This is a genomic window from Nonomuraea sp. NPDC059007 (genome assembly GCF_042740555.1).
In the GTDB taxonomy this organism is placed as follows: Bacteria; Actinomycetota; Actinomycetes; order Streptosporangiales; family Streptosporangiaceae; genus Nonomuraea.
The window spans coordinates 7,069-63,975 of sequence record NZ_JBHYJD010000044.1 but is presented as its reverse complement, the minus strand read 5'-3'; the positions used below and the strand labels follow the sequence as shown (position 1 = coordinate 63,975).

49 protein-coding genes (1 of these 49 only partly in view) are annotated in these 56,907 nt (G+C 71.5%); 24 read left to right on the top strand and 25 right to left on the bottom strand.

The genetic code is table 11. The features are described 5' to 3' along the window. A protein-coding gene (locus tag ACFWY5_RS45125; protein WP_379638539.1) for a hypothetical protein crosses the window boundary here: on the bottom strand, positions 1 to 1,563 show its 5' portion. The gene continues 441 nt to the left of window position 1, outside the view; the window shows 1,563 of its 2,004 coding nt (coding positions 1-1,563); the start codon lies at positions 1,561 to 1,563; the stop codon falls past the left edge of the window. An 86-nt stretch (positions 1,564 to 1,649) separates the two neighbouring features. Here ACFWY5_RS45125 and ACFWY5_RS45120 point away from each other — a divergent pair, with 86 nt between their 5' ends. Continuing rightward, the gene (locus ACFWY5_RS45120; RefSeq protein ID WP_379613794.1) at positions 1,650 to 2,705 is read left to right on the top strand and encodes a LacI family DNA-binding transcriptional regulator; all 1,056 of its coding nucleotides are present in this window, start codon (positions 1,650 to 1,652) and stop codon (positions 2,703 to 2,705) included. On the opposite strand, the gene ACFWY5_RS45115 is transcribed toward ACFWY5_RS45120, so the two are convergent. Beyond that, a complete protein-coding gene (locus ACFWY5_RS45115) occupies positions 2,677 to 3,081 on the bottom strand; it encodes a hypothetical protein (protein WP_379613796.1) in 405 nt (134 codons plus the stop codon). The genes ACFWY5_RS45120 and ACFWY5_RS45115 overlap by 29 nt on opposite strands. A gap of 538 nt (positions 3,082 to 3,619) precedes the next feature. Here ACFWY5_RS45115 and ACFWY5_RS45110 point away from each other — a divergent pair. From ACFWY5_RS45110 to ACFWY5_RS45100, 3 genes are read left to right on the top strand one after another with little or no spacing between them, the layout of a single operon-like run. Further along, positions 3,620 to 4,312 (top strand): pyrimidine reductase family protein, encoded by a 693-nt coding sequence (locus tag ACFWY5_RS45110; protein ID WP_379638538.1) that lies wholly within the window; start codon positions 3,620 to 3,622, stop codon positions 4,310 to 4,312. A 4-nt stretch (positions 4,313 to 4,316) separates the two neighbouring features. Beyond that, a complete protein-coding gene (locus ACFWY5_RS45105) occupies positions 4,317 to 5,453 on the top strand; it encodes an ATP-dependent DNA ligase (RefSeq protein WP_379613800.1) in 1,137 nt (378 codons plus the stop codon). A gap of 26 nt (positions 5,454 to 5,479) precedes the next feature. Further along, entirely contained in the window at positions 5,480 to 5,830 is a 351-nt protein-coding gene (locus tag ACFWY5_RS45100) for a hypothetical protein (protein ID WP_379613802.1), read from the top strand. Between the two features lie 7 nt (positions 5,831 to 5,837). Here ACFWY5_RS45100 and ACFWY5_RS45095 read toward each other — a convergent pair whose 3' ends face one another. Then, positions 5,838 to 6,545 carry a polyphenol oxidase family protein gene (locus tag ACFWY5_RS45095; RefSeq protein WP_379638537.1) on the bottom strand — a complete coding sequence of 236 codons (708 nt, stop codon included), beginning with the start codon at positions 6,543 to 6,545 and terminating at the stop codon, positions 5,838 to 5,840. 49 nt (positions 6,546 to 6,594) lie between these two features. On the opposite strand from ACFWY5_RS45095, the gene ACFWY5_RS45090 reads away from it, so the two are divergent. The 3 genes from ACFWY5_RS45090 (at position 6,595) to ACFWY5_RS45080 (ending at position 9,225) form a co-directional block, all read left to right on the top strand. Continuing rightward, positions 6,595 to 8,028 (top strand): aldehyde dehydrogenase family protein, encoded by a 1,434-nt coding sequence (locus ACFWY5_RS45090; RefSeq protein WP_379638535.1) that lies wholly within the window; start codon positions 6,595 to 6,597, stop codon positions 8,026 to 8,028. A 66-nt stretch (positions 8,029 to 8,094) separates the two neighbouring features. Continuing rightward, entirely contained in the window at positions 8,095 to 8,562 is a 468-nt protein-coding gene (locus ACFWY5_RS45085) for a hypothetical protein (RefSeq protein ID WP_379638534.1), read from the top strand. Continuing rightward, positions 8,563 to 9,225, top strand: a complete 663-nt coding sequence (locus ACFWY5_RS45080) for a class F sortase (RefSeq protein WP_379638533.1) — start codon at positions 8,563 to 8,565, stop codon at positions 9,223 to 9,225. It abuts the gene before it with no gap. On the opposite strand, the gene ACFWY5_RS45075 is transcribed toward ACFWY5_RS45080, so the two are convergent. Then, positions 9,203 to 11,053: a polysaccharide lyase family 8 super-sandwich domain-containing protein gene (locus ACFWY5_RS45075; protein WP_379638532.1), complete on the bottom strand. Its 1,851-nt coding sequence runs from the start codon at positions 11,051 to 11,053 to the stop codon at positions 9,203 to 9,205. The genes ACFWY5_RS45080 and ACFWY5_RS45075 overlap by 23 nt on opposite strands. A 10-nt stretch (positions 11,054 to 11,063) precedes the next feature. Further along, complete coding sequence (locus ACFWY5_RS45070) at positions 11,064 to 13,100, bottom strand: acyl-CoA dehydrogenase (protein ID WP_379638531.1); 2,037 nt, start codon at positions 13,098 to 13,100, stop codon at positions 11,064 to 11,066. Positions 13,101 to 13,230: 130 nt separating this feature from the next. Here ACFWY5_RS45070 and ACFWY5_RS45065 point away from each other — a divergent pair, with 130 nt between their 5' ends. Continuing rightward, positions 13,231 to 15,714: an alpha-L-fucosidase gene (locus tag ACFWY5_RS45065; protein WP_379638530.1), complete on the top strand. Its 2,484-nt coding sequence runs from the start codon at positions 13,231 to 13,233 to the stop codon at positions 15,712 to 15,714. 42 nt (positions 15,715 to 15,756) lie between these two features. Here the strand turns inward: ACFWY5_RS45065 and ACFWY5_RS45060 are convergent, their stop codons facing one another. From ACFWY5_RS45060 to ligD, 3 genes are all read right to left on the bottom strand, one after another. Continuing rightward, positions 15,757 to 16,053 (bottom strand): hypothetical protein, encoded by a 297-nt coding sequence (locus ACFWY5_RS45060; protein ID WP_379638529.1) that lies wholly within the window; start codon positions 16,051 to 16,053, stop codon positions 15,757 to 15,759. A 115-nt stretch (positions 16,054 to 16,168) separates the two neighbouring features. Beyond that, the gene (locus tag ACFWY5_RS45055) at positions 16,169 to 16,780 is read right to left on the bottom strand and encodes a glyoxalase (protein ID WP_379613820.1); all 612 of its coding nucleotides are present in this window, start codon (positions 16,778 to 16,780) and stop codon (positions 16,169 to 16,171) included. A gap of 64 nt (positions 16,781 to 16,844) precedes the next feature. Continuing rightward, on the bottom strand, positions 16,845 to 17,855 hold the full coding sequence (ligD, locus tag ACFWY5_RS45050; RefSeq protein WP_379638528.1) for a non-homologous end-joining DNA ligase: 1,011 nt from the start codon (positions 17,853 to 17,855) through the stop codon (positions 16,845 to 16,847). A 571-nt stretch (positions 17,856 to 18,426) separates the two neighbouring features. Here ligD and msrB point away from each other — a divergent pair. After that, entirely contained in the window at positions 18,427 to 18,828 is a 402-nt protein-coding gene (gene msrB / locus ACFWY5_RS45045; RefSeq protein WP_379613824.1) for a peptide-methionine (R)-S-oxide reductase MsrB, read from the top strand. Positions 18,829 to 19,012: 184 nt separating this feature from the next. Here msrB and ACFWY5_RS45040 read toward each other — a convergent pair whose 3' ends face one another. The 3 genes from ACFWY5_RS45040 to hemG all read right to left on the bottom strand — a co-directional run bounded on the left by ACFWY5_RS45040 (position 19,013) and on the right by hemG (position 21,838). Further along, on the bottom strand, positions 19,013 to 19,642 hold the full coding sequence (locus ACFWY5_RS45040) for a hypothetical protein (RefSeq protein ID WP_379638527.1): 630 nt from the start codon (positions 19,640 to 19,642) through the stop codon (positions 19,013 to 19,015). A gap of 104 nt (positions 19,643 to 19,746) precedes the next feature. After that, entirely contained in the window at positions 19,747 to 20,448 is a 702-nt protein-coding gene (hemQ, locus tag ACFWY5_RS45035; RefSeq protein ID WP_379613830.1) for a hydrogen peroxide-dependent heme synthase, read from the bottom strand. Next, positions 20,441 to 21,838, bottom strand: coding sequence for a protoporphyrinogen oxidase (gene hemG / locus ACFWY5_RS45030; RefSeq protein WP_379613832.1), 1,398 nt, complete (start codon positions 21,836 to 21,838; stop codon positions 20,441 to 20,443). The genes hemQ and hemG overlap by 8 nt, the downstream gene beginning before the upstream one ends. Before the next feature lie 99 nt (positions 21,839 to 21,937). Between hemG and ACFWY5_RS45025 the strand changes: the two genes are divergently transcribed. Next, entirely contained in the window at positions 21,938 to 22,852 is a 915-nt protein-coding gene (locus tag ACFWY5_RS45025) for a DUF4349 domain-containing protein (RefSeq protein ID WP_379638526.1), read from the top strand. A gap of 1 nt (position 22,853) precedes the next feature. Here ACFWY5_RS45025 and ACFWY5_RS45020 read toward each other — a convergent pair whose 3' ends face one another. After that, positions 22,854 to 24,644, bottom strand: coding sequence for a BTAD domain-containing putative transcriptional regulator (locus tag ACFWY5_RS45020; protein WP_379613838.1), 1,791 nt, complete (start codon positions 24,642 to 24,644; stop codon positions 22,854 to 22,856). A 71-nt stretch (positions 24,645 to 24,715) separates the two neighbouring features. Next, complete coding sequence (gene hemE / locus ACFWY5_RS45015) at positions 24,716 to 25,729, bottom strand: uroporphyrinogen decarboxylase (protein ID WP_379638553.1); 1,014 nt, start codon at positions 25,727 to 25,729, stop codon at positions 24,716 to 24,718. Between the two features lie 481 nt (positions 25,730 to 26,210). Between hemE and ACFWY5_RS45010 the strand changes: the two genes are divergently transcribed. Both ACFWY5_RS45010 and ACFWY5_RS45005 read left to right on the top strand, forming a co-directional pair. Next, the gene (locus ACFWY5_RS45010; protein WP_184971719.1) at positions 26,211 to 26,804 is read left to right on the top strand and encodes a DUF3000 domain-containing protein; all 594 of its coding nucleotides are present in this window, start codon (positions 26,211 to 26,213) and stop codon (positions 26,802 to 26,804) included. Further along, complete coding sequence (locus ACFWY5_RS45005) at positions 26,801 to 28,027, top strand: HRDC domain-containing protein (RefSeq protein ID WP_379638525.1); 1,227 nt, start codon at positions 26,801 to 26,803, stop codon at positions 28,025 to 28,027. Before ACFWY5_RS45010 ends, ACFWY5_RS45005 begins: the two co-directional genes overlap by 4 nt. 191 nt (positions 28,028 to 28,218) lie before the next feature. On the opposite strand, the gene ACFWY5_RS45000 is transcribed toward ACFWY5_RS45005, so the two are convergent. Further along, the gene (locus ACFWY5_RS45000; RefSeq protein ID WP_379638524.1) at positions 28,219 to 29,034 is read right to left on the bottom strand and encodes an alpha/beta hydrolase; all 816 of its coding nucleotides are present in this window, start codon (positions 29,032 to 29,034) and stop codon (positions 28,219 to 28,221) included. Between the two features lie 61 nt (positions 29,035 to 29,095). Further along, entirely contained in the window at positions 29,096 to 29,452 is a 357-nt protein-coding gene (locus ACFWY5_RS44995; protein WP_379613845.1) for a PadR family transcriptional regulator, read from the bottom strand. 91 nt (positions 29,453 to 29,543) lie between these two features. Between ACFWY5_RS44995 and ACFWY5_RS44990 the strand changes: the two genes are divergently transcribed. The 3 genes from ACFWY5_RS44990 to ACFWY5_RS44980 are packed head-to-tail and all read left to right on the top strand — an operon-like array spanning position 29,544 to position 32,670. After that, positions 29,544 to 30,677 (top strand): Gfo/Idh/MocA family protein, encoded by a 1,134-nt coding sequence (locus ACFWY5_RS44990; protein WP_379613847.1) that lies wholly within the window; start codon positions 29,544 to 29,546, stop codon positions 30,675 to 30,677. Beyond that, positions 30,674 to 31,840, top strand: coding sequence for a dihydrodipicolinate synthase family protein (locus ACFWY5_RS44985; RefSeq protein ID WP_379638523.1), 1,167 nt, complete (start codon positions 30,674 to 30,676; stop codon positions 31,838 to 31,840). Before ACFWY5_RS44990 ends, ACFWY5_RS44985 begins: the two co-directional genes overlap by 4 nt. After that, on the top strand, positions 31,837 to 32,670 hold the full coding sequence (locus tag ACFWY5_RS44980) for a sugar phosphate isomerase/epimerase family protein (RefSeq protein ID WP_379613851.1): 834 nt from the start codon (positions 31,837 to 31,839) through the stop codon (positions 32,668 to 32,670). Before ACFWY5_RS44985 ends, ACFWY5_RS44980 begins: the two co-directional genes overlap by 4 nt. Before the next feature lie 104 nt (positions 32,671 to 32,774). On the opposite strand, the gene ACFWY5_RS44975 is transcribed toward ACFWY5_RS44980, so the two are convergent. From ACFWY5_RS44975 to ACFWY5_RS44950, 6 genes are all read right to left on the bottom strand, one after another. Then, positions 32,775 to 35,519, bottom strand: a complete 2,745-nt coding sequence (locus tag ACFWY5_RS44975) for a PEP/pyruvate-binding domain-containing protein (RefSeq protein WP_379638522.1) — start codon at positions 35,517 to 35,519, stop codon at positions 32,775 to 32,777. Positions 35,520 to 36,069: 550 nt separating this feature from the next. Continuing rightward, positions 36,070 to 36,963, bottom strand: coding sequence for an alkaline phosphatase family protein (locus ACFWY5_RS44970; protein WP_379638521.1), 894 nt, complete (start codon positions 36,961 to 36,963; stop codon positions 36,070 to 36,072). A gap of 269 nt (positions 36,964 to 37,232) precedes the next feature. Next, positions 37,233 to 38,006, bottom strand: coding sequence for a sugar phosphate isomerase/epimerase family protein (locus ACFWY5_RS44965; RefSeq protein WP_379638520.1), 774 nt, complete (start codon positions 38,004 to 38,006; stop codon positions 37,233 to 37,235). 108 nt (positions 38,007 to 38,114) lie between these two features. Then, the gene (locus ACFWY5_RS44960) at positions 38,115 to 39,104 is read right to left on the bottom strand and encodes a LacI family DNA-binding transcriptional regulator (protein ID WP_379638519.1); all 990 of its coding nucleotides are present in this window, start codon (positions 39,102 to 39,104) and stop codon (positions 38,115 to 38,117) included. 659 nt (positions 39,105 to 39,763) lie between these two features. Then, positions 39,764 to 40,918 (bottom strand): hypothetical protein, encoded by a 1,155-nt coding sequence (locus ACFWY5_RS44955; protein WP_379638518.1) that lies wholly within the window; start codon positions 40,916 to 40,918, stop codon positions 39,764 to 39,766. A 144-nt stretch (positions 40,919 to 41,062) separates the two neighbouring features. Then, entirely contained in the window at positions 41,063 to 42,502 is a 1,440-nt protein-coding gene (locus tag ACFWY5_RS44950; protein ID WP_379638517.1) for an FAD-dependent monooxygenase, read from the bottom strand. A gap of 160 nt (positions 42,503 to 42,662) precedes the next feature. On the opposite strand from ACFWY5_RS44950, the gene ACFWY5_RS44945 reads away from it, so the two are divergent. From ACFWY5_RS44945 to ACFWY5_RS44925, 5 genes are all read left to right on the top strand, one after another. Further along, on the top strand, positions 42,663 to 42,974 hold the full coding sequence (locus tag ACFWY5_RS44945) for an ArsR/SmtB family transcription factor (RefSeq protein WP_379638516.1): 312 nt from the start codon (positions 42,663 to 42,665) through the stop codon (positions 42,972 to 42,974). Between the two features lie 45 nt (positions 42,975 to 43,019). After that, positions 43,020 to 43,907, top strand: coding sequence for a hypothetical protein (locus ACFWY5_RS44940; protein WP_379638515.1), 888 nt, complete (start codon positions 43,020 to 43,022; stop codon positions 43,905 to 43,907). A gap of 60 nt (positions 43,908 to 43,967) precedes the next feature. Continuing rightward, a complete protein-coding gene (locus ACFWY5_RS44935; RefSeq protein WP_379613941.1) occupies positions 43,968 to 45,125 on the top strand; it encodes a thiolase family protein in 1,158 nt (385 codons plus the stop codon). Further along, complete coding sequence (locus ACFWY5_RS44930) at positions 45,122 to 47,194, top strand: 3-hydroxyacyl-CoA dehydrogenase NAD-binding domain-containing protein (RefSeq protein ID WP_379638514.1); 2,073 nt, start codon at positions 45,122 to 45,124, stop codon at positions 47,192 to 47,194. Before ACFWY5_RS44935 ends, ACFWY5_RS44930 begins: the two co-directional genes overlap by 4 nt. A gap of 88 nt (positions 47,195 to 47,282) precedes the next feature. Beyond that, positions 47,283 to 47,657, top strand: coding sequence for an SSI family serine proteinase inhibitor (locus ACFWY5_RS44925; RefSeq protein WP_379638513.1), 375 nt, complete (start codon positions 47,283 to 47,285; stop codon positions 47,655 to 47,657). A 41-nt stretch (positions 47,658 to 47,698) separates the two neighbouring features. On the opposite strand, the gene ACFWY5_RS44920 is transcribed toward ACFWY5_RS44925, so the two are convergent. Together ACFWY5_RS44920 and dxs are read right to left on the bottom strand one after the other, a co-directional pair. Further along, the gene (locus ACFWY5_RS44920) at positions 47,699 to 49,174 is read right to left on the bottom strand and encodes an amino acid permease (protein ID WP_379613873.1); all 1,476 of its coding nucleotides are present in this window, start codon (positions 49,172 to 49,174) and stop codon (positions 47,699 to 47,701) included. A 239-nt stretch (positions 49,175 to 49,413) separates the two neighbouring features. Further along, positions 49,414 to 51,312 (bottom strand): 1-deoxy-D-xylulose-5-phosphate synthase, encoded by a 1,899-nt coding sequence (gene dxs, locus ACFWY5_RS44915; RefSeq protein ID WP_379613875.1) that lies wholly within the window; start codon positions 51,310 to 51,312, stop codon positions 49,414 to 49,416. A 138-nt stretch (positions 51,313 to 51,450) separates the two neighbouring features. Between dxs and ACFWY5_RS44910 the strand changes: the two genes are divergently transcribed. The 4 genes from ACFWY5_RS44910 to ACFWY5_RS44895 all read left to right on the top strand — a co-directional run bounded on the left by ACFWY5_RS44910 (position 51,451) and on the right by ACFWY5_RS44895 (position 54,779). Beyond that, a complete protein-coding gene (locus tag ACFWY5_RS44910) occupies positions 51,451 to 52,272 on the top strand; it encodes a neutral zinc metallopeptidase (RefSeq protein WP_379613877.1) in 822 nt (273 codons plus the stop codon). 103 nt (positions 52,273 to 52,375) lie between these two features. Continuing rightward, complete coding sequence (locus ACFWY5_RS44905; protein WP_379613879.1) at positions 52,376 to 53,143, top strand: neutral zinc metallopeptidase; 768 nt, start codon at positions 52,376 to 52,378, stop codon at positions 53,141 to 53,143. Between the two features lie 68 nt (positions 53,144 to 53,211). Beyond that, entirely contained in the window at positions 53,212 to 53,949 is a 738-nt protein-coding gene (locus ACFWY5_RS44900; protein ID WP_379613881.1) for a neutral zinc metallopeptidase, read from the top strand. 41 nt (positions 53,950 to 53,990) lie between these two features. After that, positions 53,991 to 54,779 carry a neutral zinc metallopeptidase gene (locus ACFWY5_RS44895; RefSeq protein WP_379638512.1) on the top strand — a complete coding sequence of 263 codons (789 nt, stop codon included), beginning with the start codon at positions 53,991 to 53,993 and terminating at the stop codon, positions 54,777 to 54,779. Between the two features lie 4 nt (positions 54,780 to 54,783). On the opposite strand, the gene ACFWY5_RS44890 is transcribed toward ACFWY5_RS44895, so the two are convergent. Both ACFWY5_RS44890 and ACFWY5_RS44885 read right to left on the bottom strand, forming a co-directional pair. Next, a complete protein-coding gene (locus ACFWY5_RS44890) occupies positions 54,784 to 55,923 on the bottom strand; it encodes a serine hydrolase domain-containing protein (protein ID WP_379638511.1) in 1,140 nt (379 codons plus the stop codon). 134 nt (positions 55,924 to 56,057) lie between these two features. After that, a complete protein-coding gene (locus tag ACFWY5_RS44885) occupies positions 56,058 to 56,786 on the bottom strand; it encodes an ROK family protein (protein WP_379638510.1) in 729 nt (242 codons plus the stop codon). Between the last annotated feature and the right edge of the window lie 121 nt (positions 56,787 to 56,907).

The following is a 56,907-nucleotide window of genomic DNA, read 5'->3' as shown; positions in this document are numbered from 1 at the left end:
GAGGGCGGGTCCCGAGACCAGCGCCAGGTCGGCGGCGCCCGGATCGGCGGGCCAGTCGGTGTGCAGGAGCATGGTCCAGGCGCGCGGCTCGGCGGCGGCCAGCGTGTCGAGCAGCACGGTACGGCCGCGCGGGGTGACCACGAGCGTGCGGTCGCAGCGCAGCACGCCGAGCTCCTCGGGGAACATCATCGCCGTCGAGGAGGTGGCGTGGGCGAAGCCGTCAAGGGCCAGCACGTCGCGCATGCCGGGCACGCGGTCGTCGGGCAGGTCCTTGTAGACGTGGTAGCGGCCCTCACCCGCCCAGCCCGAGCCGTCGACGAGCACGAGGTTGTGGTGGGCCGCCCGCTTGGCGTTGCAGTATCCGTCGTCGACGGCGAGGAAGGCCCCGTGCGCGGCCAGCACGAACGAGCCCGCGTCCGGGTGGTGGTGTCCCGCGCTCAGCGTGTCCCAGCCGCGCTCGTCGCGCAGCCGCCGCGACTCCCGCCACGCGCGGTGCCCGCCGCCGGGCGCGGACTTGAAGCTGAGGTACGCGGCGTCGCCGGCCCAGCTCGTCCGCGTGGTGAGCTGGCCGAGGTCGGGGAAGTAGGCGCCGGTCTCCCGCGGCGGCTCCGGGGCGACCGACGGGTCGTACCAGAGGAGTTCGAGGTAGGCCTCGGGCATGATGCCCGGCTTGACGCCCGACTCGTACGCCTCGCGCCACAGGAAACGCTCCGACACCAGGTCGGCCAGCCAGCGAGCGCGGCCGTCGCGGTAGACGGCGGCGAGCTTGTGGTACAGGGCCGGGCTGTGGCCGCTGCGGCGGTCGTGGCAGTCGCCGTGGTCGGCGTTCTCCTCGAATCCGGGCGCGCACTGATGCAGCCGCCAGCCGAAGGTGTTGCGCAGGAAGCCGCCGCGATCCCACAGGCTCACGCCCTCCAGGCGTTCGACCAGGTCGGCGTGTACGGCCAGCCACGGCACGCCGTAGCGCCAGTAGACGACGCCCTCGCTGTCGGAGCCGTCCTCGGGCAGCAGTTCCAGGACGGTCTCCAGGTTGCGCCGGGCACGGGTGGTCCAGGCGGGCTCGTCCAGCAGGTACCCGGCGGCGGCCAGGCCCGCGTGGCAGATCCAGTTGTGGTTCTGCCAGTAGCTGGAGGACCACCAGCCGCCCTCGCTCGCGACCGCGTGGTCGTACAGGCGCCGGCCCTGCAGGCGCAGCTTGGCGCACAGCGCCTCCAGGCGGCCGGGGCCAAGGTCGTCGCCGAGCCAGCCGCAGGCCATCGACAGCCCGTGGAGCAGCCAGCCGGCGTCCAGATCGTGGTCGGGCAGGTGCGCCTTGCCCCAGTGGGGATAGGAGATCGCGGTCGAGATCCAGCGCCAGGCCTCCTCCAGGTACGCGCGGTTGCCGGTCAGCCGGTAGGCCAGGGCCAGGTTGGCGGCGGCGGGGCCGAAGTAGGTGATGCTGGCGCGCGGGTGCTCCGCGGGCGGCCGCTGGCGGCGGTACCAGTCGCACTGCTCGTGCAACCGGCGCCACTGCGCGGCGTGCGTCGTGGTGAGCAGGTCCCTCAGGCCGTCGACGGGAAACACACGACCTCCTTGTGCAACGTTTTACCGACGCTTCACCCTAGACCATGGGCAGCAGGACCCTCCAGCGGGGCGCTACAATGACCGCCATGAGCGGTGCAACGATCCACCAGGTAGCGAAGGCCGCGGGCGTCTCCCCCAGCACCGTGTCCAACTTCCTCAACGGCCGCCCCGGCCGCATGCTGCCGGAGACCAGGGCCAGGGTCGAGGAGGCCATCAGGCACCTCGGCTACCGGCCCAACCGCGCCGCGCGGCAGTTGCGTACCGGGCGCGTCCAGGTGGTCGGGCTGGTCGTGCCGTCGGTGGCGAACCCGTTCTGGGGCGCGTTCGCGCTCCACCTGGAAGGGGCCGCTCTGGCCGCCGGGTACCACGTGCTGCTCTGCAACAGCGCCCGTGACCCCGAGCGCGAGCGCGCCTACATCGACGAGCTGTGGGCCGACGGCATCCGCGGCGTCGTGCTCTGCTCCTCGCTGCCCTCGCTCGACCACGTGCTGCCCCTCGTCGAGCAGGGGCTCAACCTGGTGGCCTTCGACCGCACCGCCCAGGCGGGCGACCCGTCCCGCATGGTCAACATCAGCGTCGACAACGTCATCGGCGCCCAGCTCGCCACCCGCCACCTGCTGGAGCTCGGTCACCGCAGGATCGCGTTCGTCTCCGGCGCGCTGCGCAGCGTCAACCGGCGCGAGCGCTTCCGCGGCTTCCGCGACGCCCTGGAGAGCGCCGGGCTCTCCCCCGACGACGCCATCGTGTGGTCGGGGGCCGCCGACGAGCCCTACGGCGACCTCGACGTGGCCGGGCTCGGCCGGCGCGCCGCCGCCGACCTGATGCGCGAGGACGACCCGCCCACCGCGATCGTCGCCATCAACGACATGTGCGCGCTGGGTGTCAGCGCGGGCGTGCGCGACGCCGGGCTGCGCGTCGGCCAGGACGTCTCGGTCGTCGGCTTCGACGACATCGTCCTCGCCGACCTGGCCGCGCCGCCGCTCACCACCGTCCGCCAGCCCATGGCCGACATGGCCGCCGCCGCGTTCACCCACCTGCGCGAGTGCGTCGAGTCCGACGAGCCGGCCACCGGCCGCTCGCTGCTGATGCGGCCCGAGCTCGTGGTCAGGGGCTCTACTGGCCCCGTGCCACCGCCGCGGTGAGCAGCACCAGCACGAACGTCGTCACCCCCGCCACCCCGTGCAGCAGCACCGCCAGCACGGGCAGCCGCCGCTCCGCGCCCTTGGCGTGCCGGCCGCCGCCGAGCCAGCGCGTGAACAGCGTGAACCCCAGCAGCGCCGCGCCCGCGAGCACTCCGAACGCCGCCCAGGCCAGCACCCGGTTCCCGGTGAGCAGGAACGCGACCCAGCAGGCCAGCGCGCAGATCGCGAGAGCCGGATGGGAGAAGATCAGCGCCACCGGGAAGCGGGTGACCTTCGTCGCCTGTTGTCGCAGGCCGCCGCCCGACAGCCAGAGGTAGAGCAGGTAGATGCCGACGATCGCAGTGAACAGCCATGTCACGACAGTGACCAGACCCACCGGGCCTCCTTGTAGTCCCCACGCCCTATCGCCACGTTAAGCACAAGACATCACGTACGTCTTTCAGATCCACGAAAGCGCTATATCCTCCACCAACCACCCACCCGACCCGTCCTGCGCCATTCCACCCCGCTCTTTCCCGCCCGCCCGGCACACCCCCTTCCCTTGCCCACGCATCCCGGCCCACCACCTCCTGGCACACCGACTCTTCCCAGCGCACCGGACACACCCGGCTAACCCCCTCCCCCACGGCACCCAGACCCGCCGTCTCCCGCACGCCCGTCTCCTCACCGCTCTCGCGCGCACCCCCACCCAGGTCCGCCTCCCCACACGGCCTCCGCCGGGCACGTGTTGTTCGGGGCGACCACCCCTCCCGAGCGCTTCTCGGCCCACGGTGCCCGGCTCCCGGAAGCCCCGCTTCTGGGTGCCGGTCCTTTCCCGCCCTGGGTGCTCCGGGTGGCCGGGCGTTTCGCCGCTCCTGCCCGCAGGGCAGCGGTGGCGGGGGCTGGTTGTCGGGGGTGTGTGCCAAGGTAGAGGGGTGCGTCGCATTCACCCGGACACCCATGACAACCCCGACCTGGTCCAGGCCTACGCCTACCCGGAGGGCCGGCCGTGGCTGCGGGTCAACATGGTGGCAAGCGCCGACGGCGCCGCCTGGCTCAAGGGCCTGTCCGGGGGGCTGTCGAGCAAGGGCGACCGCCGGGTGTTCGGGGTCCTGCGCGGGCTGGCCGACGTGATCCTGGCGGGCGCCGCGACCGTCCGCACCGAGGGGTACGGCCCCGCCAAACGCAGACCCGGCAGGGAGGTCCCCCCGCCGATCGCCGTGATCACCCGCCGGCTCGACCTCGATCTGGGCAGCCCGTTGTTCACCGAGGCCGAGTCGCCCACGATCGTCATCACCTGCGAGGCGGCCCCCGCCGACCGGCGGGCCGCGGCGGGCAGGCAGGCCGAGGTGATCCTGGCGGGCGCGGACCGGGTCGACATGCCGCTGGCCGTACAGGCGCTGCGTGAGCGTGGCCTGGAGCGGATCCTGTGCGAGGGCGGGCCGCGGGTCAACGCGCAGCTCGCGGCGGCCGACCTGATCGACGAGTTGTGCCTGTCGGTGAGCCCGCTGCTGGTCGGTGGCACGGCGGCGCGCATACTCAACGGCGAGAGCGCGAACTGCGGTCTGACGCTGGCCCAGGTGCTCGAGGAAGACGGCGTGCTGTTCAACCGCTATGTGAGGGAGTGAGCCGATGGAGGAGCCCACCGAGATCCAGCTCGACCTGCCGGTGCTGCCGCCGGTGCCGCCGATGCTGGCCAAGGCGGTCAAGGCGATGCCGAAGCAGGACGGCGGCCTTTTCTACGAGCCGAAGTGGGACGGCTTCCGCTGCATCATCTTCCGCGACGGCGACGAGGTGTTCCTGGGCAGCCGCAACGAGCGGCCGTTCACCCGGTACTTCCCCGAGCTGGTCGAGGCGGTGAAACGCGAGCTTCCCGACAAGTGCGTGGTCGACGGCGAGATCGTGCTGATCCATGACACGCACCTCAACTTCGAGCAGCTCCAGCAGCGCATCCATCCGGCGGCCTCGCGGGTGAAGATGTTGTCGGAGACGACTCCGGCCTCGTTCATCGCCTTCGATCTGCTGGCGCTGGGCGAGGAGTCGCTGATGGAGACGCCGTTCGCCGACCGCCGCGCCCGCCTTGAGGGGATATTTCCTGACAAGGGGCAGACGGGCGCCATCCGCCTCACCCCGGTCACCAGGAACGACGAGCAGGCCGGCGAGTGGTTCGAGATGTTCGAGGGTGCCGGGCTCGACGGCATCATCGTCAAACCCGGCGACCAGCCGTACATCCCCGACAAGCGCACCATGTTCAAGGTCAAGCACGAACGCACCGCCGACGTCGTCGTGGCCGGATACCGCGAGCACAAGACGGGCCCGATCGTCGGCTCGATCCTGCTCGGCCTCTACGGCCCCGACGGCAAGCTGCACCACGTGGGCGTGGCCGCCTCGTTCCCCATGGCGCGCCGGGCGGAGCTGGTGGAGGAGCTCAAGCCGTACCTCGCCCAGCTCGGCGAGCATCCGTGGGGCGCGTGGGCCGACCAGGCGATCCTTCAGGCGCAGGAGGGCGGCCCCGCCGCCACGCCCGCGCGCGGCGGCCAGCGCATGCCCGGCGCGGTCTCGCGGTGGAACGCCAAGAAAGACCTGTCGTTCATCCCGCTGCGGCCGGAGCTGGTGATGGAGGTGGCCTACGACGCGATGGAGGGTGACCGGTTCCGCCACACGGCCCAGTTCCGGCGCTGGCGGACCGACCGGACACCCGAATCCTGCAATTACGAGCAGCTTGAAAGACCTGTTGCCTATAACCTCGACGACATCCTTGCCCGCTGACCCCCAAAGCCGTTATATCTCGACATATGAGCACCGGCGATGACGTACGCGCGGCAGTCTCGGCCCGCCGCGACCTCGGACCCGAGTACGAGGACGCGGTGGTCGAGTCCTTCATCGACAAGATGAGCGCCGAGATCGATCGCAGGGTCGACGAGCGCGTCGCCAGGCTGCCCAGCGCCAAGCAGGTGGCGCGCCAGAGCAGCGTGTCCGACGCCATGCGGCTGGCGCTGGCGATCGTCTCGCTGGTCCTGGGCACCGCCGCCACCATCGTCCTGCTGGCCCTCGACTCCAGCACCAACGGCCTGGTGCCGATCTGGGGCGGCCTCGCGCTGGTCAACTGGGCCTTCGCCCGGGGACAGGGCGGCCGCAAGAGCTGACCCGGGCTCACTCCAGCCAGACGAGCCCGGCGAACCGCCCGGCGACCTGCTCGCGCCGGTGGGAGTAGAGGTCGCCGGTCTCGATCGTGCAGCGCGCGTCGTGGCGCACCTCGCCCACGCCCGCCGCCAGCAGTTGCGCCTTGATGCCCGCGGGCAGGTCGAGCGCGGGCGTACCCCAGGAGGTCGTGGAGTGAGTCTCGGGTACGCGGCCCGCCACCCGCGCGCGCAGGTCCTCGGGCACCTCGTAGCAGCGCCCGCACGCCCCCGGCCCGATCAGCGCCACCATCCGCGCGGCCAGCGCCCCCTTGTCCACCATGGCCCGCACCAGCGCGCCGGCGATCCCGGCCTCGGTGCCGGGCCGGCCGGAGTGGGCCGCCCCGACCATCCGCGCCACCGGATCGGCCACCAGCACGGCCGGGCAGTCTGCCCCGAGCGCGGCCAGCGCCAGGCCGGGCTCGCCGGTGAACACGGCGTCCACCGGCGGCGGATCGTCCCCGAAGGGCTCGCCGACGTGGACGACGTCCGCGCCGTGCACCTGCTTCATGAAGACGATCCCGCGCACGCCCAGCTCGGCCGCGAGGCCCGCCCGGTTGGCCAGCACGGCCTCGGGGTCGTCGCCGACCAGCCCACCGAGGTTGCGCGAGGTGTACGGCGGGGCACTCACACCGCCATGGCGGTCGGTGACGGCGGCACGGACGCCGGGAGCCAGCTGCATGGCGGCCATCCTATGGCCACTGATCCCAACCAAGCATATGCTTGGTCTCGTGATTGACTACCGCAACCTCATCGGCGGAAAGCTCGTCCCCGCGGCCGACGGCAGGACCCTCGACTCGGTCAATCCGGCCACCGGAGAGGTATGGGCCCGCATCCCCGCTGGCGGGAAGGCCGACGCGGAAGCCGCCGTCGCCGCCGCCAGGAAGGCGCTGCCCAGATGGTCCGCCCTGCCCGCTCTGGGCCGCGCGCACTTCCTGCGGCAGGTGGCCGAGATCTTCACCCGGCACACCGAGGAACTGGCCACCCTGGAGACCACGGACAACGGCCGCATCCTGCGCGACACCCTGAAGCGAGACCTGCCCGGCATGGCCTACCTGTGGCAGATCGCCGCCGGCCAGTGCCTGGAGGCGGTCAAGGGCGACACCGTCATCCTCGGCCCCGACGCGCTGGGCATGACGCGGCGCGAGCCGTACGGCGTGGCGGTCTGCATCATCCCCTGGAACAGCCCGATCTCGACGTTCTCCGCCAAGGCCGCCTTCGCCCTCGCCGCCGGCAACACGGTGATCGTGAAACCGGCCGAGCAGGCGAGCGTCTCGGTGCTGCGGCTGGGTGAGTTGCTGGCCGACGTCTTCCCGCCCGGCGTGCTCAACATCGTCGCCGGCATGGGCGAGGACGCCGGCGACGCGCTGGTCCGCCACCCCGGCGTCAACAAGATCAGCCTGACCGGCTCCACGGAGACCGGCCTGGCGATCACCAGGGCGGCCGGCATCAAGCCGATGACGTTCGAGCTCGGGGGCAAGTCCCCGAACATCGTCTTCCCCGACGCCGACCTCGACAGGGCGGCCGAGGGCGTGACGGTCAACTCGATCTACACGGGCAACGCCGGGCAGGTCTGCGTCGCCGGCTCGCGTATCCTCATCCACCGCTCGATCTGGGACGAGATGCTCGCCCGCATCACCGCGGCCGCCAGGGGCGTCATCCTCCGCGACCCGCTCGACCTGGCCACCACGATGGGCCCGATCGTCTCGGCCGGCCAGTACGAGCGGGTGGCCTCCTACCTGGAGATCGCCGAGAAGGAGGGCGCGGAGCTGGTCTTCGGCGGCCTGACCGGCGCCGACGTGGTCCCCGCGCTGCCCGGCGGCTACTGGGTCTCCCCCACGCTCTACACCGCCGGGGACAACGCGCTGCGCGTCTGCCAGGAGGAGATCTTCGGGCCGGTGGCGGTGGCCATGCCGTTCGACACCGATGACGAGGCGCTCGCCATCGCCAACGACTCCGCGTACGGCCTGGCCGCCGGCGTCTGGACCCGCGACCTGGCCCGCGCCCACCGGTTCGTCCGCGACCTGCAGAGCGGCACCGTCTGGGTGAACACCTTCCGCCAGATGCCGCCCGGCCTGCCGTTCGGCGGGGTGAAGGACTCGGGCTACGGCCACGACGCCGTCCTGGAGTACACCAGGGAGAAGGCGGCCATCATCCAGACCTAGGAGTGACGCGTTTCACTTCGGTCACACTACTTGACTCCAGGTCCAATAGTTCGCGAGGCTCGGCCCATGGCATTAGCGCGACGACTCGCAGCCGCCGGAGCCCTGGTGGCGTTCGTGATCGGCGGGGTGAGCCTCGCCGCCGGCATCGGCACGGCCACGGCGGAGACCGCATCGGACACCGCCACGGTGGTCTCCACCTGCCTGCCGCTCCCGCTGATCCCCTGCGACGAGCCTTCGGGCGAGGGCGAGCCGGAGGACCCGTGGTCGTCCGCCCCGAACCCGGCCGACAGCTGGTCGGACGGCCCGAAGCCGCAGGACTCCTGGTCCGAGCCCCCGCGGGAGGACGAGCCGAAGCACCCGTGGAAGCCCGTCGACGAGGACGAGCGCAGGGTCCCCGACGGCCACCCCGAGACGGGCGCCGGCGGGCTGGCGCGCGAGGCCGCCGTCTGGCCGTTCGCCGTCGGCGGCGCCGCGCTCCTGACGGGCGCGGGTCTCACCGGTTTCGCGGTACGGCGGCGCAAGGGCGGCGCGTAGTTGGCCCAGAGGCTCATCCTGGCCGGGGCGGGCGCCGTCTCCCTGGCCGGGATCGCGCTGATCGCCCTCGGCCTGAACGGCCTGTTCACCCCGCCCCCGCCCCCGGCCGCCGCCACCCCCGCTCCGCCCCGCGACCTCGAGATCCCCAAGGGCGGCCGGATCGCCGCCCCGATGGAGCCCGCCCGCCCCACCGCCGTCTACATCCCCTCCATAGGCGTGTCCGCCCCGCTGATGGAGCTGGGCCTGGACACCAAGGGCGCCATCGAGAACCCGCCGCTCAACCCCCCGAACCTGGCCGGCTGGTACCGCTACGGCCCGGTCCCCGGCCAGCGCGGCGCCGCCGTCATCACCGGCCACCTCGACACCAGGACGGGACCGGCCGTCTTCGCGTACCTGCGCAACGTGAAGAAGGGCGACCAGGTGCAGGTGCTGCGCGCCGACCGGTCGGTGGCGGTGTTCCTGGTGGACAAGGTCGAGCACACCCCCAAGACCCGCTTCCCCACCCGCAAGGTGTACGGCAAGCTGGCCTACCCCGGGCTGCGCCTGGTCACCTGCGGCGGCGCCTTCGACGCCAGGGCGGGCAGCTACGAGGAGAACACGATCGTCTACGCCCACCTGGCCGCCCCGTACTACCCCCGCTCTAGCGGGCGGCGGGAAGGGTGAGGGTCGGGCCGGGCGGCAGCGACAGGGCGAGCTCGCGGGTGGTGCCGTGGTGGTCGAGGGTGAGGTTGGCCTGGCCGCCGGTGCCGAAGGGGCAGGCGGCGGACAGGGCTGACGGGCCGCGTACCTGCACCAGGATCGGGCGGTCCGTGGTGATGGAGCCGCCGGGCAGCGCGAGGGTGCCGGGGCGGTGGAAGACGATCTGGGTGAGGTCGAGGGTGCTGTGCCGTACCGCCTGGATGTCGGGGGTGTTGGCGAGGACGGTCAGCGGGCGCGGGGCGGTCAGCGTGTCGGCGGGCGGGCCGGGGACGGCGATGTAGGCGTAGGTGGCGTCGGAGGGGGCGCGGCCGTGGTCGAGCCAGATCTCCAGGACGTCCGCCGACAGCTCGCGCGCCGACTGCGAGCGGTTGACCGCGGCCCAGCTGCCCGAACGCGCGCCGGAGCGGACCGTCAGCGGGGCCGGGTGCGGGAAGAAGTAGGTGACGCCGTTGTGGTGGAGGGTGCCGTCGGCCAGGCGTACCTCGCCGGTCAGCGTGGTCTGGTCGATGGTGGTGTGGACGGGGACGTCCGGGTCGGCGCAGGTGATGCCGGCGCCGAGCGCCACGTACTCGTCCAGGAAGAAGAACCACGACTTGCGGGCGCGTACGCCGTCGCGGTCGAGGTGCATGGCGGCCATCGCGTAGGGGCCGTCGGTGAGGCCGCCGGCGAAGTCGGAGCCGCCGGTGTCCTGGCCGAAGTCGGCGGCGGGCAGCGGCCCGCCCCGGTAGGCGACGGTGGTGCCCGGCAGGTGGCGCCAGTCCTGCACGGGCCAGAGCGCGTGGTACTCCTCGCCGGTGCGCCACAGGTGCGTGACGCCGTCGCACAGGTGCCGCCCGCTCAGGCCCTCGCCGTTGCCCGCCTCGGACAGGACCGTGCGGGTCGAGGAGGTCTTGACCGCCGCCGACCAGCCAGGACGGTAGACGGCCAGGTAGTCGGAGCGCCAGAAGTAGCGGGCGCCGGTGCCGGGGCCCTGCCCGAAGTGGAGCAGTTCCTCCGCGCGGGGCCCGCCGCCCGCGGCCAGGGACCGGGCGGCCACCTCCAGGGCGGGGCCGCGGGCGGCGTTGCCCTCGCGGGTGCTCTCCCTGCCCATGCAGGCGATGTCGTAGCGGCCGGCGTGGATCATCCAGCGCTGCCCGTCGAGGAGGTAGGCCGCCAGGACCTCCATCGCCTCCTCCGGCAACGCCATCGGGGTGCCCGCTGCCAGCGTGGCCAGGGCCGCCATGTCCACGGCGAAGCTGTGGCCGTAGCCGCCCGAGTAGAGCTGCGGGCCGTGCTGGTGGAAGCTGTGGTCGGGCTGGATCCCCTCGCCATCGCCCGGGACCAGCAGCGTCGCGGCCTGGCCGAACGCCTCGGCGAGCCCCTCGTCGTCGCCGTCGAGCAGGCAGCGGCGGATGACGACCTCGGCCGCCCAGAGCAGGTTCTGGCCGGTCATCCCGGTCACGGCGGCCCGCCCGAGTATCCGGGTGAGCCGCGGGTCGTGCGCGATCCCGAGCAGCAGCGCGGCGTCGCCGAGGACGCGCGGGGCGCCGAGCTGGTCGTACCACCAGTTGGGGCAGCGCAGGTCCATCCGCAGCCAGGCGTCCAGGGCGCGCGTGGCCGGTTCCGGCTCGGCCGGGGCCAGCGCCCTGAGCCTGACCAGGTGCTCGAACGGCCCCCAGACGGTCACGTCCAGGTCGGCGTAGTCGATGTCGGCCCACAGGCCGTCGGGGCCCGGCGCGGCGGGCGGCGGCCCGGCCTCGCGGTGCAACGCGGCCAGCAGCCGCGCCCGGATCGTGTCGGCGGCCTCACTCACGACGATCACTCTAAGGGTCGCGGGGCAGCCCGAGCGCGCGCTCGGCGATGATGTTGAGCTGCACCTCCGTGGTTCCGCCGCCGATGGTGAAGGCGCGGGTGGTGAGGATCATGCGGTTCCAGTAGCGGCTGGACGGGTCCACCGACCAGCAGAACTCCGAGATCGCCTGCGCGTGTCGCATGCCGAGCAGCTTGCGTACGCTCGCCGCGGTGCCGGCGCCGCCGCCCGACAACTGGGACAGCGTGACCCGCAGGCCGAGGGCGGAGATCGCCTGGCCCTCCGCCCACAACCGGCCGGCCTGCTCCCACTGCGACGGACGCAGGCCGTCGCGGGCGGTGACCAGCCGCATCATGTCGGTGTGCTGCGAGCCGGGCCCCCAGGAGTCGCCGAGGGCGACGCGCTCGTGCGAGAGGGTGTCGCGGGCCACCTTCCAGCCGTGGTCCACCTCGCCGACCACCAGGTCGTCGGGGACGAAGACGTCGTCGAGGAAGACCTCGTTGAAGATCTCCTCGCCGTTGATCTCCTTGAGCGGCCGGACGGTGACGCCCGGCGTGGCCATGTCGACCAGGAAGTACGTGATGCCCCGGTGCTTGTCAGGGGAGGTTCTGGCCAGGCAGATGCCCCAGTGCGCGTACTGGGCCAGCGACGTCCAGATCTTCTGCCCGCTCAACGACCAGCCGCCCTCCACCCGGGTGGCCTTGGTCGACAGTCCCGCCAGGTCGGATCCGGCGCCGGGCTCGCTGAACAGCTGGCACCACACGATCTCGCCGGTGAACGTCCCGGGCAGGAAACGTTCCTGCTGCTCGCGAGTGCCGTAGGCGACGATGGAGGGCACCGCCCAGGCCGCGATGCCCAGGTTGGGCCGCTTCAGCTCGCGGAACTCCTGGTGGATGACGACCTGCTCCAGCGGGGTGGCGGCCCGGCCCCACGGCTTGGGCAGATGGGGCATGATCCAGCCCTCCCGCGCGAAACGGCCGAGCCGGGCGAGGGGCTCCTCTCCGGCCAGCTCCCGCGCCCGCGCCCGGATCTGCGCCCGCAGCGCCGCCGCCTCCTCGGGCAGGTCGGGCTCCATGGCGCGCCGCGTGCCCGCGGCGGCCAGGCGGGCCACGCGCTCGCTCCACTCGCCCGGGTCGCCGGCCAGCATGCGGCCGGACAGGGCGCGGCGGTAGTAGCGGTGCGCGTCGTGCTCGAAGGTGTAGCCGATGCCGCCCAGCACCTGGATGGCGTCCGCGGTGCAGCGCACGGCCGCGTCGGGCGCGAGCACCGCCGCCACCGCCACCGCGAGCCCCGCCTCATCCGCGTCTATACCGCTTGCCGCTTTACGGCCCGCCGCTGTACGGCCTGCCGTGTCGAGGGCGCGGGCGGCGTCCCAGACGGCGGCGCGGGCCTGCTCCAGGGCGACCAGCGCGGCGGCGACCCGGTGCTTGACGCCCTGGAACTGCCCGATCGGCCGGCCGAACTGCTCGCGGACCTTGGCGTAGGAGGCGGCGGTGTCCACGGCCCAGGCTGCCAGGCCGCACGCCTCGGCCCCGATCAGCACCGCCGCCAGCTCCCTGACCGGCACCGGCCCCAGCTCCCGCCCCTCGGGCACCTCGGTCACGGTCACCGCGCAGAGCGGGCGGTCCAGGTCCACGCCCTCCAGGGGCTCGGCGGTGACCGACGATCGGTCGAGCAGTGCCCAGCCGCCGTCCACGGGCACGAGGAAGAGATCGGCGCCGGCGGGGCCGAGGGCGGTAGCCGTACCGGAGAGGACGACCGTGGCGGTGAGGGTGCCGTCGGCGAGGCCGTCGAGCAGGGGGTTGCCGTCGCCGAGGACGGCGGCGGCCAGGACGGTGGGCAGGAACGTGCCGCCGGCGCGGGCCCGGCCCAGTTCCTCCAGCACGACGCAGAGCTCCGGCAGCCCGAAGCCCTGGCCGCCGCGCGACTCCGGCACGTGGACGCCGAACAGGCCCTGCCGCGCCAGCGCCGCCCGGTCGATCCCGCGTCCGGCCAGCCCGCGTACGGACTCGGCCAGCGCCCGATGTTCCTCGGTCAGTCCGATGCTCATGGGCCGACTCTAGAACCTTGTTCGGTCACGTTCAAGGTTGGATGAATCTGCTGGCAACTCTGGCCAACCACGCAGAAACACGCATACGATCTCGGCGGTCATCCGACCTCTGAGGAAGCAAGGGGCAAGCATGGTGCTGGACGTCGGGTTCGGCGGATCGTTCACGACCAGGACCGGCTACACCCCGGCCACCGGCGAGGTCGCCGCCGGGCGGCTGACCAGGCGCACCGGCGGCGAGGAACACGAGATCGGCGCCGGAGTACGCCTGAAGGGCGGCGCGGAAGGCCTGACCTACCACCCGGCGCGACCGCTCGGCGCGGCCACCGTGGACCACCCGATCGCCGTGGAAGCCGCATACACCCCGGACACGGCCCAGAACGCGTCGGCCACGATCCTGTCCATCGGCGGCGGCATCTGGTTCCGTCACCGCACGGCCACCGAGATGGAGTACGGCTTCGCCGACGTCAAGGCCACGGTGGAAGCCCCAGAGCCGGGCAGGGAACACACCGTGGCCCTCGCCTACGAGCCGGCCCCGACCGGCGCGACCCTGTGGGCGTACCTGGACGGCGCCCCGCTCCCCCCGCTCACCTCGGCCGAGGGCAGGGCCCCGAAGCTCACCGACACCATCGGCCTGGGCCACGACATGAAGGCACTGGTCAGCCGGGCCATGGTCACCCCGTTCACCGGCGCCTACACCCCCACCCTCCTGAGCACGCCGGCCTCGGCGCCGAACGACCCCAGCCCCGGGGCCCCGCTCCCGACGGACGCCCTGGAGCCAGGCTGGCGGCTGCCGGTGAGCGCGGCGGAGGACCCGGCCTCGCTGGTGGCCAAGGCCGCGATGCTCCGGCCCACCCGGCGCCAGTACGACTGGCAACGCCTGGAACAGACCGCCTTCCTCCACTTCGGCATCAACACCTTCACCGGCCAGGAGTGGGGCTACGGCGACGAGGACCCGGACCTGTTCCAGCCGACCGCCCTCGACACCGACCAGTGGGCCCGCGAGCTGAAGGCGGCCGGGTTCGGGCTGGCCATCCTCACCGTCAAGCACCACGACGGCTTCGTCCTCTACCCCTCCCGCTACACCACCCACACCGTCGCCGCGAGCAGCTGGCGCGACGGCCGGGGCGACGTCCTGCGCGCCTTCACCGGCTCCGCCCGCGAGCACGGCCTGAAGGTCGGCGTGTACATCTCCCCGGCCGACGAGAACTCCTACGCCCGCGGCGTCTACGCCAACGGCAGCCCCCGCTCCCCCCGCCGCATCCCCACCCCGGTCGAAGGCGACACCCGCCCTCCGGCCGGAACGCGTACCTACGAGGCCACCGACTACGGCGCGTACATGCTGAACCAGCTCTATGAGGTGCTCACCGAATACGGCCAGGTGGACGAGGTCTGGTTCGACGGCTCGCTGGGCCGCATCCCACCGGGCAAGACCGAGAAATACGACTTCGACAGCTGGTACGCCCTCATCCGCGACCTGGCGCCCCAGGCCACGATCGCCGTGGCCGGTCCGGACGTGCGCTGGGTCGGCAACGAGGGCGGCCTGGCCCGCGAGAACGAGTGGAGCCCCATCCCCGTACGCCTGACCGGCGAGGCCCACATCGACTACGCCGTCCTCCCCGGCAGCCCCGACACCGGCAGCCGCACCGCCCTCACCGAGGCCGCCACGGCCACCCACCTCCAGTGGTGGCCCGCCGAGGTCGACGTCAGCATCCGCCCAGGCTGGTTCTACCACCCCGACCAGCAGCCCAAGACGGTCGGCCAGCTCATGGACATCTACCTCACGTCCGTGGGCCGCAACGCCGTCCTGCTGCTCAACATCCCCCCGGACAAAGAGGGCAGGCTACCCGCCCCCGACGTGGCAAGGCTGCGCGAGTGGCGAGCCAGACTGGACCGCGAGTTCCCCTTCAACCTGGCCACCGGCGTGAATCCCGGCCACCCGGCCGTAGACGGCGACCAGGACACCTCCTGGAAGGTCACCGGCCCCCTGGAGATCACGCTGCCCACCGCACACGAGGTCGACAAGGTCGTCCTGGCGGAGGACATCCGCCACGGCCAGCAGGTCGAGTCAGCCGTGGTGGAGGTACGGCAGGCCGACGGCACCTGGCACCAGATCGCCGCCGCGGGCACGATCGGCTACAAACGCATCCTCACCCTGGCCGAGCCGGTAACCGGCCAGGGAGTTCCGCCTACGCATCACCGCCCACCGCGCCCAGCCGTACCTGACCCACTTCGCCCTCTACAGAACGGCCCCCGGCCGCTAGAGCCTCTACTTCTCGGGACAGCCTGGCGGCCCGTTACGCTCCAGGCCGATCAGAGGGGGCGGGTCGGGCTCGCCCGGGAATTGCTTGACGATGAGGCGGCTGGTCGCCACCGGCCCGTCGGGTTTCTCCTTGGCCCAGAACCTCGAGATTTCCTCACGGTCCGCGACGATCACGGGTGGGCCGGACGGCTTGACGGCACACGCGATCGCCTGCCAGGTATCCGCACCGACCAGCCCCGAGAACGCCAGCACCAGCACCGCCAGGATGGTCACCGTCGTACGCTGGCGCACCTCTACGTCCCCCCGCTCCTGATCGTCGGCCAAGCGTGCCAGCTTCCGATCACGCCCCGGTGACGCTTCTCAGCGTGAAACGTGAACGCTTCATTGCTCGCGGCGTCAGAGGCGGTGGCAGGTCATCCCCAGCACACCGCTGCTCGTCGTGAAGAAGAACACGAACTCGCAGAAGTACTTCCCCGCGTCCGGGCCGGACTTGAGGACCACCTCCGCGTCGGCGGCCCCGGTCCAGATACCCCCGCAGGTCGAGCCATGCACGCGAAGAGCGCCGAAGCCGTCTTCGCGCACACCCCCGCTCTCGCAGGTGAAGGTGGGGGGCGGGAGCGCTTGAGCCGGTACTGCCAGCGTCGAGGTTGCCAGCAGCATCGCACCCAGGATGGTGGCGAAGCGTTTGACCATGTCCGAACGGTAGGACGGGGGCGATCCGCAGCCTAGAGGCGTTCGTCACCACCGTTCGTGTATTGCTCACACAGCGGGGGCTTCCGCGTCGCGGGTGGGGCCTCTCGGATGCGGCTCAGGCTGACGGTTCCCACGCGAAGCCGTCCGGATCGGTGAAGGGCTCGGCGTCACTGCCGAGGAGCAGCCGGTGCGACCCGCTCCCCTCGGGCGGAACCCCGGCGACCTTGGCCAAGGCCTTGCGCTTGTAGAGCGACAGCGCGAGAGGACTGGACGGCGGCGAGAACTCGACGTACTTGCTCCCGTAGCTCTTCGTCACCTCGAACCCGTGCTCGACGTAGAACCGCTTGGTCGCCGCCACGTCCTGTACGCCCAGTTGCAGCACCATCTCGTCGATCTTTCGTGTCGCCGGGCCGGTGTCCTTCTTCGACGCGCTCGCGATCGTCCAGATCGTGCCGTCCGGGGCCTGCAAGACGCCGCCGTAGCCCCACAGGGACTTCGCGACCGGCTTCAGGGGCGTGGCACCGGCCTCGACGGCGGTGCCGTAGAGGCTGTCGGCGGTGGAGGGCTGGGCGACGACGAGCGACATGGCGAAGCCGCGGAAGCCTGACGTGGGCGCGTCCGAGGCTCGCAGGCGCAGCCGCTCGTCCAAACCGAAGGCGGCGGCGTAGAAGCGCTCGGCGTCCGCGGGGTCGGGCACCTCTAGGGTGACGAATTCCAGGTGGGCCATGGCGCCCACGTTAGGTGCGCCGGGATGGGCCCGCTTCTCGAATCCTGCTCGATGTACCGCGCCTCTAGTCCTTGTCCTTGTTGGCTCTGGCCTTGCTGGGCTGGACGCGCATCGGCTCGCCGGGCATTTTCGGGTAGTTGGGCGGGTAGGGCATGTCGCCGCGGTCGTCCTTGGTGTACCACTCCAGGAGCTGGTCCAGGGGGTAGGCCTCGTCGTCGATGGCGGCGTGGACGTCGCCCTTGTCGGCGAAGCGGGCGGGCATCGTACGCAGGTCGAAGTCGGCGGGTTCCGCGTCGGCCAGTTCGTCCCAGGTGACGGGGGCGGAGACGAGCGCCTCCGGGCGGGCGCGGACGGAGTAGGCGCTGACGACGGTACGGTCGCGGGCGTTCTGGTTGAAGTCGATGAACACCCGATCGCCCCGCTCCTCCTTCCACCAGGCGGTGGTGACCAGGTCGGGCGCGCGGTCGGCCACGGCTCTGGCCAGGGCGATCCCGGCGTGCCGCACCTCGACGAAGTCCCAGTTCGGCTGGATACGAACGGCGACGTGCACGCCGCGGTTGCCGGACGTCTTCGCGAACCCGGTCATGCCCAGTTCGTCGAGCACCTCCCGGGTGAGGAACGCGGCCTTCCGCACGGCGTCGAAGGGCAGACCGGGCTGCGGGTCGAGGTCGATGCGGAGCTCGTCGGGATGTTCGACGTCCTGGGCCCGCACCTGCCAGGGGTGGAAGTCGATGGTGCCGAGGTTGGCGCAGTAGGCGATGGCGGCGACCTCGGTCACCCGCAGCGAGTCGGCCTTACGCCCGCTCGGAAACGTGACCGTGGCCGTCCGCAGCCAGTCGGGATGCTTGGGCGGCATGCGCTTCTGGTAGATGGCCTCGGTCTGGATGCCGTCGGGATGGCGCTTGAGGTTGGTGGGGCGATCCTTCATGGCCCGCAGGGCGCCTGCGCCCACGCTGATGTAGTACTCCACCAGCTCCCGCTTGGTGATCCCAATGTCAGGGAAGTACACCTTGTCGGGGTTGGTGACCTTGACGATCCGCTCTCCGACTTCAAGCTCTATGTACGGCGATGCCATGCCCACGACCATACTCGCCACCCCCGTCAAGAAACCGACACCAGGCTCCAGGCACCGGCGGCGGGTTCCCGGTCGGGTGGTCAAGGAAGGGCCGTGGCGGCGCGGTAGGTGTCCGACGTGAGAAGCGATCCCCACGATCGGCGCCCGCGCACGGCGGCGGGTGGCGGGTGGGTGGCGACAGCCGTAACGGAAACTCGCAGTGACAACAGATCGCGGCGGCAAGGCGCCGCGACGACAGCTCACCGCGAGAAAGGCGACAAAAGAGAAGCATCAGGAAAAGAGATAGGGGCGCCGTCCGGAGCCCGGCCGGTGGCGGGACCGGGGGCTCGACGGACGGACAGAAGATCACTCGACACCGTTCCGGGCGCTGGCGCGTCGCCCGGCCGGCCTTACGGTCGTCGGCGACGCCAGCACGGGCGTGGGCTGTGCCGCTCGGACGACCAGACGGGTGATCTCACCCCAGTACAGGAGGCGATGACGCCCCCCATACTGATAAAGACGCAGATTCGCCCCAGAAAGGATGCTTCCCCCTGCGGAGATCTCTTTTTGCCGGATCTCGTACGCTGGACTCATGGACAAGGTGGTCAAGAGCGAGGCCGAGTGGCGAGTGAAGCTCTCGCCCGAGGAGTTCCACGTGCTGCGCGAGGCCGGCACCGAGCGGCCCTTCACCGGCGAGTACGTCGACACCAAGACCGAGGGCGTCTACTCCTGCCGCGCGTGCGGGGCGGAGCTGTTCCGGTCGCAGGCCAAGTTCGAATCGCACTGCGGGTGGCCGAGCTTCTTCGAGCCGTCGGAGTCGGACGCCGTCACCCTGATCGAGGACCACAGCCACAGCATGGTCCGCACCGAGGTGCGCTGCGCGCGCTGCGACTCCCACCTCGGGCACGTCTTCCACGGCGAGGGCTACGCCACGCCCACCGACGACCGATACTGCATCAACTCCGTCTCGCTCAAACTCGAACCCACCGAGTGATCAGCTGGCGACAGCGCGTACCGACCGCCCGGCGCGGGTAGGGAAATCTATGTGAGCCTTGTCCATTTTCGTCATCGCTGGGTGACGATTGAGGCGATCGGCCGCGTCATCACGCAGCGGTGCGAGGTTTGCCTCAAAACCCGCGTCCGTATCCGCTGAGCCCCCAGGGCAGCACCCCACGGGTTCAGTCGGTGTCGGGATGGGTGACACGGCAGGTCGTGTCGGCGGGGCCGAGGATGTTGGCGAGGATCGGGTTGCCGTTCTCCCCGAACTCCGCCTGGACGAAGACCACGGGGTCGGTGACGCCCTGCTCGCGGAGGTAGTCGAGGCCGCGTTCGCACAGGGTGAGGGCCTTCTTCGAGTTGTCCGCCTCTTCCGGCAGGTCGGTGTAGATGCGCAGATATCCGCCGACGGTGCGGATGTCCTTGAGGTGTTTGACGGCCGGGTCGCCGGATCCCCAGCGGGTCCGGAAGTGCTCGGCGGCCTTCTTGTCGGTGTGCTGTCCCTCGGCCTTGATCGCGGAGGGCTCCGCCACACTCGCCTGGCTCGCCGCGCCGGTCGCGACCGGCGCGTCCGTCACGATCGGCATGTCCGTCACGACCGGCGTTTCTGTCACGACCGGCTTTCCGGCACCGGCCGCGGCGGGCGTGGCCCACGGCAGCGCCCCTCCTCCGCCCACGTCCGGGCGCTCCAGGGCGAACCACCCAGCCAGGCTCCCGAGCACCAGCACCACCCCACCGGCGCCCGCCCGCCACCGCCGCCGCGGCTTCGCCCGGCGCCGTCCGTGTCTTCCGGGAGTTCTGGAACGTGCCACCCGTACACCCCCGCTCCCAAGGGATTTCCTTCCCGATTGTGACAAGAACCAGGAGATCAGGTATGGGAGACGGAGGTTTTGCCCGGCCAGTCAGAAAACACCGCCTACGGCAGCGCGTTGACCAGTTCCCCGACCGGCTTGCGGACGCCGGTGTAGAAGGGGATCTCGATCCGGGTGTGCTCGCGGGCCTTCGCGCCCCGCAGGTGCCGCATCAGGTCGACGATCCGGTGCAGCTCGTCGGCCTCGAAGGCCAGCATCCACTCGTAGTCGTTCAGCGCGAAGCAGGCCACCGTGTTGGCCCGCACGTCCGGGTAGTCGCGGGCCATCAGCCCGTGCTCGGCCAGCATCGTCCGCCGCTCGGCGTCGTCCAGGAGGTACCACTCCAGCGAGCGCACGAACGGATAGACGCACACGTAGCCCCGGGGCTCCTCCTCGGCCAGGAAAGCCGGGATGTGCGACTTGTTGAACTCCGCCGGCCGGTGCAGCGCCATCGCCGACCACACCGGCTCGCTGCCCCGGCCGAGGCCGGTGCGGCGGAAGCGCGAGTACACGTCCTGCAGGTCCTCCGGCGAGGCCGCGTGCCACCAGAACATGTAGTCGGCGTCCGCCCTGAACCCGGCCACGTCGTAGAGGCCGCGGGTGACGACGCCCTTGCGCGCCTCCTGCTCCAGCAGTTCGGTGACCTCGTCGGCCAGCCCCTCGCGGTTGCCGGGGCACGGCTCGGTGACCTTGAACACCGACCACATGGTGTAGCGGATCACCTGGTTAAGATCGCGGGCCTTCGGCCTCTGCGCACCCTCAGTCATGTGTCAATTCTCCCAGTATCCGGGCGGCCGCCGTGCGAGCCGTGGCGACGCACGCGGGGATCCCGAGCCCGTCGTAGGCCGCGCCGCAGACGGCGAGCCCCGGCTGCACGGCCACCGCCGCGCGAACCCTGGCCACCCGATCCAGGTGGCCCACGTTGTACTGCGGCAGCGCGCCGCCCCACCGGGTGACGCGGGTGTCCACGGGCAGCCCGCGTACCCCCATCACCTCCGCCATCTCCGCCGTGGCCAGGGAGACCAGTTCGGAGTCGGCGCGCTGCAGAAGGTGCTCCTCGCCGATCCGGCCCACCGAGCAGCGCACGATGAGCAGGTCGTCGGACAGGTGCGGCCACTTGACGGAGCTGAACGTGGCCGCCTTGACCGGCCGCCCCTCGACCGGGGGCACCAGATAGCCGCTGCCGGTCGGCAGCTCGGGAAAGGCGTCGGGGGTGTAGGCGAGGGTGACGATGGCCATGCTGGCGTACTCGATCCTGGCCAGCTCGGCGGCGGCCTTCGGGACCTCCTCGCGCAGCAGCCGCGCGGCGGGCGCGGCGGGGACGGCGAGGATCACCGCGTCCGCCTCGATCACCTCGGGCCGCGGCACCGGCCCGGTCACCAGCCGCCATCCCGACTCGGTACGGCGCAGCTCCCTGACCGTCACCCCGGTCCTGATGTCGGCGCCGCAGGCCTTGGCCACCGCCTCGGGCAGGCTGCCCAGCCCGCCGCGCAGCGAGTTGAAGACCGGTCCCGCCGCCTTGGGCGTGTCTCCGACGATCTCGCGGGTCGCGCCGAGCAGGGAGCGCTCCGTGCGGGCGGCGATCGCGATGCCCGGCATCGTGGCTTCCAGGGAGAGCCGGTCGGAGCGCCCGGCGTAGACGCCGCCGAGCAGCGGCTCCACCAGCCGGTCGAGGACCTCGGCGCCCATGCGGGCCCGGATGTAGGCGGCGACGGAGACGTCCGTACGCACGAGCGTGGCCGGGAGCACCTGGTCGAGCGGGACCCGCAGGAGCCCGGCCGGCGAGATGATGCCCGACCTGGCCAGCTCGGTGAGGTCGGCGGGCACGCCCATGACCTGGCCCTTGGGCATCGTCCGCAGCGCGCCGCGCGAGTAGATGGCGGCCGAGGTGGTGCCGGGGCTGACCAGGTCGTCGCCGAGCCCCACGGCCTTGGCCAGGTCCTTGCCCTCGGGCCGCCTGGCCAGCATCGCCTCGGCGCCCTCGTCCACCCGGACCCCCGCCACCTCGGAGGCGTGCAGCTTACCCCCGATGCGCGGGCTGCCTTCGAGCACGGTCACCTTGACGCGTTCGCCGCCGTTGTGCCGCAGGTGCCACGCCGCGGCCAGCCCTGAGATCCCGCCTCCGACGATGACGACGTGCGCCCGGTTCCCTTCCACGCCTCCTGACGCTACCGCCTGCCGGGGCCGGTCGGACGCGTGACCCTATCGAGACGCCCCCGTGAGAACCGGCGCCGGGCGCGACCCGTCCTTATGGTCATGAAGACAATGGCGTTGGCGGCGGCACTGGCCGTCGTGTTGCTGTCCGGCTGCGGCGGCAGCGGCGGTGTCGCCCATAGCGGCGAGGCCCCCCGGCCCGAGAGCGCGGCGGCCGGACCGGCCCGCGCGGATGATGCCGACTACTCGGCGAAGGACGAAGCGGCCGGCAAGACGATCACCTCGGACGTGAAGGTGACCGCCGAGGAACGTCAGATCATCTACGTCGCCACCCTGACCGTGCGGGCCAAGGACGTCACGGCCGCCGCCGACCGGGCCAAGACGCTCGTCACCGGCGCCGGCGGACACCTGTCGAAGGAGGAGTCCAGCGCCGCCGAACAGCAGGAGGCCAGCGCGGTCCTCGAGTTCAAGGTCCCGCCCGCCCGCTACCAGGAGGTCCTGACCGTCCTCGGCCGCGACCTCGGCAAGCGGCTGTCCATGACCCAGGGCACCCAGGACGTGACCATGGAGGTCGCCGACGTCAACAGCCGGCTGAAGTCGGCCGAGGGCGCGCTCGCCTCGCTCCGCTCGCTGCTGGGCAAGGCCAAGACCATCGGCCAGGTGCTCCAGGTCGAGCGTGAGATCCAGAACCGCGAGGCCGAGCTGGAGTCCCTCCAGGCCCGGCAGAAGGAGCTGGCCGCGCAGGTCGGCATGGCCACGGTGACGCTGCGGCTCGTGGGCCCGGCCGCCGAGGTGCTGCCGCCCGACGACGACCCGCCCGGTTTCCTGGGCGGCCTCGCCGCGGGGTGGCGGGCGCTCGTGGACTTCCTCAAGGTCGTGGTGACCGTCGTGGGCGTGGTACTGCCCTGGTTGCTGATCGTCGCGCCCGTGGCGCTGCTCATGATCTTCCTGGTACGGCGCCGCCGTACCGGCGGACCGGCCACCCCGGCGGCGCCGGAGGAGACGCCCGCCGCCTAGCTCACACCACGCAGAGCTTGGAGGAGATGGTCCGGCGGCGGCCCATCGGGGAGGCCATGGCGCGGGCCACGGCCTGTTCGCGCAGGCGGGCGGGCACCTCGGCGGCGGCCCGCTCGGCCGCGAACAGCCGGACCAGGTGGTACATCCGGTAGCGCTCCCAGCCCTGCTCGTCGGCGCGCTCGTGGCGCAGGAGCTGCTCGTCGGCGAGGCGGTCCAGCAGCCCGCCGGCCTCCTCGATGCCCGCGCCGAGCATGACCGTGGCCAGCCACGGGGTGCACTCGACGGCCGCGGGCAGCAGGCCGAGCAGGCAGAAGAGCAGGCGTTCGCGCTCGCCGACGGCGTCGTAGCCGGACGCGATGGCGGCGCGGACGTCCAGGTCGCCGGCGCGCAGCTCGTCGAGGCGGCTGTGCTCGGCGCGCATCCGTCCGGCCAGGAGCCCGGCGGTCCAGCCGGGGCGGGTGGCGAGCCGGGCGGCGGCGATGCGCAGCGCCAGCGGCAGCCCGTCGCACAGCTCGGCGAGCCGCGCGAGGCCCTCGTCCCCGCGCGCCGGAGGCGAGGGGACGAGGCGGCGCAGGAGGTCGACCGCCTGGTCGCGGGGCAGCACGTCGAGTCGCGTGGACGAGGCGCCCTCCCCCACCAGGCCCTCGAACCGGCCGCGCCCGGTGACCAGCACCCGGCAGCCGGGCGCGCCGGGCAGCAGCGGGCGTACCTGGGCGGCGCAGGCGGCGTCGTCCAGGACCAGCAGCACGCGGCGGCGGCGCAGCAGCGTGCGGTAGAGGGCGGCGCGCTCGTCGAGGCCGTCGGGGACGCGGGTGACGCCGAGCGCGCGCAGGAACCTGGCCAGTACCTCGGCGGGCGGCAGCGGGCCGGTCCTGGCGCGCAGGTCGGCGGCGAGCTGGCCGTCGGGGAAGCGGGCCGCGCGCGAGTGCGCCCAGCGCAGGGCCAGGCCGGTCTTGCCGATGCCGGCCGGGCCGGTGATGACGGCTGTCGCGCCCGTCTCGAGCGAGCGGTCGAGGGCGGCGAGTTCCAGGCGGCGGCCGGTGAAGGCGGCGACGTCCTGCGGAAGCTGGGCGGGGTGCGGTGGCGGCTGGTCGCCGTCCAGGGCCTGGGCATGGGCGGCGCGCAGGTGGCGGCCGGGTTCGACGCCCAGCTCGGCCACCAGGCGCGAGCGGCCCTCGCGGTAGGAGCTCAGGGCCTCGGCCCGGCGGCCGGAGCGGTGCAGGGCGAGCAGGTGGGCGGCGCGCAGGCGTTCGCGCAGGGGCTGGGCGGCCACCAGCGGCGCCAGCTCGGCGGCGGCCTCCGCGGGACGGTCGAGGGCGAGCAGCTTCTCCGCCCGCTCCTCCGCCGCCGCCAGGCGCAGCTCCTCCAGGCGGGCCGCCTCGCAGCTCACCGCGTGCAGGCCGGCGTAGGCCTCGCCGCGCCACAGGGCGAGCGCCTCGCCGTACGTGGCGGCCGCCGTCTCGGGGGAACCTTCCGCGCGGGCCCGCGTGAGCAGGCGCTCGAAGCGGACGGCGTCGAGCTCGGCCGGGTCGAGGAGCAGTGTGTAGGCCTCGCCGCGCCGGGCGACGCGGTCGTCGCCGATCGCCTGCCGTACGTGGTGGACGTGCCAGCGGACCGTGGCCGGGGACGGCGGCGCCTGCCCCCACACCGCCTCCGCGAGCCTGCCGTCGGTGGTGGCCCGGTTGGCCCTGCTCAGCAGCACGGCCAGGATGTTGCGCTGCTTGGCCGAGGTCAGCGCGACCGCGCCGCCGTCACGGACGATCGTCAATTCCCCCAGAACGCCGAACTCCACGCCGGTTCCCCCCGGTTGCCTCGCACCCGACGTCCCCGACCATACTAAGTCGCCCGAAGTATGTCAGGGGGTCATAGCCGGGAGGTATCGGGCTCAAAGGAATGGACCAGATCTGTCAACCTCTTGAGCTGGTCCGGATCGGTGCTGGGCAGGACACCGTGGCCGAGGTTGAAGACGTGGCCCTCCGCCGCGCGGCCCCTGCGCAGGATGTCGAGCGCGCGCTCCTCGACGACCTCCCACGGGGCCAGCAGGATGGCCGGATCGAGGTTGCCCTGCAGCGCCTTGCCTGGGCCGACGCGGCGGGCGGCCTCGTCCAGCGGTACCCGCCAGTCGACGCCCACGACGTCGGGACCCACCTCGCCGAGCACACCGAGCAGTTCGCCGGTGCCGACGCCGAAGTGGATGCGCGGGACCTCCGGCACCCCGGCGAAGATGCGGCTGGTGTGGGGCGCGATGAACTCGCGGTAGTCGGCGGGCGCGATGGCGCCCACCCAGGAGTCGAACAGCTGGACGGCCGAGGCCCCGGCCCTGACCTGGATGCGCAGGTGTTCCAGGACGATGCCGGTCAGGCGGTCCATGAGCGCGTGCCAGAGGTCCGGCTCGCCGTACATCATGGCTTTGGTGCGGTCGTGGTTCTTGGAGGGGCCGCCCTCGATCAGGTACGACGCCAGCGTGAACGGCGCGCCCGCGAAGCCGATGAGCGGCGTGGACCCGAGTTCGCCCACCAGCGAGCCGATCGCCTCGGTGACGTAGGGGACGTCGCCGGGCTCCAGGGGGCGCAGGGCCCGCAGGCCCTTGGCGTCGCGGATCGGGTCGGCGATGACGGGGCCGACGCCCGGCTTGATGTCGAGGTCGACGCCGATGGCCTTGAGCGGCACGACGATGTCGCTGAAGAAGATGGCGGCGTCGACGCCGTAGCGGCGGATCGGCTGCAGGGTGATCTCGACGATCAGGTCGGGGTCGGCGCACGCGGCCAGCATCGCCGTGCCCTCGCGCACCTTCAGGTATTCGGGCAGCGAACGGCCGGCTTGCCGCATGTACCACACGGGGGTGTGCGGAACGGGCTGGCGGCGGCAGGCGCGCAGGAAGGCGGAGTCGTCGAGATTCACGCTCCAAGCCTGCCACGGCACTCGCGTGGTCCGTGCACCGGAGCAAGGCGGGAAATTCTGGATCAAGAGTTCGCCAAGCCGCCGCGCGGCATCGATTCGGCAACCACTTTCGGGACACGCCGAGCGCGTTGCGGGGAATTGTCAGCGAGCCGTGTCACCGTCAGACCCACGATCACAAGAAAGGCCCCGTGCGATGACCGCGTTGTGGAGCTCCCTCCGCAGTGAACATTGCCCCGACTGCGCCGGCGAGCGGCTGTTCGAGCAGCCGCTCTGCGTTGACGGGCACGAGCCTGACACGTGCCCCGACTGGGCGTGCACGGACTGCGGGCTGGCCGTGTTCCTCGGGGCGCCACAAGTGCCCGCGCGGACCCGGACGCTGGTGACGGCCGCGGCTTGAGCACATCGTATGAGCACCCCCGTGGTCCCCTTCCGTCCGTCAGCGACCTACGCTTCGACTATGACCGTCGGTGACCGGCCGCCGCCTCCCCCGGCGTTCCTGCGCGCCGCGGAGAGCCTGCGGCCGATCGACGTGCGGCCCGAGATCGAACTCGAGGACCTGCCCGCCCCCCAGCGGCTGGCGCCCTACTCGGCCGCCATCGGCGCGTCCGTCTACCGCGACGACGACGAGCTGGCGGTGGGGCGGCTGATCCTGCTGTTCGACCCCGACGGCCAGCGCGGCTGGGACGGCCCCTTCCGCCTCGTCGCCTACGTGCGGGCCGACATGGAGCCGGAGATCACCTCCGATCCGCTGCTCGGCCCGGTCGCGTGGAGCTGGCTGACCGAGGCGTTGGAGTCCCACCACGCCGCTTACTCCGCCGCTGGCGGTACTGTGACAAGGGCCGTGTCCGAGGGGTTCGGCAACAAAGCGGAAGACCCGGTCACCACCGAGCTGGAACTGAGGGCGTCCTGGTCCCCGACGGAGGAGGACCTCTCGGGTCACGTCGCCGCCTGGTGCGACCTCATGTGCCTGGCGGCGGGGATCCCACCCCTCCCGCCCGACGTGGCCACGCTGCCGCGCCATCGTGAAGATCCGGAGTCCTTTCGGCAGTGACAGAAGAACAGACCGTCGTCCCGCTGCTAGAGCCGCGCGAGGGTATCCCGCAGGTGGTCGCCGACGCCGCGGGGCTGGCCCGCACGATCGAGGCGTTCGCCGCCGGCAGCGGGCCCGTCGCGGTCGACGCCGAGCGGGCCTCCGGCTACCGCTACGGCAACCGCGCCTATCTCGTCCAGCTGCGCCGCATCGGCGCGGGAAGCGCGCTCATCGACCCCATGGGCTGCCCCGACCTGAGCGCGCTCGACGCGGCCGTGTCCGATGCCGAGGTCGTCCTGCACGCCGCCTCGCAGGACCTTCCGTGTCTCGCCGAGATCGGCTTCCGGCCGCGCCGGATGTTCGACACCGAGCTGGCCGGGCGACTGCTCGGGTACGAGCGGGTGGGCCTGGGCACCATGGTCGAGACCGTCCTCGGCCTGCGACTGGAGAAAGGCCATTCGGCGGCCGACTGGTCGACCAGGCCGCTGCCCGAGGACTGGCTGCGTTACGCGGCGCTCGACGTCGAGGTGCTGGTGGAGCTGCGTGACGCGCTCCACGCGCAGCTGGAGGAGAGCGGCAAGCTGGGCTGGGCCCAGGAGGAGTTCGCGGCCGTGCTGGCCACGCCGCCACCGTCGCCGCGGTCCGACCCCTGGCGGCGTACCTCCGGCATCCACAAGGTCCGCAACGTCCGGGCGCTGGCCATCGTGCGCGAGCTGTGGACGATGCGCGACACGATCGCCAGGGAGAAGGATCTGGCCCCCGGCCGCGTCCTGCCCGACGCCGCGATCGTGACCGCCGCGCTGGAGGTGCCGCGCACCAAGAAGGCGCTCACCGAGATCTCCGCGTTCACCGGCCGCAGCGCGCGGCGCTATATGTCCGACTGGCTGTCGGCGGTCAGCCGCGCGCGGGCGCTGCCCGACGGCCAGTTGCCCGCGCCGAGCTCGCCCGGTGACGGCCCGCCGCCGGCCAACCGCTGGGCCGACCGTGACCCGGCCGCCGCCAAGCGCCTGGCCGCGGCGCGCGCGGTCGTGGCGGCGCTGGCCGACGAGCACCGGATGCCCACCGAGAACCTCCTGCAGCCCGACGCGGTCCGGCGCCTGACGTGGGAGCCGCCCGCGGTGCTCGACGACGCGACGGTGGCCGAGCGGCTGCGTTCGCTGGGGGCCCGCGAGTGGCAGATCGGCCTCACGACGCATCCGCTCACCAAGGCCCTGGACCGGCTGGAGACCAAGGGCGAGGTCTGACGCCGCCTCTGCGGAGGCGGCGCCGCGCTTCTATCCCTCGGTCCAGTGCATGTCCGGACGTTCCGTCGTGCCGTCCCCGTCGATCATGGCGATCGGTGCCTCCTGAGATTCCTCCGGCCAGTCGTCGGGCAACGCTAGGCAGCTCGCGTTGGATTGTTGTTGGCTCCGGGTTGGTTCGCGGCGAGGGGCCGTCACGCTCGGCCGGTCAGCGCGATTCTGGTGATCCGGTCGAGGGTGGGGCCGGGGCGGAGGTAGTCGGTGTGGCGGCCGTCGCCGCCGTCGATGATCCGGGCGCCGAAGGCCGCGAGGTTGGGGTCGGCGCCGAATCCGATGGGGCCGAGCCGTACTCCCGGGCGGAAGACGTCGTCGCGGCTGGACATTGCCGTCCACACGCGGGCCGGCGTGCGAAGGTCGGCGGCGCCGGCGACGCCCATGCCGGGGCTGCCCAGGGCGATGATGTCGGTGACGGGCAGGGCGGGCGCGGCCTCGCCGCAGACGACCGTGCCGTAGCTGTGGCAGACCAGGGAGATCTGCTTGGGCAGCAGGGCGGTCACCAGGGTCCGCAGGGCCTTGGCGCCCTTAGCGGCGGGCAGCGTGGTGATGACGCCCGGGTCGGTCATCTCGGGTGCGTCGTAGCCGAGCCAGCCGATGACCGCGACCTTCGTGCCGGGGGCCAGGGTCTGGGCGCGGGCGTGCAGGGCGCGGGCGGCGCCGCCCGGCGCGGCGGTGCTGTCGTTGAACTGGGCCAGGCCGTATCCGGTGCCCGGCACGAAGATGATCACCGAGTCGGCGGCGGCCAGGTCGCCCACCACCTCGACGGCTCGCCCGTCGCCGGTCCGGTCGAGGGCCAGGAACTGCCGTCCCGAGCCGTCCCGCGCGTTGGCGGCGTAGCGTTCTGCCAGGGCGGGCGCGGTGATCGCGGGCAGGTCGAGCGGCTGCGTGCCCGGCTGGGAGGCGGCACCCGCGACGGTGAGGGCGAGCACGGCACCCAACAGGAATCGACGCATGGTTCACGACCGTATGCGACGGCGCGGCTAGCTCGCGTCAACCTCAGGTACCACCCGTCCCCTACCTCCTGGGTACGTGCTTGCCCGGAGCCCCTCTCAGGGTCGCCAGGGCGGCGTCGAGCCGCTCCCAGTCACGGCCGAGGACCTCGGCGAGCGCCGCTCCGGCCTCGCTCGTCCGGTAGAACCGGCGCGGCCTCGACTCCTCCGTACTCCACTCGCTGACCAGGAGCCCCTGCCTCTCCAGCCGCCGCAGCAGCGGGTAGAGCGTGTTGGCCTCGACCGCGAAGCCGCTGCTCGCGAGCTCGTCGAGCAGGGCGTAACCGTAGTTGGGCCGCTCCAGCGCGAGCAGGCAGGCCAGGACGGCGGTGCCCCGCCGGAGCTCCTGGAGGTGGGTGGCGAGCGGCGCTTCGTCGGGCATGGCCGCACGTTATTGTGTGGCACACAGTATTGCAACGGCACCCGCGCCCGCCGTACGGTCCTGGAAAGCGCTTTCCGAAGAAGGGGTCTCGATGCGCAGAATCGGCGTGGTGATGAACGGCGTCACCGGCAGGATGGGCTACCGGCAGCATCTGGTCCGGTCCGTCCTGGCCATCAACGAGCAGGGCGGGCTGGCCCTCTCCGACGGCACCCGGGTCAGGCTCGATCCCATCCTCGTCGGCCGCAGCGAGGCCAAGCTGGCCGAGATCGCCGCCAGGCACGGGCTCACCGACTACACCACCGACCTCGACGCCGCGCTGGAGCGCGCCGAGATCTACTTCGACGCCCAGGTCACCCAGGCCAGGGTCAAGTCGGTGCTCAAGGCCATCGAGGCCGGAAAGCACATCTACGCGGAGAAGCCCACCGCGGAGTCCGTCGAGGAGGCCGTCGCGCTCGCCGAGGCCGCCGCCGCCCGCGGCGTCAAGAACGGCGTCGTCCAGGACAAGCTCTTCCTCCCGGGCCTGCTCAAGCTCAAGCGGCTGATCGACGGCGGCTTCTTCGGGCGGATCCTGTCGGTACGCGGGGAGTTCGGCTACTGGGTGTTCGAGGGCGACTGGCAGGAGGCGCAACGCCCTTCCTGGAACTACCGGGCCGAGGACGGCGGCGGCATCATCCTCGACATGTTCCCGCACTGGCACTACGTGCTGGAGAACCTGTTCGGCCGCGTCCAGTCCGTCTACGCCAAGGCCGTCACCCACATCCCGGCCCGGGTCGACGAGCAGGGGGTGACCTATGACGCGACGGCCGACGACGCCGCGTACGGGATCTTCGAGCTGGAGGGCGGCGTCGTCGCGCAGATCAACTCCTCCTGGGCCGTGCGGGTGAACCGGGACGAACTGGTCGAGTTCCAGGTGGACGGCACGCACGGCAGCGCCGTCGCCGGGCTGCGCAACTGCCGGATCCAGCACCGCGCCGGAACGCCCAAGCCCGTCTGGAACCCGGACCTCCCGGTCACCGCCCGCTTCCGCGACGACTGGCAGGAGGTGCCGGACAACGCGGAGTTCGACAACGGGTTCAAGATCCAGTGGGAGCTGTTCCTGCGCCACGTGCTGGAGGACGCCCCGTTCCCCTACGACTTCGCCGCGGGCGCCCGCGGCGTGCAACTGGCCGAGCTGGGGCTGCGCTCGTCGGCCGAGGGCCGCAGGATCGAGGTGGCGGGCCTGTGAGAATCCGGCTGCCCGGCGGCGCGTACACACTGCGCGACCCCGTCACCTGGCTCGAGCGCGGCGCCGGACCCACCGGCGCGCGGGTGGTCTACGCGGCCGCGCACGTGGTGGCCGACCCGCTCGGGGACAACACGCCCGGCGCGCCCGCCGCCGTCGACTGGTCCGCCACCCTGCGCTTCCGCCGCCACCTCTGGTCGTACGGCCTGCGCGTCGCCGACGCCATGGACACCGCCCAGCGCAACATGGGCCTGGACTGGGCGGCGACGCGCGAACTGATCACCCGCAGCGCCGCCGAGGCACGCGACTACGGCGACCCGGCCGAGCTGGTCGCCTGCGGCGCCGGGACCGACCACGCGCCAGAGGCGGACACCGTCCAGGCGATCACCGACGCCTACGCCGAGCAGATCGACACCGTCCAGGCCACCGGCGCCGGCGTGATCATCATGGCCTCGCGCCAGCTCGCCAGGACCGCCACCGGCCCGGACGACTACCACCGCGTCTACGGCAAGCTGTTCGGCCTCGCCGACCGGCCGGTGATCCTGCACTGGCTGGGCGAGATGTTCGACCCCCAGCTGGCCGGCTACTGGGGCTCGCGCGACGTCGAGGCGGCCACCGGGTCGTTCCTGGAACTGATCCACGCCAACGCCGCGATGGTCGACGGCGTGAAGGTCTCCCTCCTCGACGAAGATCACGAGGTACGCCTGCGCGCCGCCCTCCCCCGGGGCGTCCGGCTCTACACCGGCGACGACTTCAACTACCCGTCGCTCATCAAGTCGGGCAGCCATGCCCTCCTCGGCATCTTCGACGCGATCGCCCCAGCGGCGGCGGCCGCCCTGCGGGCGCTGACCGCCGCGGAGTCGGCTCCCGACGAGCAGTTCCGCACCCGAAATCTCGCTCTTTACGATGAGATCTTCGGGCCGACGGTGGCGTTGTCCCGCAAGATCTTCGAGACGCCGACGTTCCACTACAAGACCGGCATCGTCTTCCTCGCCTGGCTCAACGGCCATCAGGAGGCGTTCAGCATGGTCAACGGGGCGCAGTCAGCCCGGTCGATCACCCACCTGGCCGAGGTGTTCCGGCTGGCCGACCAGGCCGGGCTGCTGTCGGACCAGGAGCTCGCGGTCCACCGGATGACGGCGCTGCTGGCGGTGAACGGCCTGTGAACCCGTTGTCGCTCAACCAGCGCACCACCAAGAGCTGGACCGTCGCCCAGGCCGTGGACGGCTGTGTGCGGCACGGGCTCGAGGCCGTCGGGTTGTGGCGGGAGGAGGTGGCCGAGCAGGGCCTGGCCGCAAGCGCCAAGCTGGTGCGCGCGGCGGGGCTGCGGGTGTCGTCCCTGTGCCGGGGCGGCTTCATGACCGCTGCCGCCTCCCTGGACGACAACCGGCGGGCCGTCGACGAGGCCGCCGAGCTGGGGGCCGCCTGTCTTGTCCTGGTCGTGGGCGGGCTGCCGGGAGTGACCCCCGGGCGTCCTCTAGGGGACGGGGCGGGGGTTTCGCGGGATCTGGCCGGGGCGCGGGAGCGGGTGGCCGAGGCGCTGGCCGAGCTGGCGCCCTATGCCGGGGAGCGGAACGTACGGCTGGCGTTGGAGCCCCTGCATCCGATCTACTGCCCGGATCGGGCTGTCGTGTCCACGCTCGGGCAGGCGTTGGATCTGGCCATGCCGTACCCCGTCGAGCAGGTCGGGGTGGTGGTGGACACCTTCCACGTGTGGTGGGATCCGCAGGTGTTCGAGCAGATCGCGCGGGCGGGTGCGCGGATCGCGTCCTACCAGGTGTGCGACTATCTGCATCCGCTGCCTGCCGACGTGCTGCTGGGGCGGGGGATGATGGGCGACGGGGTGATCGACTTTCCGCCGATCACCCGTGCCGTGCTCGCCGCCGGGTACACCGGTGACATCGAGGTGGAGATCTTCAACGCCGACATCTGGGCCGCCGATCCGGACGAGGTGGTGGCTTCGATGAAGCGGCGTTATGCCGAGGTGGTCGGGTAGGCGGGGGTTTGGGCTGGCGCTTGGTCCCTTGCTTGGCCCTGGTTTTGGTCGTGGTCCTGGGTGATCGTGTCCGCGCGTTCTTGAGTGATCGTGCCCGCGGCTTCCTAGGTGGTGATCGTGTCCGCGTGCTCTTGAGCGATCGTGCCCGCCTCGTCTTGGGTGATCGTGTCCGCGGCTTCTTGGGTGATGGTTCCGGCGGCGCCGTCCACGGTGACGGTCTCGCCGGTCGTGACGCGCTCGGTGGCGCGGGTGACGCCGACCACCGCGGGGATGCCGTACTCCCTGGCCACGACCGCGCCGTGTGACATGGCGCCGCCCATCTCCATCACCAGGCCGCCCGCCGTCAGGAACAACGGTGTCCAGCCCGGGTCCGTGGACGGGCAGACCAGGATCTCGCCCGGCTCCAGGTGCGCGCCGACCGGGTCCATGACCACGCGGGCCGGGCCGGTCGCGATGCCCGCCGAGGCCGGGGTGCCGGTGATGGCGCCCTCGGCGGCGGCGATCGACAGTGCTTCCGGTTCGGTGCCGTCCGACAGCAGCAGGCGGGGGACGTGCCTGCGCCGCGCCTCCTGCTCGTGGGCCGCCCTGCGCTCGGCCACCAGTCCGCGAAGGTCGTCCTTGCTCTTCGCGGGCTGGAGGGCGGTTCTGGCCTCCTGGAAGGTGAGGAAATAGATGTCGTCGGGGGTGCCGAGGACGCCCTGCGTCACCAGGTGCTCGCCGACGACGCGCATGCTCCGCCGTACCCCTGCCAGGATCAGCACCGCGTAGTACTTGGGCAGCTCGCGCAGCCCGCCGAGACGGCGGGTGCGGTCCAGGGCGCGGCGGACGATCGCGGCGCGCCAGCGGCCCTTGCGCGCGGCGGCGGCCGCGACGCGCTCGACGGCGGCCTGCGCTTCCGCGGCGCCGCGCTCGAACAGGGCGTCGGGCGCGAGGCGGTCGTCCATGCGAAGGTAGTTGGCCAGGACGCCGATGATGTGGGACGGATCGTCCGACCAGCGTTTGACACCGAGGTCGATCTCGGCGACGCCGCGATGGCCGTAGGAGGCGAGGAAGCCGGAGATGGCCTCCTGGGTCACACGGGGCAGTTGTCCCGCCTGGTAGAGGCGGGTGACCTCCTCGACCGACCGGTCACCGAACGGTTCGATGCGCGTGGCCAGCCGCCACAGCTCCATGTCCATCTCGGTGGTCGGATTGTGAGGCATACTCCGCAGGACGTCCTGCATGTCGGAGATCGACACGCCCGAGAGCTTCGACGCCAGCCCGAACATCCCGTACCCCACGAGGACGATCGGCATGATCGAGAAGATCATCGGGAAGGTCGCGCCGAGCAGGCGTTCGGCGTGGTCGATCCGTGCCTGCGGGGAAACGTTCTCCGGGAGTTCCAGGCGCCGCGTGAGCTCGTCGCCGACGCGCCGCGAGTAGGTCAGCGCGCGTTCCGGCCGGGTGAGCGCCCACCGCATCCGCCGCGGCGCGCCCGCCGCCCGCGCGATCCGCCGCGCCGCACGCAGGAACGGCCGCCGCGACGGGTAGATCATCGACAGCCTCGGGTCGTCCATGAGCGCCTTGAACAGCACCGCCGTACGCGCCTCCGCGACAGAGAGCATTCTCGGCAGTACGGCGCGGCCGACGCGGCTGCGTGCCGCCTTGGTCAGGTCGATCCAGAGCCGCTGCCCCGCCTCGACCACCGGGCCGGCGCCCTGATGGGGGTCGGCCGGCGGGTACCCCGCGATCCTGGCCGCGCCCGCGCTCATCAGCTTGATGCCCGCGCTTCCCATCGGCGTGAACGGCCCCATCACCCCCTGCGCCACGTTGATCGAGAAGAACAGGCGCAGCCCGTCCTGTCCGGTCTCAGGCGGGGCCTCGGGCAGGGTCTTGGACGAGGCCTTGGGCGGGGTCTTGGGCGGGGTCTTGGGCGGGGTCTTGGGCGGGGTCTTGGGCAGGGGGTAGAGCGTGGTGATCGGCCGCGCCTGCGTCAGCCAGAGCCGCCCGCCGGCGTCGATCGCCCACTCGGTGTCCTGCGGCGCGCCGTAGTGTCCCTCGACCCGGGCCCCGAGCTCGGCCAGCGCCCGCACCTGCGCGTCCGTGAGGCAGAAGCCGTCGACGTCGGTCTCGACGCGTTCGGTGCCGCCGCCGGGCAACGACCTGATGGCGATCTTCTTGTCACCGGCGTGGCGTTCGCGGATCTCGGCCGTGGCCACGTCGACCACGAACCGGTCGGGATTCACCGCCCCCGACACCACCGCCTCACCCAGGCCGGGACTGGCGTCGATCACCGCTTCCCGCCTGCGGCCGGTGACCGGGTTCGCGGTGAACATCACACCCGCCACCTGCGCGTCCACCATCGTCTGGACCACCACGGCGATGCGGACCGCCGCGTGGTCGATCCCGTTCGCCTCGCGGTAGGCGACCGCCCGGTCCGTCCAGAGAGAGGCCCAGCACTTCCGCACCGCCCGCAGCACGTCCTCCGGCCCCACCACGTTGAGGAACGTGTCCTGCTGGCCGGCGAAGCTCGCGAACGGCAGATCCTCTGCCGTGGCCGACGACCGCACCGCCACCGGGGCCGACTCCCCCAGACCCGCGTAGGCCTTCCTGACTTCCTCGGCCACCTCGTCGGGGATGGTGGTTTCCAGGAGACGTTGCCGCGCCTTCGTCGCCAGGTCGCCGCCTTGGGCGATGATCTCCTGGAGTCCCGCGGTTTCCGCTGCCTGGTGGTAGGCGTCCGTGGTCAGTACCCAGCCCGGGGGTACCGGTAGGCCCGCCCTGGTCAGCTCGCCCAGGTTGGCGGCCTTACCGCCTACTTCGGCGAGCATGCCGGCGTGGATCTCGGAAAACTCCAGTGCGGTTTTCATGCGCCGTCCTCCTGAGAGACACCCTTCGTTCACAGTGTGGCGCGTGGGCGGCCAGAATTCAACAAGTGATGAAAAACTTTGACAGAAGGCGGCCGCTCCTCACGTCAGGCGGCCTTTCAACGTGCCCTCACGTGCCAGGCGCTTCCCCCTGGGCTCACCCTTCTTGCGCAGCACGAGTTCGCGGCAGGACGTCTCCCCGCAGCAGGCACCCACTCATGCGACACGACCAGCACGCCGCACCCCACAGCACGCGATCTTGACGCCACGCGCCTTCCCCGCAGCGCGCACCCGCCCTCGTGGCACGTGCCTTCTCGCGGCATGGGACCTTCACGACACGCGCCTCCGCGTGGCGCGCTCCCACCCAGGGGCCTCTGCGGCACGCGGCCCTGCGGGCACGAGGCCTGGGGTGGCGCGTCCACACGCGGAGGCGGGGCCCTGGAGCCGGGAGGCAGGCGCTCTGGGTTCCCGGGCGGGTTGGCGGGTCCCGGGTGGGCTGGCGGCTCCTGGGTGGGCTGGCGGGTTCTGGGTGGGTTGGCGGGTTCTGGGTGGGTTAGAGGGGGAGGGGGTGGCCGTCCAGGTTCCAGGCGGGGGTGGGGGTGATGCCCAGCTGAGCCAGGGCGGTGGGGGCGATGTCCACCAGGCGGGCCTCGGGGAGGGTGCGGCCGCCGAGGTTCTCGCCCAGGCGGGCGGCGATCACGAATGTGATGCGTTCCTCGGGAGAGACCCCTCCGTGGCCGCCTTCGTCCAGGTGGCCGTGGTCGGTGGTGACCAGGATGGTCCAGCGTTCCGCTGGGTAGGAGGGGCGGTTCTTGATCGAGGTGAGGACGCGGCCCAGGTAGTTGTCCTGGGTGTGGAGGGCGTCGGCGTACTCCGGGCAGTGGGGGCCCAGGCGGTGGGCCACCTCGTCGGTGTCGCCGAAGTAGACGAAGGCCAGGTCGGGCGCCTGCTCGGCGAAGTGGCGCTCGGCGGCGTCGGCTATCTGCGTGTCGCCCTCGGTGAAGGTGATCGCGAAGCCGTCCAGGGCCACGCGGGTGTCGATCTCCTCCCCGAACGCCCCGTGCTCGGCCAGCGCGGCCCACGAGAACAGGGCTGAGGTGGTCAGGGAGGGGTCGGCCCGCTTGGCCCGCGTCAGGAAGTCCGGATATTTCGTGAATTCAGGAGCGGTGAAGCTGTTATCCACCACCCCATGCTTGTCCGGCCACACCCCGGTGGCGATCGACGACCACCCCGGACCCGAGTCGGTCCTGGACGCGATCGCCCGCTCCCCCAGCCGCACGACCTCCCCCTTGGCCCCCGTGGAGACAGCCTCGGCCTCCCCATACGGCAACAGGCTCGTCCCGTGCACGCCGGTGTCGAGCAGTTCCCCCAGCACCTTGGGACGCAGCGCCAGCAACCGGTCGAACCGCAGGCCGTCCATACCGACGACAAGCACCTTGTCCTTCACGCGACTCCCATCTCCCACCACAACGGCACACCGCCGCCGCCACCCTACGCGCGCCCCACTCACCCCCCAGCGTCACCCTGCCAACCAGCCGCGGGCCACCACCACGGCATCGGGCCCACGCGTGCCACCCGACCCGCCGTGCCGGCATCCCGACGGGCGGCCCGACCTGGCCACCCGCCTCCGCACCCCCGGCCCACGGCCGGCAGGCACCTGGGCGCCAAGCGGCCGGCCGCACGTAGGCGGAGGGTCGGCGGGCGGTGTCCGGTGGGTCAGGGCTGGTAGCGGCGGACCCATTCGGCGGCGCCGGGGAGGATGTCCTCCACCGGGGCGACCTGGGGGTACCAGGTGCGTTCCCACTCCAGCGACACCCACCCGTCGTACCCCGCCGACTGGAGCAGCTCCCCGCACTCGTCCAGCGGCACGGAACCCGACCACATCGGCACCGGCGTACTGTCGTTGGCCGACACCGCATCCTTGACCTGCACATACGCCAGGTGCGAGCCCAGGGCGGACAGGGTGTCGGCCGGGGCTTCGCCGTGGCGCCACGGGTGGAGGAGGTCCCAGAGGGCGCCGGTGGTGTCCGGGGAGCCGGCGGCGTCCAGGAGTTCGGCGACCTTGGCGCCGGTGGCCATCAGGTCGTGGGTTTCGACGAGGACACGCAGGCCGAGTTCGCGTGCCGTACCCGAGACTGCCTGGAGGCGGCGCGCGCCCACGGCCGGGTCGCCGCCGCGCGGGAACACCCGCACGCCCGGCGCCCCCAGGTCGGCGGCGAGCCTGAGGTCGGCGAGGAGCGCGTCGACGAGGGGTTCGTCGGGACCTGGCTCACATACGCGCACATAGCCAGCCAGAGCGGAGATTTCCAGACCCGCGCTCTCGACCGCCTTGCGCGCCGCCGCGCGCTCGTCGCGGCTCAGTCCCGCGTGTACGCCGGTGTCGGGGTGCAGCCGCAGCTCCAGCCCCTGGCAGCCATGTCCCACGGCCACCTCGATCGCCCGGTCGAGCTTGTCGCCCGGCATTCCCAGCGTGCTGACGGACAGTTTCACTGTGTTCTCCCAAGGGGGTGGTGGGTCAAGCGACACGCGGGAGTACGGCGGGGCCGCCGCCGTACCAGCACAAAGACACAGACCGGGTCGCAACTACGGGCGGGGACATCAGAGGGGGCGGACGCTTTCGCGCAGGACCACCTCGCCGCGGACCGGCTCGACCACGGGCTTGTCGGCCGAGGTGAGAGCCAGTTCCAGGGCGCGCGCACCCATGTCGGCCAGCGGCAGCCGCACCGTCGTCAGCGCGGGCGCGTGGTCGCGCAGGGTCGCGATGTCGTCGAACCCCGCCACCGACACGTCCTCCGGCACCCGCACACCCCGCTCCCTGTAGGCGGCAAGAGCGCCCACGGCCATGACGTCGTTCACCGCGAACACGCAGGTCGCGTCGCCCGTCTCCTGCGCCGCCCGATAGCCGCCGTCGCGGTCGAACGGGCCGTGGACGATCCGGGGGCGCGGGAGTCCGAGCTGTTCGAGGGCGGTGACGAATCCGGCGCAACGGTCCGCGGCGGTCATGAGCCCCGGTGGGCCCGCGAGCACCGCGAACCGCCGATGCCCCAGCTCCGCCAGCGAACGCGCCAGCGCCGCCGCCCCCTCCCCGTTGGCCGGGGCGACAGTGTCGACGCCGAGCAGGTCCTGGCCGACGCAGGCGACACGGCCGCCGCTGGACAGGTAGCGGTCGAGTTCGGCGCGCAGCCGGCCGGTGACCTCGGGGTCGTCGAGCCGCGAACCCACCAGCAGCACCGCCCGCACGCGCTGCGCGTTGAGCGTGGCGACGTAGGCGATCTCCTGCTCGGGGTCGCGGTGGGTGGTACCGACCATGACCAGCAGCCCTTCCCCGGCCGCGGCCCGCATGACCCCGTCGGCCAGCGCCGCGAAGTAAGGGTCGGTGAGATCGTGCACCACGATGCCGATCACGTTGCTGGCACCGCGGGCGAGGGTCTGGGCGGCGATGTTGGCCCGGTAGCCGAGTTCGTCGGCGGCCTGCTCGACGCGGGCACGCAGCCCGGCGCCCACCTGGCGGGTACTGCCGTTCAGCACACGCGAGGCGGTCGCCAGCGAAACACCCGCCTGCTTCGCCACATCTTCGAGGGTGACCACGACACCTCCTGGAAAGCGATTTCCCAGTCTGCCAGACTCCCCCCTCCCCGCGCTTCGGACTCTCACCCCCAAAACCACCACCATCCATTACGGCCAGCCGCACCCCCACCACCCACCGACGCCCGCGGGCGCCGATCGGGGGGATCGCTTCTCACGTCGGACGTGGCCCTCGCCGCTACGGCGATCCGTCAGCCGGCCAAGGGGCAACCCAAGCCGGCCGAGGGGCAACCCGCCGGCCAGCCAAGCCGTGTCCAAGGGAACGGCCATCCAAGGGGACCCATCGGCCGGTTACCGCATCGCCGTTGCGGCGGGGACCACGTCCGGCGTGAGAAGCGATCCCCGCGACACGCACGCTCACGTCGGCGGGTGGCGGTGGGGCGGCTGTGCCGTAGTGGATGGGGGGCTGAAAGTACTGCAACCGAGAGCACCCCCGTGCGACGCCACAACACACCGCAGCCCCCACAAGACGCCACAACACACCGCGACCCGCACAACGACAGCACGGCACGACACCTCGCGGTCCGCACAACACCGCAGAGGCAGTGCCCACACGCGGCGGGCCGCGCAACAGCGCAACAGACAGCGGGGGGGCGGGCGGCTGGGGCCGCCCGCGGTGGGGTTCCGCGGCTCGTCCTGCCAAGCGAGCCCCGGGGGAGATGTCAGCCGAACAGCCAGTCCAGGAGGCCGCCGGGCCTCTTGCTCTCCGTTGGCGCGGGGACCGGGGCGGAGGTGGTGGGGGCCTGGGCGGGCTGGGTGGTCTGCTTGGTCGAGGGGGCTTCGGTGGCGCGCGGCTGCTGGGGGTCGTTGGCGGTGTCGGTGACCGGGTCCTTGGGGTCCGGGGCGCGGGTGCCCTTGGAGGTCGCCTTGGGGGTGGGGTCGCTGTCGCGGGTCGGGGTCACGCGGGGAGCCGGGGTGCGGGTGGCTCGGGCGCGGCTCACCGTGGGCGTCGGGGTGACCGACTCGGACATGTCGGGTTCGGGGGTGGCCTCGATGGGCTGGTCCGCCGGGTCTTCCGTCTCCTCGGCGGGCGGGGCCACCGGGGTGCTCACCTGGCCGGCGCTTGAGCACTGGGCGCCGGTGCAGGGCTCGGAGCCGGAGCCGGTCAGCATCCAGCCCGCGCCCACGCCGATCACCACGATGGCCGCCGCCGCGACGACCAGCATCTTGGTACGGCGCCGCACCTCCCCATGCCCCTGATCCTGATCGTCGGAACCGCTCCAGCCCGAACCGAGGAAGCCCCGGCGCGGCTCGTCGTCATCGCTGCCGAACGGGCGCTCGTAGGACTTGTCCAGCGGCAGGTATCCGGGCTCGTTCTCGTCGCGGTCTCCGTCGGGCCCCGCCACGGCGTCGTAACCGGCTCCCGCGGCTCCGGCGTCGTACCCAGGTCCCGTCGCGCCGGCCTCATAACCCGTCGTGCCGGCCTCGTAGCCCGCTCCGGGGTCGAAACCCGTACCGGCCTCGTAGCCCGTGCCTGCCTCATAACCCGTGCCGGGCTCGTAGCCGGGCGTGCCGGGGTCGTAGCCCGTCGTGGCGTCGTAGGCGGTGCTTGCCGGGCGGTCCAGGCCGAGGTCGGCGCCGGCGTTCAGGTCCAGCGGGTCGGCCGGGTCGGTGTGGCTCTTGAGGGCGCTCTGGTCCAGGAGGATGTCCTGGTGGACCAGGGCGTCCGGCTCGGGCAGGTGGTAGGTCTCCGAACGCTCCCCAGGCGTGCTCGGGTCGCCCGGCAGGTGGTAGGTCTCGCTGAGCACGACGGCCGGCTGCTCGTCGGTGTCCGCGGCGTCCGTCTCCCACCGGTCGGAGAGCACGTCACCGGTCATGTCCGGGTTTAACGACCTGCCCTGCTCGTCCTCGAATGGTCTGTCCTTCTCGTCGCGCGACACGGTGTACCTCTCTAGCTACCGGGTGTGGATCGCGACCTTCCTAACAGACTCCACCACCTCTTGTCCGGAAATTTCACTCGATCACCACAAATAGTCGTCCGTAACAGGTTTGAACCAGCGTCCCAGTGCTTCACCCAGCGTGTCCACCTCGGCCCGCGAGGTCCACGCCACGTAACCGTCGGGACGGATCAGCAGGGCCTCCGCCTCGTGTTCCGCCCGGCCGCGAACCACCTCCACCGGCCATCCGGACACCGCCTCGACGAGATCGTCCCGCCCGGCCAGGTCCAGGAGAAACGGTCGCCCGCCGCGCAGCAACTCTGTCAGCCGTATCTCGCCGTCCTCGGTCTTGATCGCCAGATCGGGGGCCATCCGCCCCGCCCCCGGCACGCCGACGTCGTAGGCGGTGTCGACGCCGCTGATCATCCCGCTCAGGTAGGTGTTCACCTCGTCGAAGCCCATCAGCTCGGCGAACAGTTCCCGCAGCGGATCCACCGACGGATCCGGATTGGCCAGCGCCGTCTGGGCCCTGACGTTCCAGAGCACCCGCGCCGCCACCGGGTGCCGCTCGGCATGGTAACTGTCCAGCAGCCCGTCCGGCGCCCGTCCCCGGACCTCCGCCGCCAGCTTCCAGCCCAGATTGACCGCGTCCTCCAGCCCGGTGTTGAGGCCCTGCCCGCCCCACGGGAAGTGCACGTGCGCCGCGTCCCCGGCCAGCAGGACCCGACCGGTCCGGTACCGCTCGGCCTGCAGGGCGGCGTCGCCGTACCGGGAAAGCGCGCGCGGATCGCGCATGGGCACGGGAACGCCCGCGATGTGCTCGGCCGCCTCCCGCAACTCCTCCAGCGTGACCGGCGCCTCCCGGTCGGCGTGCGGCGCACGGAAGTCATAGGTGGTGATCCGGCTGTGCCCGGCGGGATTGACCCACGCGATCAGCCAGCCACGGGGCGTGCGGTGGTAGCCGCCAGGAAGCCCGTAGGGATCCTCCAGCCGCACATCCCCCATCAAAGCGGCCACCCGGGCCCCCGTCCCCGTGAACGGGATCCCGGCGGCCTTCCGCACCGCACTCCGCGCCCCGTCGGTCCCCACCACGAACCGCGCCGCCACCTCCCGCCCATCGGCCGTCACCACCACCCGGTCCTCGTGCTGAACCAGCCCCGTCACCTCCTGCCCCCGCCGGATCTCCGCCCCCAGCCCCGCCGCCCGGCGCGCGAACACCTGCTCCGCCCACGCCTGCGGGCTCCCCACCAGGCTCGGCCCGTCCCCGGCCACCGCCCCGAGATCGAGCCCGAACATCCCGGAGAAGTGAAAGCGCAGACTCCCGTAGCTCGCCCTGCCCACCGCCTCCAGCAGTCCGCGCCGGTCGAGGCTCTGCGCCGTCCGCGCGTGCAGCGTCCCCGCCTTGGACTCCCCCGTCGGTACGGCCAGCCGCTCCAGCACCAGCGCCCGCACCCCCTGCAACCCCAGCTCCCCGGCCAGCAACATCCCGACCGGCCCGCCGCCCACGATCACCACGTCGTACATCCGACCCTCCTCAGCCGACTCCCCCACCCGAACACCACAACCCCCACCCCGGTTTCACGACCCGGGCTCCCCGCCGGACATCGTTTGTCAGTTCGGAATCCTCGTACGGACGTATCGTGCCTGTCAAATCACTGTTCGGGAGATGCGTACAATGGGCCGTATGTTGCATCCGACACGCGACCAGATCGACCTGGTGGATGTGATGGCCGCCATCGGGCACCCGGTCCGCGCCGCGATCGTGCGGAAACTGGCCGCCTCGAAAGAGGAAGAGTTCTGCGGCTCGATCCTGCCGGATGTGCCCAAGTCCACCCTGACCGCCCACTGGCGGGTGCTGCGCGAGAGCGGCGTCATCTGCCAGCGCCCCGAGGGCCGCAAGCTCTTCATCCGGCTCCGCCGCGCGGACCTCGACGACCGCTTCCCCGGCCTCCTCGACCTGATCGTCTACGAAGGATCTAGGGCTCCATCCGAGTAGCCCATTCACCGGCACGAACACGCTCGGTGACGCCATCATGACGTCATGCTTTCGACCGAGATTTCCCCCCTCCCCGGCGCACGGGTGGTGACCGGGCTGCGGACGCACGCCCGGGCCGCGCGCCGGCTCGCGCTCATCGCGCTCTCCGGTTCGATCGCGCTGCCCGCCTCCGTCCAGATGCTCGCCGAACGGGCCGCGACCAGGGAGGAGACACTGCCGTACGCCATAGCGGCGCTCCTGCTCTCCCTGGCCTCCGTGCCCGCGCTCGCGGCGACACAGGCGGTGTGGGGCGTGCGCATGCGCCGGGTACGGCGGCGCGAGCTGGAGCTCTACGCCGTCACCGCCGCCCCGCTCACCCGCGCGCTGAGCCGTCTCGGGGTGGCCGCGTGCTGGGCCGTGACGCTGCTGCTCGGCTACACGGTGCCGCGCCTGTTCCGCGAGTCCGGCCTGTACGGCACGGCCGACACCCTGACCCGCGCCGTCGAACTCCTCACGCTGGCGGGTTACGTGGCCGCCGTCTTCTTCGCCACCTGGTGGGCCAGAGGCGCCCTGTCCACCCTGGCCGGCATAGCCCGCTCCGGCCACTCCCCGGGCGACCCCTGGGACCCGGACAACGCCAGACACCCCGCCGAACCGAACCAGCCCCGCACCCAGACCCCACATCCCGGCGGCCCCACCACACCCGACGCCCCAACCCTGCCCTTCACGACGCCGACGCCGACAGCAACGGCATCGGCAACGGAAAGGGCGAAGCCGTACCGGATGAAAGCAACGATCAGGACCGCAAGGCGCCCCGCGATCACCTGGACCGTCACCATACTGGCCGTGATCGCCCTGCTCGGCGGCCGGGCGCATCTGTGGGAGCCCGCCGCCCTCACGGTAGGCGCGCTCCTGCTCACCGCCCTCGTCTGCGGAGTAGTTACTGGCGAGTAGCATAGGCACGGAAGCTGTCCAGCAACGAGGAGCGAATCCGTGCCTTCCTCTCGTGACGTCGTGTTCGTCGACGGCGTGCGCACGCCTTTCGGCAGGTCAGGGCCGAAGGGACTGTACGCGGAGACCCGCGCGGACGACATGGTCGTCCGCGTCATCCGCGAGCTGATCCGCCGTAACCCCAATCTCCCGCCCGAGCGGGTGGACGAGGTCGCGATCGCGGCCACCACCCAGATCGGCGACCAGGGCCTGACCATCGGGCGTTCCGCCGCCGTGCTGGCCGGGCTGCCCAAGAGCGTGCCGGGCTACGCCATCGACCGCATGTGCGCGGGCGCGATGACCGCGGTGACCTCGGTCGCGGGCGGCATCGCGTTCGGCGCCTACGACGTGGCCATCGCCGGCGGCGTCGAGCACATGGGCCGCCACCCGATGGGCGAGGGCGTCGACCCCAACCCCCGCTTCCTGTCGGAGAAGCTCGTGGACGGCAGCGCCCTGGTCATGGGCATGACCGCCGAGAACCTCCACGATCGCTACCCGGAGATCTCCAAGGAGCGTGCCGACGCCTACGCGGCGCTGTCGCAGGAGAAGGCCGCCAAGGCCTACGCCGACGGCAAGATCCAGCCGGACCTGGTGCCGACCGCGATCCGGACGGCGGAGAAGGGCTGGGGGCTGGCCGTACAGGATGAGGCTCCGCGGCCCGGCACGACCGTCGAGGCGCTCGCGGCGCTGAAGACGCCCTTCCGCTCGCACGGCCGGGTCACGGCGGGCAACTCCTCGGGCATCAACGACGGCGCCACCGGTTGCGTCGTGGCCGCCGCGGACGTCGCCGAGGAGCTCGGCCTGGACGCGAAGATGCGCCTGGTCTCCTACGCCTTCGCGGGCGTGGACCCCGAGGTGATGGGCGTGGGCCCGATCCCGTCGACCGAGCGCGCCCTGCGCCTGGCCGGTCTGAACGTCTCCGACATCGGGCTGTTCGAGATCAACGAGGCCTTCGCCGTGCAGGTGCTGGCCTTCCTCGACCACTTCGGGATCGACGAGGACAAGGTCAACCCCTACGGCGGCGCCATCGCCTTCGGCCACCCGCTGGCCTCCTCGGGCGTGCGGCTGATGACGCAGCTCGCCCGCCAGTTCGCCGAGCGGCCCGACGTCCGCTACGGCATCACCACCATGTGCGTCGGCATGGGCATGGGCGGCACCGTGATCTGGGAGAACCTCGCATGAGCGTGAACGTGACGGAGCTGTTCAAGGACGAGGTCGTCACCAAGGCGCTGGTACGCGACGTCGAGCTGCCCGGCGGCGCCGGGACCATGGCGCTGGTCACCCTGGACAACGGGTTCGACCACACCAAGCCGAACACGTTCGGGCCCGGCGGGCTGACCTCGCTCGGCGCGGCGCTGGACGGGATCGCGGCGCGTACCGATCTGGCCGCGGTGGGGGTGACCGGCAAGCCGTTCATCTTCGGGGTCGGCGCGGACCTCAAGGGCGCGGCGCTGGTCGGCGCGCGCGAGGAGGCTCTGGAGATCGGCCGGCTGGGGCACGAGGTGTTCCGGCGGCTGGGCGAGCTGCCGGTGCCGTCGTTCGCGTTCGTGAACGGCGCGGCCATGGGCGGCGGCCTGGAGATCGCGCTCCATTGCACGTACCGGACCCTTTCCTCCGGGGTGCCCGCGCTGGCCCTGCCGGAGTGTTTCCTCGGCCTGGTGCCCGGCTGGGGCGGCACGCAGCTGCTGCCCCGCCTGATCGGCCCGGCCGCGGCGCTCAAGCTCATCATCGAGAACCCGCTGTCGCAGAACCGCATGCTCAAGGGCCGCGACGCGTTCGAGCTCGGGGTGGGCGACGCGATGTTCGAGCCGGCCGACTTCCTGGAGGAGTCGCTCCGCTGGGCATCCAAGGTCCTCAAGGGCGAAATTTCCATCGAACGCGCGACATATCCGGATGCCGACTGGGAGAAGGCCGTCAACGACGCCCGCTTCCTCGTCGACATGAAGCTGCGCGGCGCCTCCCCCGCCCCCTACCGGGCCCTCGACCTCGTCGCCCTGGCCCGCACCGCCACCCGCGACGAGGGCTTCGCCGCCGAGGACGAGGCCCTGGCCGACCTCCTCATGGGCGACGAGCTGCGGGCCGGCCTCTACGCCTTCGACCTCGTCCAGCGCCGCGCCAAGAAGCCCGCGGGCGCGCCGGACACGTCGCTGGCCCGCAAGGTCACCAAGGTCGGCGTCGTCGGCGCCGGTCTGATGGCCTCGCAGATGGCGCTGCTGTTCGCCCGCCGCCTGGAGGTGCCGGTCGTGCTGACCGACCTCGACCAGGCCAGGCTCGACAAGGGCGTCGGCTACGTCCACGCCGAGGTCGGCAAGCTCCTGGCGAAGGGCCGGATCTCCGGCGACCAGGCCAACCGCCTCAAGGCCCTGGTCACCGGCTCCCTCACCAAGGACGCCTTCGCCGACGCCGACTTCGTCATCGAGGCCGTCTTCGAGGACATGGCGGTCAAGAAGAAGGTGTTCGCCGAGGTCGAGGCGCACGTCTCCGCCGAGTGCGTGCTGGCCACCAACACCTCCTCGCTGTCGCTGAGCGAGATGGGCGCCGAGCTGCTGCACCCCGAGCGGCTGGTCGGCTTCCACTTCTTCAACCCGGTCGCGGTCATGCCACTCCTGGAGATCATCCGCGGCGCCGGCACCTCGGACGCGACGCTGGCCACCGCCTTCGCGGTCGGCAAGTCGCTGCGCAAGTCGTCGGTGCTGGTCAAGGACGCGCCCGCGTTCGTGGTCAACCGGCTGCTGACCCGCTTCATGGGCGAGGTCATCGCCGCCGTGGACGAGGGGACGCCGCTGGAGGTCGCCGAGCACTCCCTGGACGACCTGGGCCTGCCAATGTCGCCGTTCGCGCTGCTGCAGCTCGTCGGTCCCGCCGTCGGCCACCACGTGTCGGAGACGCTGCACGCCGCCTTCCCCGAGCGGTTCGGCGTCAGCGCCAACATGGCCAAGCTCGTCGCCTCGGGCAAGCCGGGCGTCTACGCGCCCGACTTCTCGCTCGACCCCGAGGCCGTGGCGCTGTTCGCGGGCGGCACCCGTCCCTCCACCGCCCAGGAGGTACGGCAGCGCGTCCTGTCGGCCCTGTCGGAGGAGATCCGGCTCATGCTGGAGGAGGGCGTGGTGGCCGCCGCCCAGGACATCGACCTGTGCATGATCCTGGGCGCGGGCTGGCCGTTCCATCTGGGTGGCGTCACGCCGTACCTGGACAGGGCGGGCGTCTCCCAGCCCCGTTTCCTGGAGCCCGGCGTCGCCTCCGTGCCGTGAGCGAGGGAAGGGCCCCATGTCACGGGGCCCTTCCACCCCGGGAAGAAGTAGCGTGTGTGACCTTGCCCGTCCGAGGAAGGGAACACATGTGAAGACGCTCGCGCTCGTCGTGCTGGCCGGTGCCGTGATGCTGGGGAACGCCGCCCCGGCGGCCGCCTCGCAACGGCCCCGCGCGACGTTGAAGATCAGCGTCACCACGGGGGACACCACCAAGGCCGTCCGGCTGACCTGCGACCGGGACGGCGGGAACCATCCGTCGCCGCGGGCGGCCTGCCGGCTGCTGCGCTCGGTCAAGGGCAACCCGGCCAGGCTCAAGAACGACCGGGCCATCTGCACCAAGGAGTACATGCCGCACGAGGTCAGGGTCGCGGGCACGTGGCGGGGCAAGAAGGTCGCCTTCACCCGCACGTTCGGCAACGGCTGCCTGATGAAGGCCGCGGGGCGGGCCGTCTACACCTGGTGAGTGAGGCGGGGCCGTGCCACGCGAGCACGGCCCCGGGCCGGTCAGTGGGGCTTGATCCCCGTGGGCAGGCGCTGGGCGCGGCTGTGGCGGTAGCCGTACAGGAAATAGAGGGCGGCGCCGATCACCATCCAGATCAGGAAGCGCAGCCACGTCTCCACCGGCAGGTTGAGCATCAGGTAGAGGCAGGCCAGCACCGACAGGATCGGCAGCAACGGGACCAGCGGCGTGCGGAAGGCGCGGTGCAGGTCCGGGCGGGTCCGGCGCAGGATGATCACGCCGATCGAGACGACGACGAACGCGAAGAGCGTGCCGATGTTCACCAGTTCGGCCAGCGCGCCGAGGGAGATGAACCCGGCCAGCAGCGCCGTCACCACGCCGATGATGACCGTGAGGCGGGCGGGCGTGCCGTACTTCGGATGGACCTTCGCCAGGCCGCGCGGCAGCAGGCCGTCACGGCACATCGCGAACAGCACCCGGCTCTGCCCCAGCATGAGAATCATCACCACGGTGGTGAGACCGGCGATGGCGCCGATGCTGATCAGCGCGGCTGCCCAGTTCTGGCCCACGGCGGTGAACGCGTCGGCGAGCGGCGCCCGCGTGCTGAGCTCGCTGTAGGGCTGCATGCCGACCACGACCAGCGAGACCGCCACGTACAGCACCGTGCAGACGACCAGCGAGCCGATGATGCCGCGCGGCAGGTCGCGCTGCGGCTGGATGGTCTCCTCCGCGGCGGTCGCCACGATGTCGAAGCCGATGAACGCGAAGAACACGATCGCGGCCGCCGAGAAGATGCCGATCACGCCGAAGGCCACCGGCGTGATGCCGAACAGCACCTGGATGAGCGGCGCCTTCAGTCCCTCGACGGCCGGTGTGGAGATCGGGTCGGGGATGAACGGCGTGTAGTTGGCCGCGTTGACGAAGAACAGCCCCGCCACGATGACCAGCAGGATCACCGCCACCTTGATGATCACGATGATCAGGTTGACCCGCGAGGACAGCTTGATGCCGGCCACCAGGATCGCGGTCAGGATCAGCACGATCACCATCGCCGGCACGTTGACCACCGGGCTGTCGCCCGCCATCCAGCCCGGCAGGGTGAGCCCGATCGACTGCAGCAGCGAGGCGAAGTACCCCGACCAGCCGACCGCCACCACGGCCGCGGCCAGCGCCATCTCCAGCATCAGGTCCCAGCCGATCACCCAGGCGGGGAACTCGCCCAGCGTGGCGAAGGAGAACGTGTACGCCGAACCCGCCACGGGCAGCGTGGAGGCGAACTCGGCGTAGCAGAGCGCGGCCAGCCCGCACACGACGGCGGCCACGATGAAGGACAGGGCCACCGCGGGTCCCGCGGTCTGCTTGGCCACCTGGCCCGTGAGCACGAAGATGCCGGTGCCGACGATCACGCCGATGCCGAAGACCGTGAGGTCGGTGGCGGTCAGGCGCTTTCTCAGCCGGTGCTCCGGCGCCTCCGTGTCCTGGATCGACTGCTCGACGCTCTTGGTGCGAAAGATATCCACGATCAGTCAGTGCCCGTTTACCCCGCTGTCATGCCTTCGCCCGCCCATCACGAACAGCGCCGATCCCCCGCCGACCAGGGACTTTCCGGACAACACATACACCTCAGCAGGCGCCCGGGGACCGGGAGGGAGGGGGGGTGGACGCCGCCGTGCGGGTGGCCCTGCGAAACCGTGGGATGCCCCGAGCGCCGCCGTGCGGGGTGGCACGGCGGCGCTTGGGTCAGCGGTGGCGCCCGGCGTCAGTTGCTGGTGGTCGGGCTTTCGATGGGGGCGCCGCGCTTGGCGATCGCCTCGGTGATCTCGCGGGCCAGGTCTTGTCCGGTCAGCCCGATCTGGCCGAGGATCTTGGCGCGCTTGGCGTGGTCGAGGAAGCGCTGCGGGATGCCGTAGGAGCGGACGGGCACGTCCACGTCGGCCTCGCGCAGCAGCCGCGAGACCGCGTCGCCCACGCCGCCGACCTTGCCGTTGTCCTCGACCACGGCCACCAGCTTGTGGGCTCCCGCCGCCACCACCAGGGCCTCGTCGAGCGGCTTGACCCAGCGCGGGTCGACGACCGTGGCGGTGATGCCCTGGGCGTCGAGCAGCTTGGCCGCGTCCATGCAGATGTGCGCCATCGGGCCCACGCCGACCAGCAGCACGTCCGGCTCGTCCGAGTCGGCCACCCGCAGGAGGTCCATCTCGCCCAGCCTGCCGACCGGGTCGATCGTCTCGGCGAGCGCGCCCTTCGGGTAGCGCAGCACGGTCGGGCCGTCCGTGGTGGCGACGGCCTCGCGCAGCAGTTCGACGATGCGCTCGCCGTCGCGCGGCACCGCGATCCGCAGGCCGGGGACGACCTGCATGATGGACAGGTCCCACATGCCGTTGTGGCTGGCCCCGTCGTCGCCGGTGACGCCCGCGCGGTCGAGCACCAGGGTGACCGGCAGCTTGTGCAGGGCGACGTCCATCAGCAACTGGTCGAAGCCGCGGTTGAGGAAGGTGGCGTACACGGCGAACACCGGGTGCATCCCGCCGAGCGCCAGTCCGGCGGCGCTGGTCAGGGCGTGCTGCTCGGCGATGCCGACGTCGTAGATGCGCTCGGGGTACGCCTCGGCGAAGGCGGCCAGGCCCACCGGGTGGAGCATGGCGGCGGTGATGCCGACGATGTCGGAGCGCTCGCGGCCGAGCTTGACCATCTCCTCGCTGAACACGTCGGTCCAGATACGGGGCTTGGGCTTCTCCAGGCCGGTCGACTTGTCGAAGGCGCCGGGGCCGTGCATCTGGTCCTCGTCGTGGTTCTCCGCCGGGGAGTAGCCGCGGCCCTTCTGGGTCAGGGCGTGGACGATGACCGGGCCGCCGAAGTCGCGCGCCTTGCGCAGCGCGGCCTCCATGGCCTGCTCGTCGTGGCCGTCGATGGGGCCCAGGTACTTCAGGCCGAGGTCCTCGAACATCACCTGCGGGGCGATGACGTCCTTGACGCCCTTCTTGATGCCGTGCAGGGCGTCGTAGAGGACGGGAACGTTCCCGATCTTGTCCTTGACGAACTCCAGCATGTCCTCGTAGCGGCGGTTGACGCGCAGCGAGGACAGGTGGGAGGCGAGCCCGCCGATGGTCGGCGAGTAGGAGCGGCCGTTGTCGTTGACCACGATGACGACCGGGAGGTCCTTGATCGCGGCGATGTTGTTGAGCGCCTCCCAGGCCATGCCGCCGGTCAGGGCGCCGTCGCCGATGATCGCCACGACCCTGCGATCGCGTTCGCCGCGCAGCTTGAACGCCTTGCCGAGGCCGTCGGCGTAGGACAGCGCGGTGGAGGCGTGGGAGTTCTCGACGAAGTCGTGCTCGGACTCGGCCTGGCTCGGGTAGCCGGACAGGCCGCCCTCCTGCTTGAGCGCCTCGAAGCCCGCGAGGCGGCCGGTGAGCAGTTTGTGGACATACGCCTGGTGGCCGGTGTCCCAGATGATCGGGTCGCGCGGGGAGTCGAAGACCCGGTGCAAAGCGATCGTGAGTTCCACGACACCAAGGTTGGGACCCAGGTGTCCGCCGAAGCGCGCGCACGAGTCGACGAGCTGGTCGCGGATCTCCCCCGCGAGCCTCGGCAACTGCGCCGCCCCGAGCCTTCTGACGTCCTCCGGTCCCTTGATTGAGCTCAGCAGCCCGCTCACGGAATCAGCCCCTCCTGCTCGTGCTCGCCACTGCGCACGAGTCTAGTTCGTGCCCCCGGCGCTGACTGCATCGAGTCAAATCAGCCCACATTTGTCCGATCTTGACCTAGTCTTTCCCTCACTATGAACACTCTCCCCATGAGGAAACTCTCGTCACTCGTGGCCGCTGGGCTGGTGCTTGCTCTGGCGGGCGTGGGTACGGCGACCGCCGAAGCGAAGCCCGCCAACCAGGGGGCGCAGCTGCAGCAGGCAGCGCCGCCCCGTGGCAAAGCAGCCGCGACGGCGAACCCGCTCTACCGGACCGGTCGGCTCGCCGACTCCAACTGTTCCCCCGGCAGCCTGCCCCGTGGCAGCACCGCCGCCTACAAGCGCTTCCTGCAGCGCGTCACCAACTGCCTGAACGCCTCCTGGAGCAGCCAGTTCCGCAAGGCGGGCCTGTCGTTCAGCAAGCCGCGCCTGCGGATCATCACCAAGAAGGTCCGCACCGCCTGCGGCCCGTGGAGCTCGGGGGCCGACGGCCTCTACTGCTCGGGCGACCGCACGATGTACATGCTGATCACCAAGACGCAGCTCCGTAACCCGTACGCCCTGGGCATCACCCGCCTGATGGCGCACGAGTACGGTCACCACGTCCAGCAGATCTCCGGCATCTGGAACTACTACTGGGCGGCCCGCAACAGCTCGGGCAAGTCGATGCAGCTGCAGCTGTCGCGCCGCTCGGAGCTTCAGGCCGAGTGCTTCTCCGCGGTCTTCATGAACACCGTGGCCGACACCCTGCCCGTCAACCCGGACGAGTGGGACCACACGGTCGAGTGGTTCCGCAAGAACGGCCACAAGGCCTGGGCCCAGAACGACCACGGAAAGGGCTCCTCGCAGGCCGCCTGGATGAACCGGGGCTTCAACTCCGGCCAGGTGGGCTCGTGCAACACGTGGAAGGTCTCCGCCCGCTACGTCGCCTAGCCTGCTAGGCCCGAAATATCATGACATTGCGGCCCGTGCCCCTCGCGGCACGGGCCGCAATGTGCTTTACCAACGGCATATGCGCCAAATAAGGTGCCTTCTCATGCGTACCCCCATTTTGGCGCTCATTTCCGGCGCCCTGGCGAGCGTGCTGTTCACCGGTGTGGCCCACGCCGCTCCCCCCTCCTACTCACCGGTGCTGACCAAGAACCCGGTCTACAAGACAGGTGCGCTGGAGCTCAAGGAATGTGACGAGCAGCCCGTCCAGAGCGGGGACCTGGACGACGCCCGCGTCTACCTCGAGTTCCTCATGGACTGCCTGAACGAGTCCTGGAGCAGGCAACTGGCCAAGAAGAACATCCCCTTCGCCAAGCCGGGCTTCGAGGTCATCGCCAAGCCGGGCGCGCGGACCTCGTGCGGCAAGTTCCCGGCGGGCGCCCAGGCCATCTACTGCCCGAAGAACAAGAAGATCACCTTCCTGCTCGACGAGGCGATCCTGGCCGAGCCGTTCGAGCTGTTCCTGATGGAGGTGCTGGCCCACGAGTACGGTCACCACATCCAGCAGCTCACCGGCATGCTGAGGATCGTCGACAACCTCAAGGGCAAGAGCAAGGCCCGCGTGTACGACGAGAGCCGCCGCGTCGAGCTGCAGGCCGAGTGCCTGTCGGGCGCGTTCATCGGCTCGGTCTGGCACTCGCTGGGCCGGCGCGAGTTCGACTTCCGCTACATCGTGAAGGTCGCCGAGAACGGCTACGACTTCCGTTCCCACGGCAAGGCCAAGAACATCGCCTGGTGGCTCAAGCGCGGCTTCGACGCCGAGTCCCCCAGCGCGTGCAACACCTGGGCGGCGCCGAAATCCCGGGTCTCCTAACCGGAGCGCCCCGAACTGGTCTAGGATCCGCGATCGTGCGACTTCCCCTTATTGCGGCATCTGTGTGCATGATCGCGGGTCTGACCATTTCCGGTACGGCCAGCGCCTCGGCAGAACCGGCGGCCGCCGTGCCGCCCGCCGTACTGACCCAGAACAAGATCTATCGCTCCGGCACCACGTCGGCGCTCTCGTGCGCCATTCCGGAGATCCGCCGGGGAAGCGCCGCCTCGCTCCGAGCCTTCCACACCGGGATGGCCCGGTGCGCCGACCGCTTCTGGACGGCCAGGTTCAAGGCCGCGGGGCTGCGGTACACGCCGCCGAAGATCCAGGTGACGACGGGCAGCCGGTCTGTCTGCGGGAAGATCACCAGCAACGGCGCGCAGTACTGCCCGCAGCAGCGCACGGTCGCCATCCGGATCATGAAGCGTGACCTGACCGACCCGTTCAAGATGAACATCGCGCACTCGGTCGCCCACGAGTGGGGACACCACGTCCAGCACCTCACCGGCATCCTGACCGCGCAGAACGCCATGTACTGGCGCGCGTCGGGCGGCGCGCGCACGATCCTCAGCCACCGCCTGGAGATGCAGGCCGAGTGCTTCGCCGGCGCCTTCTACAGCTCCACCCTCGAATCCATCGATCCGGGCATCACCTGGGACCAGTGGATGGAGTCGGTCAGCAGGGCCGGGGAGAGCAAGACCCACGGGCGGCCGGTCAATCTCGCCTATTGGCAGAACCGCGGGTACGGCGGCCGTTCGGCGCAGTACTGCAACACGTGGAAGGCGGGAAAGTCACGCGTTCTCTGAATGGCAATTGATTGTTAAGCAGGACGTATCACACTTTCTCCATGAGGTTCCCCCTTTATGCCGTGGTGTCAGTCCTCCTGGCCGGGGTGGCCCTGGCCGGTTCGACGGGCACCGCGGCCGCGTCCGCGTACCCGATCAAGAGTGCCGTCCTCACCCAGAACAAGATGTACCGGACCGGTGCGCTCGCGCCGGGCGCCTGCGTGGAGAAGCCGGTCGCGGCGGGGAGCGTCGCGCAGGCCAAGGCCTACGTGCGCACCGTCCACACCTGCCTCAACAAGGCGTGGCGCGCGCATTTCACCGGCGCGGGGCTGGCGTTCGGGCAGCCGTCGCTGACGTTCGTCACCAGGAAGGGCACCCGCTTCTGCGGCGAGAAGTGGGCCGACCAGGCGGGCAGCTACTGCGTCAAGACGCGGCGCTTCGCCATCAGCCTTGACGACAAGATGCTGGAGGACCCCTCCGATCTGTTCCTCATGGACGTGGTCGCGCACGAGTACGGGCACCACCTGCAGAACATCGCCGGCCTGCACCACGCCTACCTCTACGAGCCGTACCGGAGCAAGAAGGAGGAACTGGAGCAGACGCGCCGGTTCGAGCTCCAGGCAGAGTGCCTGGCCGGGGTCTTCATGGGCAGCGTGTGGGAGTCGCTGGACCGTACCGAGGACGACTGGGACTACCTGCTGGACATCGTCAAGAGCTCGGGCGACGAGACCACGAAGATCAAGGACCACGGCAAGGGCAGGAACCAGCGCTACTGGCTCGCCAAGGGCTTCACCGCCGCCGCCCCGTCGGCCTGCAACACCTGGACCGCCCCCGCCTCACGGGTCGCCTAGAACGTCAGGACGCGCACAGCGCGCGGTCGATCAGGTCGCCCGACGCCTTCTCCTGCTTCAGCGACCGCTCGTCGCCGATCTGCGTGGACATGAAGACCACCACGCTGCGCCGGCCGTCGGCACTCACGCCGGTGCGCGTCTTGTAGCCGTAGTCGTCGCCGCCGTGGTGCCAGTAGACGCCGCCGCAGGACAGCGGGCGCGAGCTGAGCCCGAGCCCGTAGCGCGCGCCCGGCCACACGGCCTCGTGGGCGGGCGCGCGCACGGTCTTCTTCATCTGCGCGAGTTGCTCGGCCGGCAGCAGCCTGCCGCCCAGCAGCGCGCGCAAGAACCGGCCGGTGTCGGCGGTGGTCGAGATCAGCCCGCCCGCCGCGTCGCCGTCGAACTTCGAGGTGAGGTCCACGGGCTTGGCCGGCGGCATGATGAGGTAGCCCCTGGCGTGCGGTTTGGGCACCTCGTTCGACGCGCCCGACCACACGGTACGGCTCAGCCCCAGCGGCCCGCTCACCCGGGCCGCCACCTCCTTGTGCCACGGCCGGCCCGTCGCCTTCTCGATGATCAGGCTGATGAGCAGGTAGCCCGTGTTGTTGTAGCGCCACTCGGCGCCCGGCCGGAACTCCGGCTCGTGCTTGACCGCCTTCGCCACGATCTCCGCCTCGGTGAAGCGCTCGTAGCGGTGCTCCAGGATCTCCTCGATCGAGGCGTGGCCCGGGTAGGCGTCGTACAGGCCGCTGGTGTGCTGGAGCAGCATGCGGAGCGTGATCGCGTTTCCGTCGTTGCCGTTGCCCTGGACGACGCCGGGCAGGAGCTTCTCCACGGTGTCGTCGAGCGACATCCTGCCCTCGGCGACCAGTTGCAGCGCCACGGTGGCCACGAACGTCTTGGTGGTGCTGGCGATCCGGCTGTAGCCGTTGGCGGGGACCGGGCGGCGCGTGCCGAGGACGGCCGTGCCCGCCGTGGCCACCAGGTCCCCGCCTCGGCCGGTGACTCTCGCCTGGACGCCGATCGTGCCCACGTCCTTGATGGCGTTGACGTCGCGTTGCAGGTCGGCTCTGCCGTACGCGGGGCGGGCGGTCGTGGCGGCCCCGGCGGGCAGCGCGACGGACATGACGGCCGCGGTGACGGCGGTGAACAAGACGTGGCGCATGAACTCTTCTCCGTGTCTGACGCTGGTGCATCCGACACTAGGAACGGGATCATGGCTTGTGATCGGCCGTGCGTCCGGTCTTGCCCTCGGCCAACGGGACGATCCGCCCGGGGTCCTGGCAACTTTGGATGCGCTCAGCCGCCCGCGCGGGCCAGGACTTCCAGCGGGTCGGCCAGCACGTGGGCGAAGGCCAGTTCCGCGGCGCCCACGAGGGTCGCGTCGTCGGCCAGCGCGGAGGTGCGCAGGCGCAGCTTCTCCCGCTGGGGGGCCAGGGCGCTGACCGCCAGCCGGCTGCGCACCTGGGCGGCGGAGCCGAGGTAGACCTCGCGCAGCATGCCGCCGAAGATCACCATCTCCGGGTTGAACAGGTTGACCAGGTTCGCCACGCCCAGCCCCAGCCAGTCGCCGACCTGGCGCAGCGCCTCCTGGGCGACGATGTCCCCCCGGTCGGCGGCGTCGACCACGTTGCGTACCGCGTCGCGGCCCTGGTGGCCCTCCTCCGGGCTCCTGCCCGCGGCCTCCAGCAGGGCACGCTCCCCCACCTCCGCCTCCAGGCAGCCGCGAGAGCCGCAGGCGCACTGCCCGCCGCCCGGGTTGATCACCATGTGACCGATCTCACCGCCGTAGCCGTCGTGGCCGCCGAGCAGGTGGCCGCCGGCGATGATGCCGCCGCCCACGCCGACGTCGCCGTGCAGGTAGACCAGGTCGCGCACGCCCACGCCCACGCCGCGGCTGTGCTCGGCGAGCGCGGCCAGGTTCGCGTCGTTGCCCACGCTCACCGGCAGCCCGAAGGCGAGCCTCCTGCCCAGTGCCTCGCCGAAGGGCGCCTCGTCGGCGTGCAGGTTCGGGCCGAACCTGATCACACCGTCGCTTCTGCGCACGCCGCCGGACACGGCGGCGGCCCCCCCCCCCCCCCACGCGGGGGGGGGGGGCGATGGCCCCCACAAACCGGGCGCCCCCGCCCCGGGCCCCGGCAGCACCCGC

What these genes read in the sequence shown, in the direction of transcription:
- ACFWY5_RS45120 (WP_379613794.1), top strand. Translation starts at nt 1,650, where the DNA reads ATGAGCGGTGCAACGATCCACCAGGTAGCGAAGGCCGCGGGCGTCTCC.
- ACFWY5_RS45105 (WP_379613800.1), top strand. Translation starts at nt 4,317, where the DNA reads ATGGAGGAGCCCACCGAGATCCAGCTCGACCTGCCGGTGCTGCCGCCG.
- ACFWY5_RS45100 (WP_379613802.1), top strand. Translation starts at nt 5,480, where the DNA reads ATGAGCACCGGCGATGACGTACGCGCGGCAGTCTCGGCCCGCCGCGAC.
- ACFWY5_RS45095 (WP_379638537.1), bottom strand. Translation starts at nt 6,545, where the DNA reads ATGCAGCTGGCTCCCGGCGTCCGTGCCGCCGTCACCGACCGCCATGGC.
- ACFWY5_RS45085 (WP_379638534.1), top strand. Translation starts at nt 8,095, where the DNA reads ATGGCATTAGCGCGACGACTCGCAGCCGCCGGAGCCCTGGTGGCGTTC.
- ACFWY5_RS45070 (WP_379638531.1), bottom strand. Translation starts at nt 13,100, where the DNA reads ATGAGCATCGGACTGACCGAGGAACATCGGGCGCTGGCCGAGTCCGTA.
- ACFWY5_RS45065 (WP_379638530.1), top strand. Translation starts at nt 13,231, where the DNA reads ATGGTGCTGGACGTCGGGTTCGGCGGATCGTTCACGACCAGGACCGGC.
- ACFWY5_RS45060 (WP_379638529.1), bottom strand. Translation starts at nt 16,053, where the DNA reads ATGGTCAAACGCTTCGCCACCATCCTGGGTGCGATGCTGCTGGCAACC.
- ACFWY5_RS45055 (WP_379613820.1), bottom strand. Translation starts at nt 16,780, where the DNA reads ATGGCCCACCTGGAATTCGTCACCCTAGAGGTGCCCGACCCCGCGGAC.
- ligD (WP_379638528.1), bottom strand. Translation starts at nt 17,855, where the DNA reads ATGGCATCGCCGTACATAGAGCTTGAAGTCGGAGAGCGGATCGTCAAG.
- msrB (WP_379613824.1), top strand. Translation starts at nt 18,427, where the DNA reads ATGGACAAGGTGGTCAAGAGCGAGGCCGAGTGGCGAGTGAAGCTCTCG.
- hemQ (WP_379613830.1), bottom strand. Translation starts at nt 20,448, where the DNA reads ATGACTGAGGGTGCGCAGAGGCCGAAGGCCCGCGATCTTAACCAGGTG.
- ACFWY5_RS45025 (WP_379638526.1), top strand. Translation starts at nt 21,938, where the DNA reads ATGAAGACAATGGCGTTGGCGGCGGCACTGGCCGTCGTGTTGCTGTCC.
- ACFWY5_RS45010 (WP_184971719.1), top strand. Translation starts at nt 26,211, where the DNA reads ATGACCGTCGGTGACCGGCCGCCGCCTCCCCCGGCGTTCCTGCGCGCC.
- ACFWY5_RS45000 (WP_379638524.1), bottom strand. Translation starts at nt 29,034, where the DNA reads ATGCGTCGATTCCTGTTGGGTGCCGTGCTCGCCCTCACCGTCGCGGGT.
- ACFWY5_RS44995 (WP_379613845.1), bottom strand. Translation starts at nt 29,452, where the DNA reads ATGCCCGACGAAGCGCCGCTCGCCACCCACCTCCAGGAGCTCCGGCGG.
- ACFWY5_RS44990 (WP_379613847.1), top strand. Translation starts at nt 29,544, where the DNA reads ATGCGCAGAATCGGCGTGGTGATGAACGGCGTCACCGGCAGGATGGGC.
- ACFWY5_RS44975 (WP_379638522.1), bottom strand. Translation starts at nt 35,519, where the DNA reads ATGAAAACCGCACTGGAGTTTTCCGAGATCCACGCCGGCATGCTCGCC.
- ACFWY5_RS44955 (WP_379638518.1), bottom strand. Translation starts at nt 40,918, where the DNA reads ATGACCGGTGACGTGCTCTCCGACCGGTGGGAGACGGACGCCGCGGAC.
- ACFWY5_RS44950 (WP_379638517.1), bottom strand. Translation starts at nt 42,502, where the DNA reads ATGTACGACGTGGTGATCGTGGGCGGCGGGCCGGTCGGGATGTTGCTG.
- ACFWY5_RS44945 (WP_379638516.1), top strand. Translation starts at nt 42,663, where the DNA reads ATGTTGCATCCGACACGCGACCAGATCGACCTGGTGGATGTGATGGCC.
- ACFWY5_RS44940 (WP_379638515.1), top strand. Translation starts at nt 43,020, where the DNA reads ATGCTTTCGACCGAGATTTCCCCCCTCCCCGGCGCACGGGTGGTGACC.
- ACFWY5_RS44930 (WP_379638514.1), top strand. Translation starts at nt 45,122, where the DNA reads ATGAGCGTGAACGTGACGGAGCTGTTCAAGGACGAGGTCGTCACCAAG.
- ACFWY5_RS44910 (WP_379613877.1), top strand. Translation starts at nt 51,451, where the DNA reads ATGAGGAAACTCTCGTCACTCGTGGCCGCTGGGCTGGTGCTTGCTCTG.
- ACFWY5_RS44905 (WP_379613879.1), top strand. Translation starts at nt 52,376, where the DNA reads ATGCGTACCCCCATTTTGGCGCTCATTTCCGGCGCCCTGGCGAGCGTG.
- ACFWY5_RS44900 (WP_379613881.1), top strand. Translation starts at nt 53,212, where the DNA reads ATGATCGCGGGTCTGACCATTTCCGGTACGGCCAGCGCCTCGGCAGAA.
- ACFWY5_RS44895 (WP_379638512.1), top strand. Translation starts at nt 53,991, where the DNA reads ATGAGGTTCCCCCTTTATGCCGTGGTGTCAGTCCTCCTGGCCGGGGTG.
- ACFWY5_RS44890 (WP_379638511.1), bottom strand. Translation starts at nt 55,923, where the DNA reads ATGCGCCACGTCTTGTTCACCGCCGTCACCGCGGCCGTCATGTCCGTC.